This window comes from Stenotrophomonas maltophilia group sp. Smal17, from assembly GCF_030237045.1.
Taxonomy (GTDB): domain Bacteria; phylum Pseudomonadota; class Gammaproteobacteria; order Xanthomonadales; family Xanthomonadaceae; genus Stenotrophomonas; species Stenotrophomonas forensis.
The window spans coordinates 9,719-66,237 of record NZ_JASJSU010000006.1; the positions used below are offsets into that span (position 1 = coordinate 9,719).

46 protein-coding genes, 1 other RNA gene and 2 pseudogenes (1 of these 49 cut by a window edge) are annotated in these 56,519 nt (G+C 66.6%); 31 read left to right on the forward strand and 18 right to left on the reverse strand.

What is annotated here, in order from left to right; all coding sequences use genetic code 11:
- Positions 1–52: 52 nt before the first annotated feature.
- Positions 53–454 (reverse strand): hypothetical protein, encoded by a 402-nt coding sequence (locus QRO93_RS03230; protein WP_180879058.1) that lies wholly within the window; start codon positions 452–454, stop codon positions 53–55.
- A 449-nt stretch (positions 455–903) separates the two neighbouring features.
- The gene (locus tag QRO93_RS03235) at positions 904–1,563 is read right to left on the reverse strand and encodes an outer membrane beta-barrel protein (RefSeq protein ID WP_285303945.1); all 660 of its coding nucleotides are present in this window, start codon (positions 1,561–1,563) and stop codon (positions 904–906) included.
- A 200-nt stretch (positions 1,564–1,763) separates the two neighbouring features.
- On the opposite strand from QRO93_RS03235, the gene QRO93_RS03240 reads away from it, so the two are divergent.
- The 4 genes from QRO93_RS03240 (at position 1,764) to QRO93_RS03255 (ending at position 8,317) form a co-directional block, all read left to right on the forward strand.
- Positions 1,764–2,450: a winged helix-turn-helix domain-containing protein gene (locus QRO93_RS03240; RefSeq protein ID WP_180879053.1), complete on the forward strand. Its 687-nt coding sequence runs from the start codon at positions 1,764–1,766 to the stop codon at positions 2,448–2,450.
- Positions 2,447–3,742, forward strand: a complete 1,296-nt coding sequence (locus tag QRO93_RS03245) for an ATP-binding protein (protein WP_285303946.1) — start codon at positions 2,447–2,449, stop codon at positions 3,740–3,742. Before QRO93_RS03240 ends, QRO93_RS03245 begins: the two co-directional genes overlap by 4 nt.
- Positions 3,743–4,052: 310 nt before the next feature.
- Positions 4,053–5,189 carry an efflux RND transporter periplasmic adaptor subunit gene (locus QRO93_RS03250; RefSeq protein ID WP_180879049.1) on the forward strand — a complete coding sequence of 379 codons (1,137 nt, stop codon included), beginning with the start codon at positions 4,053–4,055 and terminating at the stop codon, positions 5,187–5,189.
- The gene (locus QRO93_RS03255) at positions 5,189–8,317 is read left to right on the forward strand and encodes an efflux RND transporter permease subunit (RefSeq protein WP_180879047.1); all 3,129 of its coding nucleotides are present in this window, start codon (positions 5,189–5,191) and stop codon (positions 8,315–8,317) included. The genes QRO93_RS03250 and QRO93_RS03255 overlap by 1 nt, the downstream gene beginning before the upstream one ends.
- Positions 8,318–8,366: 49 nt before the next feature.
- On the opposite strand, the gene QRO93_RS03260 is transcribed toward QRO93_RS03255, so the two are convergent.
- The 3 genes from QRO93_RS03260 to QRO93_RS03270 all read right to left on the reverse strand — a co-directional run bounded on the left by QRO93_RS03260 (position 8,367) and on the right by QRO93_RS03270 (position 10,246).
- Positions 8,367–8,768 (reverse strand): hypothetical protein, encoded by a 402-nt coding sequence (locus tag QRO93_RS03260; protein WP_180879045.1) that lies wholly within the window; start codon positions 8,766–8,768, stop codon positions 8,367–8,369.
- A gap of 419 nt (positions 8,769–9,187) precedes the next feature.
- Complete coding sequence (locus QRO93_RS03265) at positions 9,188–9,580, reverse strand: DUF805 domain-containing protein (RefSeq protein WP_180879043.1); 393 nt, start codon at positions 9,578–9,580, stop codon at positions 9,188–9,190.
- A 117-nt stretch (positions 9,581–9,697) separates the two neighbouring features.
- On the reverse strand, positions 9,698–10,246 hold the full coding sequence (locus QRO93_RS03270) for a hypothetical protein (RefSeq protein ID WP_180879041.1): 549 nt from the start codon (positions 10,244–10,246) through the stop codon (positions 9,698–9,700).
- 215 nt (positions 10,247–10,461) lie between these two features.
- Between QRO93_RS03270 and QRO93_RS03275 the strand changes: the two genes are divergently transcribed.
- Positions 10,462–11,022: a dihydrofolate reductase family protein gene (locus QRO93_RS03275; protein ID WP_258010951.1), complete on the forward strand. Its 561-nt coding sequence runs from the start codon at positions 10,462–10,464 to the stop codon at positions 11,020–11,022.
- 209 nt (positions 11,023–11,231) lie between these two features.
- Here QRO93_RS03275 and QRO93_RS03280 read toward each other — a convergent pair whose 3' ends face one another.
- Positions 11,232–13,670 carry an autotransporter outer membrane beta-barrel domain-containing protein gene (locus tag QRO93_RS03280; protein WP_258010950.1) on the reverse strand — a complete coding sequence of 813 codons (2,439 nt, stop codon included), beginning with the start codon at positions 13,668–13,670 and terminating at the stop codon, positions 11,232–11,234.
- A gap of 316 nt (positions 13,671–13,986) precedes the next feature.
- Here QRO93_RS03280 and QRO93_RS03285 point away from each other — a divergent pair, with 316 nt between their 5' ends.
- A complete protein-coding gene (locus QRO93_RS03285; RefSeq protein WP_285303947.1) occupies positions 13,987–17,250 on the forward strand; it encodes an autotransporter outer membrane beta-barrel domain-containing protein in 3,264 nt (1,087 codons plus the stop codon).
- A gap of 148 nt (positions 17,251–17,398) precedes the next feature.
- On the opposite strand, the gene QRO93_RS03290 is transcribed toward QRO93_RS03285, so the two are convergent.
- The 3 genes from QRO93_RS03290 to QRO93_RS03300 form a co-directional block, all read right to left on the reverse strand.
- The gene (locus tag QRO93_RS03290; RefSeq protein ID WP_285303948.1) at positions 17,399–18,784 is read right to left on the reverse strand and encodes an FAD-binding oxidoreductase; all 1,386 of its coding nucleotides are present in this window, start codon (positions 18,782–18,784) and stop codon (positions 17,399–17,401) included.
- A gap of 514 nt (positions 18,785–19,298) precedes the next feature.
- Positions 19,299–19,667, reverse strand: coding sequence for a YraN family protein (locus QRO93_RS03295; protein ID WP_180879035.1), 369 nt, complete (start codon positions 19,665–19,667; stop codon positions 19,299–19,301).
- A complete protein-coding gene (locus QRO93_RS03300) occupies positions 19,657–21,378 on the reverse strand; it encodes a penicillin-binding protein activator (RefSeq protein ID WP_053451241.1) in 1,722 nt (573 codons plus the stop codon). The genes QRO93_RS03295 and QRO93_RS03300 overlap by 11 nt, the downstream gene beginning before the upstream one ends.
- 81 nt (positions 21,379–21,459) lie before the next feature.
- On the opposite strand from QRO93_RS03300, the gene rsmI reads away from it, so the two are divergent.
- Complete coding sequence (gene rsmI, locus QRO93_RS03305; protein ID WP_008265809.1) at positions 21,460–22,278, forward strand: 16S rRNA (cytidine(1402)-2'-O)-methyltransferase; 819 nt, start codon at positions 21,460–21,462, stop codon at positions 22,276–22,278.
- Between the two features lie 153 nt (positions 22,279–22,431).
- Here rsmI and QRO93_RS03310 read toward each other — a convergent pair whose 3' ends face one another.
- Both QRO93_RS03310 and QRO93_RS03315 read right to left on the reverse strand, forming a co-directional pair.
- A complete protein-coding gene (locus QRO93_RS03310) occupies positions 22,432–23,307 on the reverse strand; it encodes a nucleotidyl transferase AbiEii/AbiGii toxin family protein (RefSeq protein ID WP_180879033.1) in 876 nt (291 codons plus the stop codon).
- Positions 23,304–23,906, reverse strand: a complete 603-nt coding sequence (locus QRO93_RS03315) for a type IV toxin-antitoxin system AbiEi family antitoxin domain-containing protein (RefSeq protein WP_180879031.1) — start codon at positions 23,904–23,906, stop codon at positions 23,304–23,306. Before QRO93_RS03315 ends, QRO93_RS03310 begins: the two co-directional genes overlap by 4 nt.
- Positions 23,907–24,067: 161 nt before the next feature.
- On the opposite strand from QRO93_RS03315, the gene rnpB reads away from it, so the two are divergent.
- Positions 24,068–24,419: RNase P RNA component class A (gene rnpB, locus QRO93_RS03320), an RNA gene on the forward strand.
- 51 nt (positions 24,420–24,470) lie between these two features.
- Here rnpB and QRO93_RS21600 read toward each other — a convergent pair.
- Positions 24,471–24,914 (reverse strand): annotated as a pseudogene (locus tag QRO93_RS21600) (DM13 domain-containing protein); the annotation flags it as partial.
- 101 nt (positions 24,915–25,015) lie between these two features.
- A complete protein-coding gene (locus QRO93_RS03325; protein WP_180879029.1) occupies positions 25,016–25,768 on the reverse strand; it encodes an NRDE family protein in 753 nt (250 codons plus the stop codon).
- Between the two features lie 323 nt (positions 25,769–26,091).
- Here QRO93_RS03325 and mraZ point away from each other — a divergent pair, with 323 nt between their 5' ends.
- The 15 genes and pseudogenes from mraZ (at position 26,092) to lpxC (ending at position 42,924) form a co-directional block, all read left to right on the forward strand.
- Positions 26,092–26,538 carry a division/cell wall cluster transcriptional repressor MraZ gene (gene mraZ, locus QRO93_RS03330; RefSeq protein WP_004143635.1) on the forward strand — a complete coding sequence of 149 codons (447 nt, stop codon included), beginning with the start codon at positions 26,092–26,094 and terminating at the stop codon, positions 26,536–26,538.
- Positions 26,539–26,552: 14 nt separating this feature from the next.
- Positions 26,553–27,521 carry a 16S rRNA (cytosine(1402)-N(4))-methyltransferase RsmH gene (gene rsmH / locus QRO93_RS03335; RefSeq protein WP_004154215.1) on the forward strand — a complete coding sequence of 323 codons (969 nt, stop codon included), beginning with the start codon at positions 26,553–26,555 and terminating at the stop codon, positions 27,519–27,521.
- The gene (gene ftsL / locus QRO93_RS03340) at positions 27,518–27,781 is read left to right on the forward strand and encodes a cell division protein FtsL (protein WP_005412242.1); all 264 of its coding nucleotides are present in this window, start codon (positions 27,518–27,520) and stop codon (positions 27,779–27,781) included. The genes rsmH and ftsL overlap by 4 nt, the downstream gene beginning before the upstream one ends.
- Positions 27,778–29,622, forward strand: coding sequence for a penicillin-binding protein 2 (locus tag QRO93_RS03345; protein ID WP_004154216.1), 1,845 nt, complete (start codon positions 27,778–27,780; stop codon positions 29,620–29,622). Before ftsL ends, QRO93_RS03345 begins: the two co-directional genes overlap by 4 nt.
- The gene (locus tag QRO93_RS03350) at positions 29,619–31,127 is read left to right on the forward strand and encodes a UDP-N-acetylmuramoyl-L-alanyl-D-glutamate--2,6-diaminopimelate ligase (protein ID WP_180879027.1); all 1,509 of its coding nucleotides are present in this window, start codon (positions 29,619–29,621) and stop codon (positions 31,125–31,127) included. Before QRO93_RS03345 ends, QRO93_RS03350 begins: the two co-directional genes overlap by 4 nt.
- A complete protein-coding gene (gene murF, locus QRO93_RS03355) occupies positions 31,124–32,518 on the forward strand; it encodes a UDP-N-acetylmuramoyl-tripeptide--D-alanyl-D-alanine ligase (protein ID WP_180879025.1) in 1,395 nt (464 codons plus the stop codon). Before QRO93_RS03350 ends, murF begins: the two co-directional genes overlap by 4 nt.
- Positions 32,508–33,593 carry a phospho-N-acetylmuramoyl-pentapeptide-transferase gene (gene mraY / locus QRO93_RS03360; protein ID WP_004154219.1) on the forward strand — a complete coding sequence of 362 codons (1,086 nt, stop codon included), beginning with the start codon at positions 32,508–32,510 and terminating at the stop codon, positions 33,591–33,593. Before murF ends, mraY begins: the two co-directional genes overlap by 11 nt.
- A 1-nt stretch (position 33,594) precedes the next feature.
- Complete coding sequence (ftsW, locus tag QRO93_RS03365) at positions 33,595–34,914, forward strand: putative lipid II flippase FtsW (protein WP_053448799.1); 1,320 nt, start codon at positions 33,595–33,597, stop codon at positions 34,912–34,914.
- Positions 34,911–35,999, forward strand: a complete 1,089-nt coding sequence (murG, locus tag QRO93_RS03370) for an undecaprenyldiphospho-muramoylpentapeptide beta-N-acetylglucosaminyltransferase (protein WP_180879023.1) — start codon at positions 34,911–34,913, stop codon at positions 35,997–35,999. Before ftsW ends, murG begins: the two co-directional genes overlap by 4 nt.
- A 40-nt stretch (positions 36,000–36,039) precedes the next feature.
- Positions 36,040–37,476 carry a UDP-N-acetylmuramate--L-alanine ligase gene (gene murC, locus QRO93_RS03375; protein ID WP_180879021.1) on the forward strand — a complete coding sequence of 479 codons (1,437 nt, stop codon included), beginning with the start codon at positions 36,040–36,042 and terminating at the stop codon, positions 37,474–37,476.
- Complete coding sequence (locus tag QRO93_RS03380; protein ID WP_180879018.1) at positions 37,473–38,435, forward strand: D-alanine--D-alanine ligase; 963 nt, start codon at positions 37,473–37,475, stop codon at positions 38,433–38,435. The genes murC and QRO93_RS03380 overlap by 4 nt, the downstream gene beginning before the upstream one ends.
- Positions 38,432–39,109, forward strand: a pseudogene (locus QRO93_RS03385) (cell division protein FtsQ/DivIB); the annotation flags it as partial. The gene QRO93_RS03380 and the pseudogene QRO93_RS03385, both read left to right, overlap by 4 nt.
- Before the next feature lie 68 nt (positions 39,110–39,177).
- Entirely contained in the window at positions 39,178–40,413 is a 1,236-nt protein-coding gene (gene ftsA, locus QRO93_RS03390; protein WP_005408083.1) for a cell division protein FtsA, read from the forward strand.
- A 170-nt stretch (positions 40,414–40,583) separates the two neighbouring features.
- On the forward strand, positions 40,584–41,819 hold the full coding sequence (gene ftsZ, locus QRO93_RS03395; protein ID WP_040008912.1) for a cell division protein FtsZ: 1,236 nt from the start codon (positions 40,584–40,586) through the stop codon (positions 41,817–41,819).
- 193 nt (positions 41,820–42,012) lie between these two features.
- Positions 42,013–42,924 (forward strand): UDP-3-O-acyl-N-acetylglucosamine deacetylase, encoded by a 912-nt coding sequence (lpxC, locus tag QRO93_RS03400; RefSeq protein WP_004143722.1) that lies wholly within the window; start codon positions 42,013–42,015, stop codon positions 42,922–42,924.
- A 282-nt stretch (positions 42,925–43,206) separates the two neighbouring features.
- Here lpxC and QRO93_RS03405 read toward each other — a convergent pair whose 3' ends face one another.
- Entirely contained in the window at positions 43,207–43,656 is a 450-nt protein-coding gene (locus QRO93_RS03405; protein WP_004154229.1) for a DUF721 domain-containing protein, read from the reverse strand.
- Between the two features lie 12 nt (positions 43,657–43,668).
- Between QRO93_RS03405 and QRO93_RS03410 the strand changes: the two genes are divergently transcribed.
- The 3 genes from QRO93_RS03410 (at position 43,669) to QRO93_RS03420 (ending at position 48,657) form a co-directional block, all read left to right on the forward strand.
- On the forward strand, positions 43,669–44,625 hold the full coding sequence (locus QRO93_RS03410) for a M23 family metallopeptidase (RefSeq protein ID WP_004154230.1): 957 nt from the start codon (positions 43,669–43,671) through the stop codon (positions 44,623–44,625).
- A gap of 237 nt (positions 44,626–44,862) precedes the next feature.
- Entirely contained in the window at positions 44,863–47,595 is a 2,733-nt protein-coding gene (secA, locus tag QRO93_RS03415) for a preprotein translocase subunit SecA (protein ID WP_180879016.1), read from the forward strand.
- 105 nt (positions 47,596–47,700) lie between these two features.
- Complete coding sequence (locus QRO93_RS03420; protein WP_053448804.1) at positions 47,701–48,657, forward strand: Nudix family hydrolase; 957 nt, start codon at positions 47,701–47,703, stop codon at positions 48,655–48,657.
- A 49-nt stretch (positions 48,658–48,706) separates the two neighbouring features.
- Here QRO93_RS03420 and QRO93_RS03425 read toward each other — a convergent pair whose 3' ends face one another.
- Positions 48,707–49,291, reverse strand: coding sequence for a DUF4124 domain-containing protein (locus QRO93_RS03425; RefSeq protein WP_180879014.1), 585 nt, complete (start codon positions 49,289–49,291; stop codon positions 48,707–48,709).
- Between the two features lie 40 nt (positions 49,292–49,331).
- On the reverse strand, positions 49,332–50,159 hold the full coding sequence (gene metF, locus QRO93_RS03430) for a methylenetetrahydrofolate reductase [NAD(P)H] (RefSeq protein ID WP_053448806.1): 828 nt from the start codon (positions 50,157–50,159) through the stop codon (positions 49,332–49,334).
- A gap of 202 nt (positions 50,160–50,361) precedes the next feature.
- Here metF and QRO93_RS03435 point away from each other — a divergent pair, with 202 nt between their 5' ends.
- Genes QRO93_RS03435 through QRO93_RS03445 form a run of 3 tightly spaced genes read left to right on the forward strand, consistent with a single transcriptional unit; the run spans position 50,362 to position 53,093 of the window.
- Complete coding sequence (locus tag QRO93_RS03435) at positions 50,362–51,294, forward strand: alpha/beta fold hydrolase (RefSeq protein WP_180879012.1); 933 nt, start codon at positions 50,362–50,364, stop codon at positions 51,292–51,294.
- A gap of 24 nt (positions 51,295–51,318) precedes the next feature.
- The gene (locus QRO93_RS03440) at positions 51,319–52,365 is read left to right on the forward strand and encodes a sensor histidine kinase (RefSeq protein WP_180879010.1); all 1,047 of its coding nucleotides are present in this window, start codon (positions 51,319–51,321) and stop codon (positions 52,363–52,365) included.
- Entirely contained in the window at positions 52,362–53,093 is a 732-nt protein-coding gene (locus QRO93_RS03445; RefSeq protein WP_164086696.1) for a LytTR family DNA-binding domain-containing protein, read from the forward strand. The genes QRO93_RS03440 and QRO93_RS03445 overlap by 4 nt, the downstream gene beginning before the upstream one ends.
- 6 nt (positions 53,094–53,099) lie before the next feature.
- On the opposite strand, the gene QRO93_RS03450 is transcribed toward QRO93_RS03445, so the two are convergent.
- Entirely contained in the window at positions 53,100–54,617 is a 1,518-nt protein-coding gene (locus QRO93_RS03450; RefSeq protein ID WP_180879008.1) for an amidohydrolase family protein, read from the reverse strand.
- A 135-nt stretch (positions 54,618–54,752) separates the two neighbouring features.
- Here QRO93_RS03450 and QRO93_RS03455 point away from each other — a divergent pair, with 135 nt between their 5' ends.
- Together QRO93_RS03455 and QRO93_RS03460 are read left to right on the forward strand one after the other, a co-directional pair.
- Positions 54,753–55,310 (forward strand): DUF3228 family protein, encoded by a 558-nt coding sequence (locus QRO93_RS03455; RefSeq protein WP_180879007.1) that lies wholly within the window; start codon positions 54,753–54,755, stop codon positions 55,308–55,310.
- Between the two features lie 100 nt (positions 55,311–55,410).
- Positions 55,411–56,046 carry an energy transducer TonB gene (locus tag QRO93_RS03460; RefSeq protein ID WP_180879006.1) on the forward strand — a complete coding sequence of 212 codons (636 nt, stop codon included), beginning with the start codon at positions 55,411–55,413 and terminating at the stop codon, positions 56,044–56,046.
- A gap of 69 nt (positions 56,047–56,115) precedes the next feature.
- On the opposite strand, the gene QRO93_RS03465 is transcribed toward QRO93_RS03460, so the two are convergent.
- A protein-coding gene (locus tag QRO93_RS03465) for a hypothetical protein (RefSeq protein ID WP_053448812.1) crosses the window boundary here: on the reverse strand, positions 56,116–56,519 show its 3' portion. Its footprint extends 82 nt past the window's final position; only the last 404 of its 486 coding nucleotides appear in the window; its start codon lies off the right edge, out of view; it ends in the stop codon at positions 56,116–56,118.

Consider the following 56,519-nt stretch of genomic DNA (forward strand, 5'->3'; position numbering starts at 1 on the left):
GGCCAAGAGCAGTCGAGCAAGCTCGACTCTACAGAAGGCGCGGCGGTACCGGTCAGGCCACGTAGACCTGCGTATCCACGTACTCCGACAACCCCCGGCAGGCCAGCAGCAGGCCCTCGCGCACGTCGTTGCCCACCTGTTGCGCCTCTTCGCCATCCACGCGCACGCGCTCGCTGGCGTGCAGCAGTTCCAGCAGTACCGTCAGCCCGGCGTTGGCGCGGTTGATGCGTGCCAGCGCCATGCACTGGCCAGACGAACGACCTTTCCGCTGCAAGGGCTGGCCATCGGCTGCTTCCACATCGCGAATGCGTTGCAGGCAATTCAGCAAGGTGATGCCATTGGCCGCAGGGTTGGCAGCAAGCGTGGTTTCCAGCGGCTCGGCAATCTCGGCGGGCAGCTGGTTGGCAAGATCGCCCAGGGTGGCGAACAGGAACGGGTAGCGATTGGCGCTCATGATGGCTTCCTTATGCGTAACGCGAAGGAGCCGCCCTGCTTAACAGCAAGGGCGGCGGACGATGCGTGGTTGCAATACCGGGGGTTGGTGTTGACTTGCCGGCGGGCACGAGGCCCCCACGCACCGCCCGCCATAAGTGCGCGGACAGAATGCCTGCCGGCGCCACCCACAGGGAATGAGCGACGCCGACAGACAAGCGTAAACAACTAACCAACCCACGGGATTGCAAGCCCGTGCCACCCGTTGTCGGTGGCCGCACATGATTTGCACGCAGCGCTTTGGCTGCCAATGAGAAAAATCGTAAAGTTCGAAAGAATCGGAATCGGGTCGTTGGCAGGCAGTAGAACGCGCTGCGTGCCGAATACGACAAACCCTGTAGAGGCGAGCCATGCTCGACTCACCACACGCAGAAGAGCAGTCGAGCATGGCTCGACTCTACAAATGCGTGCTCAGAAGTGCATGCCGTAGGCCACGTTGAACTGCGAGGTCATCACCCTATCGCCACCCAGCGCAGCGGCAGAGGGGCTTTTGCCAGTGGGTCGCAGTACCGTCCATTCCGTGCGAACGAAACTGCGATCTCCAAGCCGAACATTTGCACCCAGACCGTACTGCAGTGCGAATGTGCCTGATTGGGCCTTGTGGTCGAAATCGACTGTGGTGGCCGTGAGTGAGGTGCGCATCGCGCCGATGCCTGCGCGGCCAAACAGCTCGAAGCGTTCGCCCAGCGGAACGAGGCCCACGCCTGAAAAGGTCACGCCACGGCTGCTGCTGCGTACGTGGGTATCACCGGCCTGGGTGGGCTTTCGGGCCGTGCGGCCGCCGTCCTGGCCAAACACGGCCGCTTCCAGCGCGAAGTGGTCGTTGAACCGATAGCCGGCACCGGTCTGGAAGCCGATCTTGCTCTGCTTCCATTCGCTGTTCTTGTACTGCGGTTTCACGTTGCTTGCCGGGATGCTGACGCTGTGCGAACCCACACCGACGAAACCATACAGTCCGTCACGGTCGGTGGATTGCGCACTGGCGTGGGCGGCCAGCAGCAGGCAGGGAGCGAGGACGAGGGAGGCAACTGGCATACGCATGGAGAAACTCCGTTGGTGTGGAGTCGTCATCCTGCCGCCACCGTTCGGCGCGTTCCTCAGCGCATTGCAGGTGCCTGCGTGTCGCGGAAAAGACGGTGTGCGACGGTGTGTAACCGCGCCAAGGCTGTGCGATTAACGCAGCAGGAACGGCGAAATGAAATGACGCAATTGCCGCTCATCACCGCTATCCGCAGTTACTAGCATGCCGGGAGTTGAAGGGAGGACGCGACATGACCCGACTGCTTCTGGTCGAAGATGATGATCGCCTTGCCAGCCTGGTAGTGCGCTACCTGCAGGGGCACGGCTTCGAGCTGCAGCGCGTCTGCGATGGCGCCAGTGCGCTGGATGCCATCACCGCCGATCCACCGGATATCGTGCTGCTGGACCTGGGCCTGCCCGACATGGACGGCCTGGATCTGTGCCGTGCCATCCGCCCCGGTTACAAAGGTCTGCTGTGCATTCTCAGCGCTCGCGCCGACGACATCCACCAGGTGCTGGGGCTGGAACTGGGTGCCGATGACTACATTTCAAAGCCGGTGGAGCCGCGGCTGCTGCTGGCGCGGCTGCGCGCGCATCTGCGGCGCTCGCAGAGCAGTGACGAGGGTGACCTGTTGTTGTTCGGCCAGCTGCGCATCGATCTGGCCTCGCGCGATGTCCTGCTGGGGCAGGAGCCGGTGCTGCTGACCACATCGGAGTTTGATCTGCTGTCCATTCTGGCCAGCAATGCAGGCCGCATCCTCAGCCGCGACCACCTGTTCAAGCAGCTGCGTGGGATCGGTTTCGACGGCATGGATCGCTCCATCGATGCGCGCATTTCGCGCCTGCGCCGCAAACTGGGCGATACCGACCTGGATGCCACGCGGATCAAGACGGTACGCGGGCAGGGCTATCTTTTCAGCCAGTCCGGCTGGCAATGACACGGCGCAGCCCTGGGCCGCTTCGGCTCTACGCGCGCTACTGCGCGGTGTTCCTGCTGGCACAGGTGGCATTGCTGTATGCAGGCACCGAACTGTGGATGCGCTGGGCGCAGACCACCCATGAAAGGGCCGAACATGCCGAAGCCAGGCGGGTACACGCCATGCTGGGTGAGCGTCTGTTGGCCCAGCCGCAGGGTGATCGGCGTGCGCTGCTTCGCGCCATCGAGCACGAGACCGGCTACCCACTGCAGTTGCTGGCCTTGAATGAGCTGCCCGATACGCTGGCGCCGGACGATCGCCGTCGTCTGCAGCGGGTGCCGGGTGCGGTGGTGCTGGAAGAAGGCAGAAGCTACCGTCGGCTGGGCACAGGAGATTGCGTGCTGGCGGTGGGCGATTGGACCGACGCCCCGGTGGAGGTGGAAGGGCAGGTGACATGGATCGGGTTGTGGTTGGCGCTGGCCACTGCCGTGGCCGTACCGCTCTACTTCCTCATCCACCGGCTGTGGCATGACATCCGCACGCTGCAGCGGGCGGTGGGGCACCTGCGTGCGAACTGCTTCGAGCATCCGGTGCCACCCATGCGCACAGCGCTGTTGAAGCCGCTGGCGCTGGCGTTGCAGGACATGGCCGAGCAGATGCGCCTGCTGCTGGATGGCCAGCGGTTGATGGGCCAGGCGATGGCGCATGAACTGCGCACGCCGCTGGCACGCATCCGATTCACCGCCAGCCTGCTGCAGGCCGCGCGCAAGGATGTGGTGGAGCATGACGCGCTGCTGCGCGAGGTCGAGACCGATATCCAGCACCTGGATGGATTGAGCACCGCGGGTATCGAGTACATCCGGTTCGGCCGTATGCCGTTGGTCGACCGCAGCGAGGTGGCATTGCCCGCGTTGATGGGCGCGGTGGTGGCGCATGTGCAGGCTCGCACAGCGGTGGTGATTCGCTGCCGCTGTGCATCAGGGTTGGTGGTGAATGCGCATGCCCTGGCAATGGAACTGGCACTGCGCAACGTACTGGCCAATGCGACGCGGCATGCGCGTGATCGGGTGAGTTTTCACGCGCAGGTGGAAGGCGAGCGCATGTGCATCCGCGTGGAGGATGATGGCCCCGGCATTCCTGTTGCATTCCGCGAGCGCGTTCTCATGCCGTATGTGCGGTTGGGCGAAGGCAGCGGAGGGTTCGGGTTGGGCCTGGCGATGGTCAAGACCATCGTGGAGCGCCACAACGGCACGGTGGATATTGCTGATTCGGGCATGGGTGGGGCCATGGTGGTGTTGAGGTTGCCGTTGTAGAGTCGAGCCATGCTCGACTCGTCACGCGCAGCGTGGGAATTACCGTAGTCCGGCCGAACAGCAGTCGAGCAAGGCTCGACTCTACAGAAAGCAGAACGGCGCCGGATTTCTCCGGCGCCGTTGCTTTATCTACCTCACCACGTCCGTGCTTGCGGCGCGGCATGCATGCCGGCGGCTGAATCACGGTGGCATCGGGCGGGCGTTTTGCAAGTTTCTTCATAGGAAGTGAGAACTCAAAAAAGTTGAATGACGCGCCGCCCTCCGCTGCGCTCGTCCACGCGGAGTTCCATTACCTCATGGAGCATCACCCATGCAGTTGCCATTCAAGCGCGCGCCTCTGCTCGCGCTGATCACCTTCCTCACCGCATGCACGCCCTCTGGCCCGGAGAAAGAGGATGCACCTGTTACCGTGGAGGTTCAGACTCTGACCGCTGAAGACGCTGAACTGCACGTCGTGCTTCCCGGCAGAGTGGCCGCTGCCCACGAGGCGGAAGTCCGCCCCCAGGCCGATGGCATCGTCGCCCGGCGCCTGTTCGAAGAGGGCAGCCAGGTCGTCTCGGGGCAGCCGCTCTACCAGCTTGACGACGCCACCCTGCGTGCAACCCGTGACGATGCAATGGCGCGCCTGGAGCATGCCCATGCCACCTGCGCTGCTGCACGCAAGGAGGCCGTGCGGCTGAAGCAGCTGGCGGGCATCCAAATGGTCAGCCAGCAGCAGGCGGAACGCTCGACTGCCGCTTATGAGCGCGCAGAGGCAGACATCAAGCGGGCCATGGCATCGCTGCAGACGGCGAAGGTTGCCTTGGGGCACGCACGCATCGTTGCCCCCATCAGTGGCTGGATCGGACGGTCCCATGTGAAGGAAGGCGCGTTGGTCACCTCTCACCAGCCCACTGCCATGGCGACGGTGCGCGGGCTGGATCCGATGTATGTGGACCTGTCCCAATCCGCAGCGGAATGGTTGCAGCTCCGTCGTGATCTCGCCGATGGCCACCTGCAGGACAATCGAGCGCTGCCCGTGGCTATCCGCCTGGAGGACGGCAGTGCCCTCCATCGTGCCGGCACGCTGCAGTTCTCTGATGTGAGCGTGGACCCTGCAACGGGCACCTATGGCCTGCGGGTGCGGGTCGCCAACCCCGACGGCATGTTGCTGCCCGGCATGTATGTTTCGGCCACGCTCGGTGCCGGGGTGCGCCGCGAGGCCGTGCTGGTGCCCATGAAGGCCGTGACGCGGGAGGCCAACGGCGAAACCCATGTCATGGTGGTCGACAGCAGCGGACAGGTGTCGCGCCGGACCGTGCAGCTGGGGCGGGCACTGGGTGAGCGCTGGTTGGTGGAAGATGGCCTGAGCGCGGGTGAGCGCATTGCCGTGCAGGGTCTGCACAAGCTGCAGCCGGGCATCCGCGTTGCGCCGTTGGAAGCCGCTGCTGAAGTTGGGGAGGGCTGATGTCGCGGTTCTTCATCGACCGCCCCGTGCTTGCGTGGGTCATCTCACTGTTGATCATGCTGGCCGGCGGCCTGGCGCTGGCCCGCATGCCGGTGGCCATGTACCCGGACGTTGCACCACCGACCATCACCATCACCGGAATCTACCCGGGTGCATCGGCCAGTGTCATCCAGGAGACGGTGGTACAGGTGGTGGAACAGCAGCTGGGTGGCCTTGAAGGCATGCTGCACTTCTCCTCGCAAAGCTACTCCTACGGTGGCTACGCGATGATCACCCTTGTGTTCCGCAACGGCATCGATCTGGACCAGGCGCAGACCCAGGTACAGAGCCGCGTCCAGCTGGCGATGCCATCGCTGCCCGAGGCCCTGCAGCGCCGCGGGCTGGCGGTGACCAAGTCGAGTGGCGACTATCTGCAGATGCTCGCATTCGTCTCTGAAGACGGGCGGTTGAGCGAGGCCGACGTTGCCGACTATGTCGGTACGACGGTGGTGGATGCCATCAGGCGGGTGCCTGGCGTGGGCCAGGTACGGGAGTTTGGTGGCAAGTACGCGATGCGTATCTGGCTCGATCCGGTCAGGATGGATCGCTACAACCTGTCGGTGGATGAGCTGGTCAGCGCAATCGGTGCGCAGAACCTGCAGGTACCGCTGGGGGAGTTGGGCGGCGCACCCGCCGTCGAGGGCCAGCAGCTGGGCGCCTTCATCGAGGGGGCGTCGCCCATGCGCACCGCTGCCGAGTTCGCCCAGGTGGTCATCCGCAGCAAAGCGCATGGTGGCGTACTGCGCCTGGGCGAGGTAGCCCGGGTCGAACTGGGGGCGGAGAGCTATGACTTTGGCAACCGTCTGAACGGAAAGCCGGCGGCCGGTATCGGCGTCTCACTGGCGCCCGGGGCCAATGCACTCGAGACCCGCGCGGCCGTTGATGACGCCGTGGCGGCGCTCGGTCCCGGTATGCCCGCAGGTGTCCGGGCCGTCGTTCCCTACGACACGACACCTTTCGTCCGGCTGTCCATCCAGGGCGTGATCAAGACCCTGCTGGAGGCCATCGTCCTGGTCTTCGTGGTGATGTACCTGTTCCTGCAGAACCTGCGGGCAACTCTGATTCCGACCATTGCAGTGCCGGTCGTGCTGCTGGGCACGTTTGGCATCCTGGCGGTCATGGGCTTCTCGGTGAACATGCTGACGATGTTTGCCATGGTGCTGGCCATCGGCCTGCTCGTGGACGATGCGATCGTGGTTGTCGAGAATGTCGAGCGGATCATGGTGGAGGAGGGGCTTTCGGCGCGTGATGCCACGCGGAAGTCGATGGGGCAGATTACCGGCGCACTGGTTGGCATTGGCGTGGTGCTCTCCGCCGTGTTCGTGCCGATGGCCTTCATGGACGGGGCAACCGGCGTCATCTACCGCCAGTTCACTGCCACCTTGGTTTCGGCCATGGCGCTCTCGGTCATCGTGGCGATCATATTGACGCCGGCGCTGTGCGCCACGCTGCTGAAGCCGGTAGCGCACGGCCATCCAGGCACCGGCAAGGGGCGATGGATCGGGCGATGGTTTGGCAGGTTCAACGAGTGCTTTGATCGCACCAGCGCCCTCTACCAGCGTGGGGTGAATGGCGTACTGCATCGCCCATGGCGTTTCCTGCTGCTGTTTGCCGCGCTGACGGCACTGATGGCAGTGCTCTTCGTGCGCCTGCCGAGCTCGTTCCTGCCCAATGAGGACCAGGGAACCCTGGTGGTGATGGTGCAGACGCCGCCCGGGGCCACGCTTGCGCGAACGCAGAAGGCACTCAGGTTCGTCGAAACCTACTTCCTCGAGCAGGATCCGGTTGTCGAATCGATGTTCACCGTTGCCGGCTACAACTACGCAGGCATGGGCCAGAACGCCGGCCTGGCCTTCCTGCGATTGAAAGACTGGTCTGTGCGGTCCGGCGCGGATTCGGCAGACGCCATCGTGGCGCGCGCATCGAGCGCGCTCGCCCTGCACGGGGATGCCAGCATGCATGTGCTCTCGCCCCCGCCCGTGCCCGGCCTGGGTACGGTTTCCGGGTTCAGCTTCTTCCTGAAGGACGACGCGGGGCAGGGACATGCTGCCCTGGCTGCGGCGCGCGACCAGTTGCTCGCCCTCGCTGGAAAGAATCCCAGACTGGCTCGAATGCGGGCCAACGGCATGGTCGACATGCCCGTCCTCAAGATGGACGTGGATGCTGCCCGCGCACGTTCGCATGGCCTGGACCCGGCGGTTGCCCTTGGCACCCTGAGTGCTGCCTGGGGCGGGCGCTACGTGGCCGATTTCGTGGATCGCGGGCGCACCAAGCGCGTGTACGTACAGGCAGACGCTCCCTTCCGGATGAAAAAGGACGACCTGAACCGCTGGTCCGTGAAGAATGAAGACGGCAGCATGGTGCCCTTTGCCTCCTTCGCCAGTGCGGACTGGTCACATGCGTCCCCACGGCTGGAGCGGCAGAACGGAGTGTCTGCGATGGAGATCCAGGGCGAGCCGGCGATGGGTGTGGCGTCGGGCCAGGCGATCGCGGAAATCGAGCGGTTGGCCAAGCAGTTGCCTGCGGGCTTCAGCGTGGAATGGACGGGCAGTGCTGTGCAGGAGCGGGCGTCACAGGCACAGGCGCTGCTGCTGTTTGTTCTGTCACTGCTGGTGGTGTTCCTGTGTCTGGCCGCCCTGTATGAGAGCTGGACGATCCCCACAGCGGTGCTGCTGGCGGCCCCGCTGGGCATCCTCGGCGCGGTACTGGCCAACACGCTTGTCGGGCTGGAACGGGACATCTATTTCCAGGTGGCCATGCTGACCACCGTGGGCCTGACCAGCAAGAATGCGATCCTGATTGTCGCGTTCGCGAGGGAGCACATGCACAACGGTGCCGAACTGGTTGATGCCACGCTGCATGCCGTGCGGGACCGCCTGCGGCCGATCATCATGACCTCGTTGGCGTTTGGCCTTGGCGTGCTGCCCCTCGCCTTGGCGAGCGGCGCAGGTTCGGGCGCGCAGCGGGCGATCGGCACCGGCGTGCTGGGTGGGATGTTTGTGGGCACGCTGCTGGGCCTGGTGTTCGTGCCGCTGTTCTTTGTCATCGTGCAGCGGACGTTTGGCGGTCGGGCGCCCCGGCGGCAATGATGCGCCTGTAGCCCCGCTGGTAGCGCCGGGCCATGCCCGGCGCCACACCTCAGGCGGCCTGCACCTGCTCATCCACATATTCAGACAACCCACGGCAGGCCAGCAGCAGGCCCTCGCGCACGTCGTTGCCCACCTGCTGCGCTTCTTCGCCATCCACGCGCACCCGCTCGCTGGCGTGCAGCAGTTCCAGCAACACCGTAAGCCCGGCATTGGCGCGGTTGATGCGCGCCAGCGCCACGCACTGGCCAGGCGCGCGGCCTTTCCGCAGCAAAGGCTGGCCATCGGCCGCTTCCACATCGCGGATGCGTTGCAGGCAGTCCAGCAAGTTGATGCCATTGGCGGCAGGGTTGGCGGCGAGCGTGGTTTCCAGCGGTTCGGCAATCTCGGCGGGTAGCTGGTTGGCAAGATCGCCCAGGGTGGCGAACAGGAACGGGTAGCGATTGGCGCTCATGATGGCTTCCTTATGCGTTACGCGAAGGAGCCGCCCTGCTTAACAGCAAGGGCGGCGGACGATGCGTGGTTGCAATACCGGTGGTAACTCCAGTCAAAACGCCGGCGGGCACGAGGCCCCCACGCACCGCCCGCCATAGATGGGCGGGCAGAATGCCTGCCGACGTCACCCACAGGGGATGGGCGACGCCGGCAGACAAGCGTAACTGGTGTTACCAAACGGGATTGCAAGCCCGTGCCACCCATTGTCGGTGGCCGCACATGATTTGCACGCAGCGCCCGTGCTGCCAATGAGAAAAGTTGGAAAGTAGAAAAAGTACGAATGTTTACAGCGACGTGGCGAAAGCCGTCAATGCGTGCAGATCGCGACATTCTCTGCAGCCGAGCGTGCGCTCGGCTCTACAAGATATGAGGACGGGCTTATCGTGGCGCAGGTCCATAGAGGTTATCGCCCTCTTGGCCGGTGAGAAGCATCTGCCACAGCACAAAGGCGGGTCCAAGTGCGGGGATCATGAACGTAAGGCACATCCACCCGGATTGGCCGAGATCGCGGAATCGGCGCGCGACAAGCGCATAGAACGGAACGACGTTCAACAGCATGTAGCCAAACCAAACGTATGCAAGCAGATCGTTCAATCGCACGCCTTCTGCGGGCGCGGTGGGCGGCACGTGTCGGGAGGCGTATGCAATTGTCCCAACGATCAGAATGTTCACCATGAGTTGAAGAAGGAAGAAGAGCCAGAACTCTCGCCTCGATGATCGTCCTTTGAAACAGGTGAACAGGCGATAGGGGCGCAGTGCAAGATTGATCATGTTGAAGATGGATGATGTACGGGGCACTGATCGTATCGACCGTGCTTGGCGTATGCGATACAACAAGTTGCAGGTTGATCCGTCTTCAATGCGGTCGCGTCGACCCATGAGTCGGTTCTAGTGACGGGTGGGGTCACTGGTCGTGAGCCGGATTTTCTCCGACTTGGCAAAGGCGTCCTGAGCATCACTCAGCCTTTGGAGATCTGCATCCATACGCTCAATGGCAGGTTCCAAACGCGCCAGAATCGATGCAGATTGCTCTGTGGTGTAGCCGGCCGGCAGCTCTGCGAGGGACACCATGATGGAGAACATGTCTTCAGTGCTCTGCAGCGATGCAAGCAGATGCTGGTGCAGATCATCTGCCTCAGAGCGATGTGTCATGCGTGCTGCAGATACTCGCCGCTCGACGGCGTCCTTGTGTGCATTCTGCAGTCGAAAGCGAAACTTGGATAAGTCATCCCCGCTATCAACTGCCTCATGGAACTCCTCTGCCCATGGGCCGTCGTTCCAGGTGTTAACCGCGTCGACCATGCTGTTCCACTTTGCTACGTTTTCCGCCAGATAGCGGTCATTTGGATAGATATAGCCGCGCGTATCCGGGATGGCATCACATGCCGCAAGAAGGCCAATGGACAGGAGCAGAAGAAGACGGGTAGCGCGTTTCATGTGAGTTACCGATGGCTGGGGAGGATGGCTTTAGCCCGTCGTGGTCAGATGGACCAAGTGGTGCTGCGTTGCTCGATTCGATGCTCGGGAATCCAGCGGGTCGTGAGTCTAGGAGTGTCGATATACGACGCTCAAGGTCAAAAGCGACAACGGGGTATTGTCGCGTCGGCTTGAGCCTGTACCCTCTCACCCCCGACCGATTGATGGAGATGGAAATGACTACGGCTCGAACCTGGCGCGGACGGGTATTCATCGGTACAAGTCTCGACGGCAAGATTGCCCGCGACGACGGCACGCTTGATTGGCTGACCGACTTGCCAGCACGTCACCACAACGTCAACGCGGCGATCGAGCATCCAGCGCTGATCTGGGACACGTTCATTGAGAACATCGACGCCATCGTCATGGGGCGGGCCACCTACGAGACGGTCATCGGGTTTGACCAGTGGCCGTTTGAGGGCATGCAGGTGGTCGTGCTGACGACGCGTGGCCAGATCGATGACCCGCGTGTGCGAGTGACAGGATCTGTCGAGGACGCGAGCCGGCTTCTTGAGACACTGGGCGTCCAGGACGTGTACATCGATGGCGGCCGCACCATACAAGCGTTTCTGCGCGCGGATCTGGTCGACGAGCTGACGATCTCGGTCGCACCCGTCGTGCTTGGGGCGGGGCGTTCCTTGTTCGGTGAGTTGGAAACCGAGCTGCAACTCGTGGTGCGGGGGAGTCACGTGACAGACGATGGGCTGGTTCGCACGACATACGGGGTCGTTCGTTGAATCAGACCTGCTACGCGTGATCGTCAGAAAAATGCACGTGGTATGCCGCGCCCGTGCCGATGTCGATGGTCACCTGTAGAGTCGAGCTTGCTCGACTGCTTTGTGTAGAGTCGAGCCATGCTCGACTGCGGCCGACAACAGTCGAGCAAGCTCGACTCTACAGAAAGCAGAACGGCGCCGGATTGCTCCGGCGCCGTTTCAGTTCTGCCTTACCACTTGTAGGCCACGCTCAGGTTGCCCGTGGCTTCGCGGTAGCCATGATCACCGCGCATCACACCGAAACCACCCCACGCACTCAGTCCGCTGCGGAACTGCACGCGCGCACCAGCACTCAGTTCATAGCGATTGCGCGGGATGCCGGCCTTCAGCACTTCATCATCGAAGGCGATGCCGTTGTTGGCGCCATCGCGGTACCAGTTGGCCACCACATACGGGCTGACCGAGGCACCAGCGGTGCTGTGGCCTTCGCCCTGCAGGCGCAGGCCCAGGCGGCCGGACAGGCCGTTGTTGTCCAGCGCGCGCACCACGGTGCCGTTGGTTTCTTCGTGGCGGTCGGTGCTGGTGTTGGTGTAGATCAGCTGCAGTTCCGGCTGCAGGCTCACGGCGGTAGTGCCGATCTGGCCGATGCCGATGCGGTAACCGGCTTCCAGCGCGCTCTGCCAGATATCCGAGTCGTAACGCTCCTCGGCCAGGCCTTCGCCCTGCACGCGGTTGCGGAACTGGCCACGCTGCACGCTGGCATCCACGTACAGGGCATCGTTGTTCCAGCTGCCGTACACGCCCAGCGCGCCGCCTTCCACCTTGCCCTTGGCGCTGTAGCCGGTCAGCTCGGAACGCGAGGTCGCGCTGGACTGCGCCAGCGTACCCATCACACCCAGGCGGCCACGGCCGTTGTCGAACACGCCCATGTCCGCACCCAGCTGCACGCGTGAGCGGTCCACGCGCAGGTCCAGCTGGTCATTCACCGCGCCCAACTTGCTCTGGTTGGCATCCACGCGCGCCCAACCACGCACACCGTCGTCGCTGAAGCTGCCACCCTGGCGGTCACGCCAGCCATGGCGCAGCAGCTGGTCCACCGCGAACTGGTTGGCCAGGTAGGCGCCGGTTTCCGGGCGCAGCACGGGGGTGGGGTCGACCGGATCAACCGGGTCCACCGGGTCCACAATCGGCTTGCACTGCGGCAGGGTCGGGTCCACCACGCACGGGTCCGGCACGGTGGCCAGCTCCGAACGCAGGTACCAGCCGCCGTTGGTGGCGTCCTTGAACAGGAAGTACTCGTACTGGCCACCCACGGCGCGCCCCTGCAGATCGAACTGGCCGTTGGACGCACCGCCCACGCGGATCAGCTCGATGCCCTTATCGGTCTTGGCGCCGGCACCGCCGGCATTGACCACGCGCACGTTGGCCTGGCCGCTGGTGTCGCCGCTGACGATCAGCTTGTCGGTGGCCGAGGTGTCATCGCCCAGCTGGGTGTTGAACAGCAGGGTGCCGCCGTTGCCGGTGAAGGTATCGACGTTGAGGGTATTGAAGGTACTGCCGTTGCCGAGTGCGACGGTGCCGGTAGCGCCCAGCGTGAGTGCGCCGACATTGCTGTCGCCGGTCATCAGCCAGGTGCTATCGCTGTCGATGTCGGCCGTGGTGACATTGGTGAAGCGGCCATCGATCTGCGCCTTGTTGCGCAGGAACACGTCGAGGCTGCTGTTGGCGGCGGTGGCTTGATCGAGGGTGATGTTGCCAGCCAGGCGCGAATCGTCCACGGTGAAGTTAATGTTGGCCGCGCCGGTGGCCTGGCTTCCATCGTAGGACTCCACCAGCAGCAGATTGCCATCGCCGCTGATCAGGTTGGATCCGTTGGCAACGGTGATCTGCATATTCGAATCATCCCTGAAGGGTGCCACGCGAATGGCCGCGCCCCGGCCGGATTTCACGGTGGAACCATCTATCCGCAGCTGCGGGGGCGTGGCGCCTGCGCCTTCACCAGTATTCAGCCCCACGATCAAGGCGCCTACGTTGGCGCCCTCGACGTAGGAGCCGTTGAGAATGTTCACTCGGCCATACGACATTCGCGCGCCGATACCGCTGTTCAGTGGTCGAAGGGGGGCGCTGGCATCTTCCACCTGTACCTGCGTGCCCTCGATTGTGATTGATGGGTCCGTAGACAACGTGCCGCCCACGCTGGTGATGTCGATACCGGTGGTGGACCCCGCACTACCACTGGCGGTAGATACGAAGATGCGGCTGTCCACCAGATGGGCCGACGCGCTGGCACCGCCGACGAAGACCCCGCCGCCCAGGAAGGTGGTGTTGCGGGCTTCGAGCTGGGCGTCGTCCAATACCCGCACGGCGTGGTTCAAGCCGGCGTTCGGGCCGCTGAGCGGGCGTGTAAGGGTTGCGCCGTCCATCACCAGACGCGAATCCTCTTCGGCCTGGATGTAACCGGCCTGCGCACCCGTAGCCAGCGTCAGCTCGCCGCCGTTACGTACCCGCCAGTCTTCAGACGGGTCACCGGCAACGACGGTGTGCTTGGTCCCATCCAGGTCACCGGCCAAGGCAGCGCCAGCCGGAAGCGTGGCCAGGGCCAGCAGCAGGCTGCGTGCAAGCGGTCGCAGTGAAGGGGAGGGGGTACGGCAGGGCATACGGCGGATCATCGGAAGTTCCTCTCGATTGAAATGGAAACTGCCATCGCCAAGCTGTTCAGGCAGGTGGTGTATACGTGCCTGTTATGTGAAGCAGATGTGATCACACCTGTTTGATGGCGATGTGGAATGTCTCTTTCGGCCTGCAGTGTCCGCCTGCGGCTACCCACATCCCATGCAATTAGTTGCAAAGCGTGCTTTGCCCTGGAGCGAAGTTCAGGGCGCGGACAGCACTGCGACAACGGGTCGCACCCGCTGTTGCAACCTATTCGATTCATCCCGCAGATGCGCACATTCAGCATGTTTCGCAGTTTTCTGGAGACATGCAATGACCCACCCAATGCACCCCCGCCGCTGCGCGCTGGCCTTCGCCCTGGCAGTCGCGCTGGCCGCACCCGCCCACGCACAGCAGGTCGTGGCCGATGGTGACGAGCAGACACCCGCCGCAGGCGACTACCGCACCACCGATCCGGTTGAACCGGGCAACCCGGCTGGCCACGCGTTCCATGTGCTCAACGGCGGCTCGATCATTCCGCTGGGTGAGGTGAACCTGCATACCGAGGGCATGAGGGCCACCGCTGCGCGCGTTGAAGGCAGGGGCAGTGTCCTGAGGTTGAGCGGAGGCAGCATCACCACCCAAGGCTACGGTGCTGCCGGCGTTTCAGTGGGCACGGGGGGCAAGGCGCAGCTGGAAGGCACACGCATCAACATTCATGCCGGCGAAGGCGCAGGCCTGCTGACCGACGGTGGCCTGATCGACGCATCCAACGTCCACATCACTATGCATGGCGCACTGGGAAAGGGTGTCAGCGCACAGGCAGGCCGCATTGAACTGCGCGACAGCGTGGTGGAGATGCAGGGCACGTCCAGCAAGGCGCTGGATGCCTCGGGTGGTGAGATCGTGGCAGAGCGCGTGCGCATTGAAATGGCCGCCGCCGGTGAGGGCATTTCGGCCAGCAACGGCGGCAAGGTCAGCGTGGTCGATTCGCAGATCAACGGTACGGGTGCGGGATCGAGCGGCGTGGGCGTTGCGGCGGGCAGCAGTGTCAGCCTGGACAATGTCGATATCCAGCTGAACCATGCGCGCTCCGGCCCTGGCATGACCGTAGCCGGTGAGGTGGACATGCGGGGCGGCAGCATCCACACCGCGGGCAGCAACAGCACGGCCATCACCTTTGCCTCGCGCGGCGGCAAGGTCACCCTGGAGGGCACGCAGGTGAGCGGGCACCATGGCATTTTCATTCGGGAGAATTCCCAGCTCTTCCTGTATGGAAGCACCGTCAGCGCCACCGCCGTGGGGCTTGATCTGAATAGTCGCGGCTCCACCGCCGTGGTGGAGGGCTCGCGTATCGAGGCCTCTGCGGGCGATGGCATCCGCATGATGGAGGACGGAATGCTCACGCTTCGCGGCGGCTCCTCCGTGGTGAGTGGCGGTACGCAGAAGAACGCGTTGTACACCCGTGGCGGCCGCGTGCTATTGCAGTCAAGCCAGCTGACCGCTCGCGGCTACAACAGCCATGGTCTGTTCGCTGAGGGATCGCTCCTGCTGCGCCCGGTGGTGGACGCGCAGGATGCGGTCATCACGACCCACGGTGAGGGCAGTATCGGTGTCATCTCGCGGGAAGGCGCTACCGTCAATCTGGCTGACAGCTGGGTAACGACGCACGGTGCCAGTTCCTATGGTGTTCTGGCCGGTGGTACGGGCGAGATGAGCCTGACCAACACCCACGTGCGCACCGAAGGCGAGGATGCGTGGGCGGCGGTGGTGAACAACGATGGCAAGCTCTCCATCGATGGCGGCTCGCTGGTCAGCGCCCAGCACGGTGGCATCTGGATGCGCAGCAGCCGCGACCCCGGCCTGACCCTGGCCAATGGCGCAGTGGTATCCGGCGGCAATGGCATTGCACTGGCGCTGGATGCGGCCGTGGCCGGGCGCTTCGATGTGAAGCTGGACAGTGGCGCGGTGATGATCGGCGACATTGTGATCACCCCCGAGGACGAAGACGCCGGCCTGGTGCCGCAGTCTGAAGTGCATGTGCAGTTGACCAACAACGCGGGCTGGCATGGTGCGTCCCATCTTGTGCAGGGCATGGCACTGGATGACGGCAGCCAGTGGATACTCAATGGCAATGCCACCGTGCAGGATCTGGCAGTGCGTAACAGCCAGGTCGCGCTGTCTGATGGCAGCGGTCGATTCAACGTGTTGACGGTGGACGGCGACCTGCACAGCGAAGGCGCCACCTTCCTGTTCAATGGTGCGCTGGCCGGTGACACCTCGGACATCGATCGCCTGCACGTGCGCGGTGATGCCAGTGGCAATGCGTCCATCGTGGTGAACAATATCGGTGGCGTGGGTGCCCCTACCTTCGACGGTATCCAGTTGATCCGCATCGACGGTGCGTCGCTGGCGGATTACGCATTGGCAGGCCGTGCCGTGGGCGGTGCCTACGAGTACTTCCTGTTCAAAGGCGGCCTGCTGGACCCGAATGATGGCAACTGGTACCTGCGTTCGCAGTGGTTCGATATCTGCGAGGAGGACCCGAACGCGCCGGGCTGTGTGGTGGACCCCGGCCCGGACCCGGATCCGGTGGATCCGATCGACCCGATCGACCCGATCGACCCGATCGACCCGGTAGATCCGGTAGATCCGGTAGATCCGGTAGATCCGCCGCCGGTGCTGCGCCCGGAAGCGGGCGCCTATCTGGCCAACCAGTCGGCGGCAGTGAACATGTTCGCGCACCGCTTGAGCGACCGCATGGGCGCGGTGGCGATGGGCGAGGAACGCGCCGCATGGGCGCGCGTGGGCCGCAGCAATGCCGATTTCACAGCTGTGGGTGGGCAGTTGGCGGTGGATGGAAATACGTCGGTGCTGCAGGTCGGCACGGATGTGTGGCGGCGCGGCAATGCCGCACTGGGTGTGATGCTGGGCAGCGGCCGTGCGGACAACACGGTGGTCTCTGACCTGACCGGATACAGCGCCAAGGGCCGCGTACGCGGCACGGCGGTGGGCGTGTACGGCACCTGGCTTCAGCAGGCCGATGGCAGCGAAGGCGCGTATGTGGACGCACAGCTGCAGTACGGGCGTTTCAGTAACCGCGTACACGGCATTGCGCTGGACCAGGAAAGCTACGATTCGCGCATGCGCAGCGGCTCGCTGGAGGCGGGTTACACCATCAACGTTTGGCAGGGCGGGTCCAGCAACGTGTATGTGCAGCCGCAGATGCAGCTGACTTATACCGACTACAGCGCCGATCGACACGTGGAAAGCAACGGCACGGTGGTTGATGGCGCAGCGGCAGGCGGGCTGGCCGGACGCGTGGGTGTGCGCGCGTTCGGCCAGCACGCAGGCATGGGTACGCTGGTGCAGCCGTACCTGGGGGTGAACTGGCTGCGCAGCAGTGGCCGCAATGCCATCGACTTCCGGGGTGAAACGCTGCGGGCCGACCTGCCGCGCAACCGCTATGAGGTGCAGGCCGGTGCCGAGTTGAAGATCAGCCAGCGCCTGGGGGCATGGGGTGGCCTGAGTGTGCAGCGCGGTGACCACGGCTACCGCGATGTGGGCGGGCAGGTGGGTGTGCGCCTGGCCTGGTAAGTGAGCGGGTTGGGGTCAGATCCCGTTGCGGATGCAATGGGCTCTGGCCCCACCACGCGCGCTCGGCTGCGCTTCGTAGAGTCGAGCTTGCTCGACTGCAGCCGACAACAGTCGAGCAAGCTCGACTCTACATAAGCGTTGTACGTCCTCAGGCCGGCGGCAGCACCTTGCCGGGGTTGAGGATGCCATCCGGGTCCAGCGCGGCCTTGATCGCGCGCATCGTCGCCAGTGTTTCCGCGCTGAAGGCCCTGGCCATGAAATCGCGCTTGGCCAGGCCGATGCCATGCTCGCCGGAGAGCGTGCCACCCAGTGCCAGTGTCAGTTCGAAGATCTTTGGCAGTGCGGCGTGTGCGCGTGCATTCTCTTCGGCGTCGTCCGGGTGGTACAGGATGTTGACGTGCAGGTTGCCGTTGCCGGCATGACCGAAGGTGACGATGGTGAGCGTGTAGTCACGCGCCAGTGCCTGCACGCCGGCCACCAGCTCCGGAATGCGCGATACCGGCACCACCACGTCTTCGTTGATCTTGCCCGGGGCGACGCTGCGCAGTGCCGGCGACAGCGCCTTGCGTGCGGCCCAAAGCTGGTCGCGCGCGCGGCCTTCCATCGCCACGTCCAGCGCGATCATGCCGTCGCCTTCAGCGGCGCTGGCCAGAGCCTGCAGCAGGTAGGGCAGGGTGTCGTGGTCACCATCGGCTTCGACCAGCAGCATCGCGCCGGCCTCGGGTACTTCGGCGCCGTTGAGGCGCAGCAGTTCAAGGCTGCGTGCATCCATGAATTCCAGGCGGGTTGGCACGACCGGCTGCGACATCAACCGTGATACGGCGGCAGCGGCGGCATCGGCATCGCGGTACAGCACGCGCAGGCCGGCCTGGCTGACCGGAAGCGGGGTCAGCTTCAAGGTGGCTTCCACAATCAAGGCCAGCGTGCCTTCGCTGCCCACCAGCAGATGGGTGAGGTCGTAGCCGGTGGAATCCTTGGTGTAGGCGCCGCCGCAGCGGATCACCTCGCCGGTGCCGGTGACCGCCACCAGGCCCAGCACGTTGTCGCGGCTGGTGCCGTACTTCACCGCGCGCGGGCCACCGGCGTTGCAGGCCAGGTTGCCGCCCACGCTGCAGATCTCCGCGCTGGACGGGTCCGGCGCCCAGAACAGGCCGTGCGGTGCCAACGCCTGCTGCAGCGTGCCGTTCAACACACCCGGCTGCACCACCGCGCAGCGGTCGCCCGCGCGGATTTCAAGAATGCGGTCCATGCGGGTGAACGACAGCACGATGCTGCCCGGCAGTGGCACCGCCGCGCCGGTGGTGCCGGTGCCTGCGCCGCGTGCGACCAGTGCGATGCCATGCGCGCGGCACGCACGCACCAGCGCCTGCACCTGCTCAACATCGGAGGGCAGCGCCACGGCCGCGGGGCGCTGGTGGCGCCACGAGTTGTCCTGCGCGTTCGCTTCCAGCGCGCTGTCGTCCATGCGCCAGCCCTCTGCGCCCAGCAGGGCAGACAGTTCGGCAACCAGTGCGGCGGGCAGTGCGGTACTCATGACGGATCTCGTGGGGAAGCAGGGGTATCAACGGGGAAGCGCGCCCTGGTGGGTGCCGACCAAAGTCGCCCGCTATCGGGCTGCGCGCTCTTGGTAGGTGCCAACCTTGGTTGGCACAGAAGCGCCGACCAAGGTCGGCCTCTACCGGAGCGGGTGGGCGCCGACCAAGGTCGGCTGCTACCGGGCTGCGCGCTTTTGGTAGGTGCCAACCTTGGTTGGCACAGAAGCGCCGACCAAGGTCGGCCTCTACCAGAGCGGGTGGGCGCCGACCAAGGTCGGCTGCTACCGGGCTGCGCGCTCTTGGTAGGTGCCAACCTTGGTTGGCACAGAAGCGCCGACCAAGGTCGGCCTCTACCAGAGCGGGTGGGTGCCGACCAAGGTCGGCCTCCGCCGGGCTGCGCGCTCTTGGTAGGTGCCAACCTTGGTTGGCACAGAAGCGCCGACCAAGGTCGGCCACTACCAGAGCATGTGGGCGCCGACCAAGGTCGGCCTCTACCAAAACGAAGGGTTGCCATCAGCAGTCGTCCAACCGGAACGCATCACGCAGCCAGTGCAGCTGCGGCGGTTCGCCACTGGCTTCGACCACATCGAAGCGACAAGGCGCATTGGCCAGCGCAGGGTTGTCCTGCAGGAACAGCTGTGCGGCATGCGCCAGGCGCCGGCATTTGCGCGCATCCACCGACGCGGCGCCGCCACCGAAGTCCGAACGCGCGCGGTAACGCACTTCCACGAACACCACGGTGCCGGCATCGTCCATCACCAGGTCCAGTTCGCCGCCGCGATAGCGCACGTTGCGCGCACGTGGCTGCAGGCCAGCCTGTTGCAGATGCTGCTCGGCGGCGGCTTCCACCGCCGAGCCACGTTGGCTGCGCTCAGCGACCACCGACGATCGGCATCGGCCGGCCGCCATTGAAGGTGGACCACGCCGGCTGGCGCAGGATGTTGCCGTTGCTGTCCAGGAACAGCGTGCCGGTGGCGCCGTCCAAGCCGCCTTCGTTGGACAGCTTGTCCAGGTAGGCGGTGATCTTCCAGGCGTCGGCGCCGAAGGCGAACAGGCGGCCGGCCGCGCCGCGTGCGCTGGGCAGGGTGCTGGCCACCTGGCTGGCCGATGGCAGGCCGGACACGCTGCGCACGTTCCAGGCTTCGTTCGGGTAGACGATGCCGTCCAGCGCCACGTCTTCTTCCACCTTGCCGCTGCCGACAGTCAGCTGCGAAGTGCCGACGCGGGTGGCGCCACCGGCACCGGCCAGTGCCAGCTGCGGCGCCAGCAAGCGCGCCTGCGGTGCACGCACGGCGAGGAACACGGCATCGACCTGGCCGGCGTTGCGCACCTGTGCGCCCACATCACCAACCGCATCGGTCACGCCGACCGTGGCCACCACCTGGCCGCCACGCTGGGCGAAGCGCTGCGCGAAGGCGGCGGCGGCACGGCGGCCGGTGTCGTCGGCGCTGTTGATCACCAGTGCCTTGCCACGCTCGCGGCCACGCAGGTATTCGGCGGCGACGATGCCGTCGTCTTCCGGGGCCAGCGAGAAGCCGGCGCTGCCGGCCGGCGGTGCATCCTTGCCGCGGTTCAGCGCCAGCACCGGCACCTGCAGCTGCTGGCGGCCGTACACCGCGTCCACTTCGTCGCGGCCCAGCGGGCCGACCACGAAGTCGGCACCGGAGGCGACGGCCTTGTCATACGCGGCCAGTGCGCCGGCCGGGGTGCCGGCGGTGTCGATGAAGTTGATGTCCGGGCGGCGGCGGGTCTCGCCGTAATAGGCGGCCAGCAGGCCATCACGCACCGGCTGCGCGGCGGTGGCCAGACGGCCGCTGAGCGGCAGCAGCACGGCCAGCTTGACCGGCGGGCGGTAGCCATCGCTCAGCGCCGGCGGGCGCTTGCTGGTATCGAACTGGGCCGCGCCATCGCGATCGAACGGGCGCGGCAGCGGCAGGCCGCGCGCGATCAGCGCACGGCCGGCGAAGTTGTACAGCGGGTCGTTGGCCGGCAGCGCGGCGGCACGGCTGCGCAGGGTGGCGTCGTCGAGGGTGCCGAGCAGGCCGGCGATGGCCGCCTGGTTGTCGTTGCGGGCGCTGCCGGTCAGGCTGGCATGGGCGCGGGCACGTTCGGCGGCGGCACCGAAGGCATCACCGGTGCCCTGCAGTGCCTGGGCGCGTGCCAGCAGCCAGCGGGTGCGCAGGCCGACCGCAACGCTGTCGGCATGATCCTTCAGCAGTGCCAGCGCCTGCGCCGGTTGCTTGTCGGCCAGGGCCAGCTCGGCGCCGGTCAGCTGGTAGCGCTGCAGGCTGGCGCCGGACAGCTGGCGGGCGGTCAGCTGGCCCAGCAGGCTGCGCGCGCGGGTGCTGTCACCGGCCAGGTGCCAGGCCCAGGCCGCATCGGCCAGCGCGTTGCTGCGCGCGCCCCCGCGCAGGGTGGCGGCCAGGCCTTCCAGCTGCAATGCGGCGTCGCGCGGCTTGCCCTGTTCGATCAGCGCCAGCGCCTGGCTCTGGGCCGGCGAATCGGGCGTGCTGGTCAGGCTGGTGGTGGCACAGCCGGCCAGCAGCATCAGCGACAACGACAGGGCGGAGATCCGTGCGGCGGGCTTGTTCATGATCAGGTCCATGCGATGAGGGCAGCGGCCGTGGCCGGGTACACGCTACGATTCTACCCTTGCCCCGTGAGTACCGCTGAAATGAGTGTGCCAACCCTGTACGTCGTCGCCACCCCGATCGGCAACCTGGCCGATCTGAGCCCGCGCGCGCAGGAGGTGCTGCGTTCGGTGGCCGCCATCTGTGCCGAGGACACCCGCCGCAGCGGCCAGCTGCTGTCCCATTTCGGCATCCAGCAGCCGCTGGTGGCCCTGCACGAGCACAACGAGGAAGCGCTGTCGCAGCGCCTGGTGTCGCGCCTGCAGGCCGGCGAATCGCTGGCGCTGGTCAGCGATGCTGGTACGCCGCTGGTCAGCGACCCCGGTTTCCGCCTGGTGCGTGCGGCGCGCGCGGCCGGCATCAAGGTCAGCCCGATTCCGGGCGCCTGCGCCGCCATCGCCGCGCTGAGCGTGGCCGGGCTGCCCAGCGACCGCTTCAGCTTCGAGGGCTTCCTGCCGGCCAAGGCCAGCGGCCGCCGCGACCGCCTGCAGCTGCTGGCCGGCGAAGTGCGCACGATGGTGTTCTACGAATCCTCGCACCGCATCGCCGAGTCGCTGGCCGACATGGCCGCGATCTTCGGCGGCGAGCGCCCGGCGGTGCTGGCGCGCGAGCTGACCAAGCTGTTCGAGACCGTGCTGGATGGCGACCTGGCGGGTCTGCTGGCGAAGGTGGAAGGCGACGAGAACCAGCGCAAGGGCGAGTTCGTGGTGATGGTGCAGGGTGCTGGCGATGATGAGGAAGCGCAGCTGGCGCACGGCCGCCGTGTCTACGCCAAGCTGAGCGAACACCTGCCGCCGTCGACGGCCGCCAAGCTGGCCGCTGAACTGACCGGTGCACCGCGCAAGGCGTTGTACGGCAGTTGATGGATCGTGCGGACCAAGGTCCGCACCCACCAGAGCGGAATCCGCACCCACCAGAGCCGCGGCATCGGTAGATCCACGCCATGCGTGGATGGATGGGCCGCGCCCAGCTCTGCCCCCACCCGGGCGGAACCGATGGCGCCCGGCCATGCGCCGTCAGGGCTGTACGGTTGTGTCGTGGGTGTCCAGATAGTCGGCAATCTCGGTCAGCACCGTGGAAAGGTCTGGTGCGGGCAGGCGGTTCCTGCGCAGGAACGCGCGCCACTGAGCCTGCTTCTGGGTATCTGCGGCAAATGCCTGGGTCAGCCCATAGGGCAGAGGTGGCGGCGCAGGGGTGCCGCGTCGATCAAACGTCGCCTCTATGGCGGCTGCGAGGCTGGTGCGATCCATGGCGTCCTCACGTACCAGTGCCAGCAGGTCGAAGAAGTCTTTCATCCTGCTGTTGGCAATACCCAGCGCGGCAATGGCCTCCAGCTTCTCGGCGAACACCGTTTCGCGCGGATAGACGCGCAGGCAGGGGGCGGGAAGTTCATCCAGCATGACCGGATAGATGATCTCCGGCGGCGGAGGGATCACCGCGTCGCCGAACCCTACGTCCCATTGCACATGGCAGCGTGCACGGCCCAGATAGGCCACCAGACGCATGCGCAGGCCCTCGTATGCCGCCTCTTCGCGGGTGGCGTCGAGGGTGATGGTCTCTGGATCGAAGCGGAGCCCGTCATTACCCGGCATTGCGCAGAGCGAGTGCGTGATGTGCAGCAGGTGGCGTGGCTCAGTGCTTCCGAATCCCAGGAAATCGGCATCCCGTGTAGGCCGGTGCGGCGCATCGAACCATGCCGCGAACAGCATGGCGCCTTTCAGCAGGAACTGGTCGCGGAACGTGGAGGTGGAAAGCCGGTAGAGCAGGCGTTCAACGGCGAACCTGTCCAGCACGAACTGGAAGTCGTCGCCGCGAGTGCGCGCGTGATCGAGCAGTCGCTGCCGGATCGAGGCCACGCGGTGGGGAAGAGGAAGCAGGGAAGAGGGGGTCACGCCAGGGCATCGATATACGGTCTCATCAGTCTGGCAACGCGGGAGAGCCGTGCATATTTCATCAACGCATCCGGGGTGGTGGCGCGGTTGCCAAGCGCGTCACGCAGGGCCTCGATTGCGACATCGAGACCCACGAGATTGCGGAATTTGAAGCAGTCGGCGACGGTTTTCGCAACGTTGCTGACGTATACGCGGCGTGCGCCTACGCGGCGCTCTTCCAGCCCCGCCTGGAGGGTCGTTGCCGACATGCGCACCACGCGTAGCGGCGGCCAGTCGATCCGGGGCGGTCGGTCGCTGTTGCCGATGGCCACCCACAGTTCAAACGGTGCCTGGGTGGTCAGGCCATGCACACGCAGGGCGCTCAACAGGCAGAGGCGGACCTTCGGCATGCGCTCTGCAATGATCCGCAGCCCTTCATCGGCCTCGCCGTTGTTGCTGCCCGGCAGCGCGTAGACGCCGCGCGACAACCGGATCAGCGCGCCGGCCTCGACCAGACGGGACAGTTGGACGCGGGCGATGCCTGCGGCCACCAGTTCGCGGGCGCGCAGGCTGCCTGCACGCCGCAGCAGTTTTCGGGCCTTGGCCTCGGCAGCGGTCATGTTGGCATTGTTCCATAATGTCGGTAGTTTTGAATATCAACCGACAAAATGGAACATCACCGTCTGTTGCGGGTGGATCGTGCGGACCGAAGCGCCCAGGCAGCTGAATCGGAAGGGTGGCGCGCGGTGGTGTTGGCATTTGCGCTAGAATGCGCGCTGGCGGAGCCGGCCAGACAGTCGCGTCATCCCTTCGGGGGTGCCGAGGAAAGTCCGGGCTCCATAGGGCAAGGTGCCAGGTAACGCCTGGGCGGCGAAAGCCGACGGAAAGTGCAACAGAAAGATACCGCCTACGTCTTCTTCGGAAGGCCGGTAAGGGTGAAATGGTGCGGTAAGAGCGCACCGCGAGTCTGGCAACAGACCGGCACGGCAAACCCCACCTGGAGCAAGACCAAATAGGGATCCTTTGGCGCGGCCCGCGTTGGATCCGGGTAGGTTGCTTGAGCGTTGCGGTGACGTAACGCCTAGAGGAATGACTGTCCACGACAGAACCCGGCTTATCGGCCGGCTCCGCCTCCTTCTTCTATATGCATGAACCGCGCATCGGTAGTGCCCGGCGGAAATGAACTGCGAAAAGCGCTCGCACCACACCACGACCGTGGTGTAGTCGTCCACGTTGACGTCGTCAGGTACATCGACCAGGAAACGGTTGAAGGTTTTCACCTCGCCGATCCGCCGGGACTGTGCCTTGACCTTCAGGAAGTCGGCCTTGTTGTCGACGAACCCGTGTACCAGGTAGACCTTGTAGTCCGGCCCCGGCCCCATCTTTCCGTCGAAGGCCACCTGGGTGGGGCTGACGCTGACCTTGCCTTCAGCCCAGTGCACCGCATCGCTGCCCTTGAGGTCGCGCCGGAAGGTGGTGTGGTAGGCGGCCTTGCCCATGGCGTCCTGCACCAGCGCGGCAGGCGGATCGTCGGGGGCGATCAGGATCGGCAGCAGGTAGACGCCCAGGCCAAAGCCGAGGCCGAGGGTGAGCAGGTGGGTGGCAGCAAGAACAAGAACACGACGCATCGAAGACTCCCTGTGGATCGGTCGGGTGCGCGGCAGGACCGCGCCCAGTCATCGTGTGGCGTGCAGGCAGACATTTATAGACACAGAAAACGGGTACAGGGTCAGAAGTCGACGCGGCTCTGGCCGAGTGCGACGCCCTGCGGGCCGAAACGGCACTCGTGGATCTCGCCGTGACCGTCGGCATCGATCAACAGCACGGTGCTGGCGCGGGTGCCGTAGTCGTCGCCGCGGATGAAGGCCGGGCTCAGCCAGCGTTCGCGTTCCAGGCCGATGCCGGTATCGGGCAGCTCGTCGTCGGCGGGGCGGTGTTCGTCGGCCAGCGCGGTCCACAGCGGGGCCAGTTCGCCATCGCCGGACTGCAGCCAGGCCGACAGGGCCGCCATCAGCCGCCGCGTCTTGGGCCAGGGGGCATCCAGCGCGCCGTTGGACATGCCGTGTACGCCGGGGCCGAGGGTCTGCCGCTCGGCCGGGTGGTTGCCCAGGTACTCCAGGCTGTTGCCGTCGGCCAGCAGCAGGTTGAACGGGGCATAGGCGCCGGCCACGGCCGCCAGGCGGTCGATGTGCACGGCGGCCGGGTCGCGGCCGCGCAGGAAGTCGGCCACCAGCGCGCCGCGCGACGGGCCGGTCTGGGCGGCCAGCGGATCGCGGACATTGGTGACCACCGCCATCCGGCCCGCGGCACCCACCCCGGCCCAGCCGCCACCGGAGCGCAGGTCGCGTCCGCCGATGACGGAGGTCTCATCTTGCCAGGGGGCCAGCGCCGCCGTCGGGCGGGCGTGGAACTCATCACGGTTGCCGGTCATCACCAGCCGCCAGCGCGGGTGGTGCATCCAGCCAAGAGCGAGCAGGCACATGGCGTCATTGTGCACGGTTTGCGCAGTCCGGCGCCGTTTTTGGCCCGCTCTGGATGAATGCGCGGCCTATGTTTCACGCCCTGTCCACACCCCTGAACTTCCGTTCAATCTCAAAAATTGAGACGGATCAGCAACTTGTGGATAAGCCTTGAACAATTCTCTAAAGGTTGTTGCAAGCCATTGATGCGGCTGGCGATTTCCCTGCGGAAAAGTTGTTGACAACCCTCGGCCCGCTGCTAAGGTGGGCATCAGAGGGAAATCCGGGTGTTTTGTGGGTTTTCGTGGTTCAATGTTTCACCGGGCGAAGGATAGGTGCACGCGTCGTGTTCCAGGGCGAGACGGCCATCACAGTTGACGATAAAGGGCGCATGGCGGTTCCCACCGCTTACCGCGACCTCGTCGCGCGCGCCAGCAACAACCGTCTCGTACTGACCTACAACCCGTTCGAAGCCGGCTGCCTGTGGCTGTACGCAGAGTCGGAATGGGAGCGGGTCCGCGACGATGTGATGTCCAAGCCCAACACCCAGCGCGTCGTGCGCCTGTTGCAGCAGAAGCTGGTCGGCTCGGCCGCCCATCTGGAGCTGGACGGCAACGGTCGCATCAGCATCCCCGCCAGCCACCGCGGTGCGGTGGGCATTGAGAAGAAGGCGGTATTGCTCGGTATGGGCGACAAGTTCGAATTGTGGAGCGAGCAGGCGCATCGGGCCCTGATCCAGCAGACGTTGTCTGACGAGGATCTGGGTGATGGGTTGCTCGACCTGAAGTTGTGAGCCGGGGTGCCCGGATGCGCCCAGAAGCGCAGACCGGTCACCTTCCGGTGTCGCAGTCGCCGGCGGTGCACCTGCCGGTCCTGTACACCCAGGTCCTTGAAGGCCTGAGGGTGATCGAAAACGGACGTTATCTGGATGGCACGTTCGGTCGTGGCGGTCATGCACGTGGCGTGCTCACCCAGTTGGGTCCCGAGGGGCGCCTGCTGGTCATGGACAAGGATCCGGAAGCCATCGCCGTTGCCGAGCGCGATTTCGCGCCGGACCCGCGCGTGTCCATCTTCCGTGGCAGCTTCGCCCAGCTGCTGCAGTGGGATGCGACGGCCGACGGCCTGGACGGCGTGCTGTTCGACCTGGGCGTGTCGTCGCCGCAGCTGGACGTGGCCGAGCGTGGCTTCAGCTTCGGCAAGGACGGCCCGCTGGACATGCGCATGGACCCGGACAGCGGCGAAAGCGCCGCGCAGTGGATCAACCGCGTCGAAGACCGCGAGATCGCCGATGTGCTGTGGACCTACGGCGAAGAGCGCCAGAGCCGCCGCATCGCGCGTGCCATCGTGGCCCGCCGCGAGAAGCAGCCGTTCACCCGCACCGCCGAACTGGCCGAGCTGATCGCCTCGGTGATGCCACGTGGAAAGGACAAGATCCACCCGGCCACGCGCAGCTTCCAGGCCATCCGCATCCACATCAACCGCGAGCTGGCCGATCTGGAAGCCGGCCTCGATGCGGCGGTGGAACGGCTCAAGCCCGGCGGCCGCCTGGCGATCATCAGCTTCCATTCGCTGGAAGACCGCATCGTCAAGCAGTACATGAACCGACTGGCCAAGGCGCCGCCGGCCAACCGCCGTCTGCCCGAGGCGGAGGTGTTCGTGCCCACCCTGGATCTGATCGGCGGCGCCATCAAGGCCACCGACGAAGAGCTGGCGGCCAACCCGCGTGCCCGCAGCGCCGTGCTGCGCGTGGCCCAGAAGCGGGAGGCCGATGCATGAGCCGGCTGCTGCTGATCATCCTGTTGGCCTCGACCGTGGCCTCGGCGATCGGCGTCGTGTTCGTGCGTCACCGTCATCGGCAGACGTTCATCGAGCTGTCGCGCGCCGAGCGCAAGCGCGATGACATCAACCTGGAGTTCGGCCGCCTGCAGCTGGAACAGGCCACCCTGGCCGAAGCCAATCGTGTCGATCGCATCGCCCGCGAAAAGCTGGGCATGAAGTTCCCCGAGGCCGCCGACATCGTGGTGGTGCGGCCATGAGCAAGACCGGCCGCAACCGCCCGCGCAACGCCTTCAACCTGCGCCAGCGCCTGCGCTGGGTCGCGCTGGCCTTGGGCCTGTGTTCGGTGTCGCTGGTCGGTCGTGCCGCCTACGTGCAGATCATCAACAGCGACTTCTACCAGCGCCAGGGCGAGGCCCGTTACCTGCGCGAGCTGCCGATCAAGACCTCGCGCGGCATGATCACCGACCGCAACGGCGAGCCGCTGGCGGTGTCCACGCCGGTTGCCTCGATCTGGGTCAACCCGCAGGACCTGCTGCGTTCGCCCGAGCGCATCCCGGAGCTGGCCCAGGCGGTCGGCATGTCGGTGGATGAGTTGAGCAGCCGCCTGTCGCAGAAGTCGGACAAGGAATTCATGTACCTGCGCCGCCGGATCAATCCGGACGAGGCAGAGAAAGTGGTCGCGCTGAAGATTCCGGGCGTGGCCGCGCAGCGCGAGTTCCGCCGCTTCTACCCGCAGGGTGAGGCGATGGCGCACGTGCTGGGCTTCACCAACATCGACGACCGCGGCCAGGAAGGCCTGGAGCTGGCGTTCGACGAATGGCTGCGCGGCAAGGCCGGCGCCAAGCGGGTGATCCGCAACCGCAAGGGCGAGACCGTCGAGAGCGATCTGCTGCGCGCCGCCGAACCGGGCAAGGACCTGACCCTCAGCATCGACCGCCGCATCCAGTACCTGGCCTTCAAGGAGCTGCGCAACGCGCTGGTGGCCAACAAGGCGGCCGGCGGTTCGATGGTGATCATGGACGTGACCACCGGCGAGATCCTGGCCATGGTCAACCTGCCGACCTACAACCCGAATTCGCTGACCGGCGCGCTGCCCGATGCGCGCCGCAACCGTGCGGTGACCGATCTGGTCGAGCCGGGTTCGACGATGAAGCCGCTGACCATCGCCACCGCGCTGCAGGCCGGTGCGGTGACCAAGGACACCATCATCGACACCAACCCGGGTTACATGACCCTGGGCCGCTTCACCATCCGCGACGTGCCGCGCAACAACGGCGTGCTGAACGTGACCGGCGTGATCACCCGCAGTTCGAACGTGGGTGCGGCCAAGGTCGCGGCGAAGATGCCGGACCAGGTGTTCTACGACGGCGTGCGCCGCTTCGGTTACGGCTCGGTGCCGCACAGCGGTTTCCCGGGTGAATCCGGCGGCGTGGTGCTGCGCCCGGCACGCTGGTCGGGCACCACCAAGACCACCATGTCCTACGGCTACGGCCTGAACGTCACCCCGCTGCAGATCGCCACGGCCTACTCGGCGCTGGCCAACGGCGGTCGCCTGATCGCGCCGACCTTCGTCAAGGGCCAGCGCAACGAAGGCCAGCAGATCATCGACGAGAACGTCGCCAAGCAGGTGGTGGCGATGATGGAAACGGTGGTGACCCAGGGCGGTGCCAAGCAGGCGGCGGTGCTGGGCTACCGCGTGGCCGGCAAGACCGGTACCGCGCGCAAGGCCGGCCCCGGCGGTTACGAGCGCGGCCACTACAACGCGCTGTTCGCCGGCGTGGTGCCGGCCACCAACCCGCGTTTCGCCACCGTCATCGTCATCAACGACCCGCAGGCCGGCAAGTTCTACGGCGGCCTGGTGTCGGCGCCGGTCTATCACAACGTGATGGAAGGCACCCTGCGCCTGATGGACGTGCCGCTGGACGACCTGCAGTCGTGGCTGGCCGCGCAGCAGTCCGGCAAGGTCGGCCATTCGGCCTCGATCCTGCCTGCGCCGCCGGCCGAAGCCGCACTGCCGGTGGATGCCGCCGCTGAATTCGATGCTGCGCTGCCGAGCGCGCATGCCCAGACGCCGCCCGCTACGGGAGGCACGCAATGAGTCCTTCGATGTTGCTTTCGCAGTTGCTTCCGGACGTGGCCCTGGCGGGCCATGACCCCGTTCTGACCGGCCTGGTGCTGGACAGCCGCGCCGTGCGCCCCGGTAATGCCTTCGTTGCCATCGCCGGGTTCGGCGCGCACGGCCTGGGCTTTGTCGAGCAGGCTCGCGCGGCCGGTGCCAGCGCCATCCTGTTCGAGCCGCCGGCGCCTGCCGAGCTGCCGGCACCGGCCGATGCGATCGCCGTGCCGGGCCTGCGCGCGCGCATGGGTGCGATGGCCGACCAGTTCCATGGCGCGCCGTCGCGGGCGATGGCGATGGTCGGCGTGACCGGCACCAACGGCAAGACCTCCACCGTGCAGCTGCTGGCCCAGGCCTGGCACCTGCTCGGTACGCCCAGTGGCAGTATCGGCACGCTGGGTGCCGGACTTTATGGTGCGGTCGAACCGACCGGCTTCACCACGCCGCTGGTGCTGCAGATGCATGCGCTGCTGGCGCAGCTGCGCGATGCCGGTGCACGTGCGGTGACGATGGAAGTCAGCTCGCATGCGCTGGACCAGGGCCGCGTGGATGCCGTGCACTATGACGTGGCGGTGTTCACCAACCTCACCCGCGACCATCTGGACTACCACGGCGACATGGCCAGCTACGGCGCGGCCAAGGCGCGGCTGTTCCATCGCCCGGGCCTGAAGGCCGCCGTGGTCAACCTGGATGATGCGTTCGGTCGCCAGCTGTTTGCCGGCCTGCCGGCGGGCGTGCAGCCGATCGGCCTGAGCTCGCGCGGTGCCACCGATGCCAGCGTGCGCGCCGAAGCGCTGCAGCTGGACGGCCGTGGCATCGCCTTCGAACTGGTCATTGATGGCCAGCGTGCCGCGGTGCAGTCGCCGCTGCTGGGCCGCTTCAACGTGGACAACCTGCTGGCCGTGGCCGGCACCCTGCACGCGCAGGGCCAGCCGCTGCCGCGCATCGCCGAAGTGCTGTCGGCGCTGCAGCCGATCCGTGGCCGCATGAACCGCCTGGGCGGCGAAGACGGCCTGCCGACCGTGGTGGTGGATTACGCGCACACCCCGGACGCACTGGAACAGGCGCTGGACAGCCTGCACGGCCACCTGCACGGCGCGCTGTTCTGCGTGTTCGGCTGCGGTGGCGAGCGCGATACCGGCAAGCGGCCGCAGATGGCTGCCATTGCCGAGCGACTTGCCAACCAGGTCATCGTCACCGACGACAACCCGCGTGGCGAGGACGGCGACGTGATCGTCGCCGACATCCTGGCCGGGTTCCAGAATGCCGATGCCGTGACCGTGCAGCGCAGCCGCGCGCGTGCGATCGGCCTGGCGGTGAAGCGTGCCGGTGCCGGCGACATCATCCTGATCGCCGGCAAGGGCCACGAGCCGTACCAGGAGGTCAAGGGCGTTCGCCATGACTTCGACGACACCGAAGTGGCTGCCGCTGCGTTGGCTGCCAAGGCCGGTGTCCTCGCGGCGCAGGCCGGGGAGGGCATCGCATGAAGCGCACCCTGCTTTCGCTGATCGCCCACTGGGCCGGCGGCGAGATCCACGGCGACGACGTGGCCATCGATGCGGTCAGCAATGACACCCGCAGCCTCGGCCCGGGCAGCCTGTACGTGGCGCTGCGCGGCGAGCGTTTCGACGGTCATGACTTTGCGACCGATGCGCAGGCGCGCGGCGCCAGTGCCCTGCTGGTCGAGCGGCTGCTGCCGATCGAGCTGCCGCAGGTGCTGGTGGCCGACAGCGAGCTGGCACTGGCGAAGATCGCCACCGGCATGCAGCGCGACCGCGACACCGAGGTGTTCGCGATTACCGGCAGCAATGGCAAGACCAGCGTGAAGAGCCTGCTGCTGTCGATCCTGCAGCAGGTGGCGCAGCACGCGCATAAAGTGGTCTACGCCAACCCGGGCAACCGCAACAACGAGATCGGCCTGCCGCTGGCGGTGATCGACGCGCCGGAAGATGCCGACTACGCCGTCTACGAAATGGGCGCCGGCAAGCCGGGCGACATCGCCTACCTGACCGATATCGCCCGCCCGCGCTACGCGCTGGTCAACAACATCGCACCGGCCCATCTGGAACGGATGGGCAGCCTGCTCGGCGTAGCCGTCACCAAGGGCGCGATCTACGCGGCGCTGCCGGCCGATGGCGTGGCGGTGATCAACGTCGACGATGCCTACGGCCGCTGGTTCGAACAGCATTTCGTCGGCACGCCGGCGCGCTGCCGCGTGCTGCGCTACGGCCTGGAGCACACCGCGGACATCACCGCGCGCGACATCCGCGCCGGTGCCCAGGGCAGCCAGTTCACCCTGGTTTCGCCGATGGGCGAAGCCCGCGTGGTGCTGGGCCTGCCGGGCCGCCACAACGTCAGCAATGCGCTGGCCGCGGCCGGCCTGGCGCTGGCTGCCGGTGTCGACCTGGCGCTGATCGCGGCTGGCCTGGCCGAGGCGCAGCCGGTGCCGGGCCGCCAGATCGCCCACCAGCTGCGCAACGGCGCGGTGCTGGTGGATGACAGCTACAACGCCAACCCCGGTTCGCTGGCCGCCGCCATTGATGCGCTGGCCGCTGCCCCGGAAGAGGGCTGGCTGGTGCTGGGCGACATGCGCGAGCTGGGCCCGGATGCCGAGGCGCTGCATGCGCAGGCCGGCCTGCGCGCACGTGCCTCCGGCCTCAAGCGCCTGTACGCGCTGGGTCCGCTCAGCGCCGCTGCTGCCGCCGCCTTCGGCGACGGTGGCCGTCATTTCACTACCCATGATGCGCTGTCGCAGGCGCTGAAGGACGAGCTGCACGCCGGCGTGCGCTGCCTGGTCAAGGGTTCCCGTGGCAGCGCCATGGACACGATTGTCAAAGCGCTGCTGGCGCAAGGAGAGGAATCCCCGCATGTTGTATGAACTGGCTCGATGGTTGCAGCAGTTGGAGAGCCTGTTCGGGCTGTTCAACTACCAGACGTTCCGCGCCATCCTTGCCGCGCTGACGGCCCTGTTCCTGTCGCTGTGGCTCGGCCCGGCGATGATCCGCAAGCTTGCCCAGTTCAAGGGCGGCCAGCCGATCCGCAAGGACGGTCCGCAGACCCATTTCTCCAAGGCCGGTACGCCGACCATGGGCGGTTCGCTGATCCTGCTCACCATCACCCTGTCGGTGCTGATGTGGGCCGACCTGCGCAACCGCTACGTGTGGCTGGTGCTGGCGGTGATGCTGTGCTTCGGTGCCATCGGCTGGTATGACGACTGGATCAAGATCGTCCGTCGCGACCCGAACGGCCTGAAGTCGCGCTGGAAGTACCTGCTGCAGTCGATCTTCGGCCTGGCTGCGGGCCTGTTCCTGTTCTATACGGCCGACGTGCCGGCTGCGCTGACCTTCTACATCCCGATGTTCAAGTCGGTGGCGCTGCCGCTGGCCGGCATCGGCTTCGTGGCCATCGCCTACTTCTGGATCGTCGGCTTCTCCAACGCGGTGAACCTGACCGACGGCCTGGACGGCCTGGCGATCATGCCGACCGTGCTGGTGGCCTGCGCACTGGGTGTGTTCGCCTATGCCTCGGGCAACGTGGTGTTCGCCAACTACCTGCAGATCCCGCAGATTCCGGGGGCCGGCGAGCTGGTCATCATCTGCGCGGCCATCGCTGGCGCGGGCCTGGGCTTCCTGTGGTTCAACACCTATCCGGCCATGGTCTTCATGGGCGACATCGGCGCGCTGGCGCTGGGCGCGGTGCTGGGCACGATCGCAGTGATCACCCGCCAGGAACTGGTGCTGGTGATCATGGGCGGCGTGTTCGTGATCGAAACGCTGTCGGTGATGATCCAGGTCGCCTCGTTCAAGCTGACCGGCAAGCGCGTGTTCCGCATGGCGCCGATCCACCACCATTTCGAACTGAAGGGCTGGCCCGAGCCGCGCGTGATCGTGCGCTTCTGGATCATCTCCGTCGTGCTCGTGCTGATCGGCCTGGCCACGTTGAAGGTGCGCTGAGATGAACGACCTGTCCCGCCAGGCAACACGCCTTGAAGCCATCGAAGGCAGCTACGACAAGTGGCTGCTGGGCGCGATCATCGCGCTCACCGGTGTGGGCGTGGTGATGGTGGCGTCCAGCTCGATCGCCTTGATGAGCAGCCCGTTCTACTACCTCAACCGCCATCTGATCTTCCTGGCGGTCGGCATCGTGCTGGCGGTGATTGCCGCGCGCACCGAGCTGAAGTCGATCGAGCAGTACAACCAGATGCTGCTGCTGGGTTGCTTCGTGCTGCTGCTGGCGGTGTTCACGCCGGGCCTGGGCAGCACGGTCAACGGCGCGCGCCGCTGGATCAACCTGGGCATCTCCAAGTTCCAGACAGTGGAAGCGGTGAAGGTGCTGTACATCGTCTGGCTGTCCAGCTACCTGGTGCGCTTCCGCGACGAGGTCAACGCGACCTGGCCGGCGATGCTCAAGCCGCTGGGCGTGGCCGGTGCGCTGGTGGTGCTGCTGCTGCTGCAGCCGGACTTCGGTTCCTCGACCCTGCTGCTGGCGATCACCGCCGGCATGCTGGTGCTGGGCGGGGTCAACATGCCGCGCATGTCGATGCCGGTGATCATCGGCCTGGTCGGCATGAGCGCGCTGGCGATCATCGAGCCGTACCGCATGCGCCGCATCACCTCCTTCCTGGACCCGTGGGCCGACCAGCAGGGTGACGGCTATCAGCTGTCCAACGCGCTGATGGCGGTCGGCCGTGGCGAGTGGACCGGCGTCGGCCTGGGCAATTCGGTGCAGAAGCTGTACTACCTGCCCGAAGCGCACACCGACTTCATCTTCTCGGTCACCGCCGAGGAATTCGGCTTCCTGGGCACCTGCGTGATCGTGGCCCTGTATGCGCTGCTGGTCGGCCGCACCTTCTGGCTGGGCATGCGCTGCGTGGAAATGAAGCGCCACTTCTCCGGATACATCGCCTTCGGCATCGGCCTGTGGATCAGCATGCAGACCTTCGTCTCGATCGGCGTGAACCTGGGCATCCTGCCGACCAAGGGCCTGACCCTGCCGCTGATCTCCTCCGGCGGTTCGTCGGTGCTGATGACCTGCGTGGCGATGGGCCTGCTGCTGCGCGTGTCCTATGAACTCAAGCGCGCCGAGCGCCGCCAGGCCGTGCGTATCGGTGGCGGCGACGACGCGGCTGCCGAGCCGCAGGATGAGCCGGTCGCGCCGGCAGCAGCCCATGTGCCGATGAGCGCAGAGCCGGTGGCTGCAGCGACGGCGAACGCTGCGCGTGGCACCAGCCGCCTGCAGTCGCGCGTCGAACCGACCTTCGGGAGGCTGTCATGAGCGCAGCCCACGACACTGCACGCCCGGTGATGATCCTGGCCGGCGGTACCGGTGGCCACATCTTCCCCGGCCTGGCCGTGGCCCGCGTGCTGCGCGAGCGTGGCGTGCCGGTCACCTGGATGGGCGCCGACGGTGCGATGGAAACCCGCCTGGTGCCGCAGCACGACATCGCCATCGACACGCTGGCGATCACCGGCCTGCGTGGCAAGGGCAAGCTGGCCCTGCTGGCCGCGCCATGGCGGCTGATGCGCGCGCTGCGCGCGGCCGGCATGATCATCCGCAAGCGCCAGCCGCGTGCGGTGGTGGCCTTCGGTGGCTTCGCCTCCGGCCCGGGTGGCATGGCCACGCGCCTGCACGGCCTGCCGCTGATCGTGCATGAGCAGAACCGCGCACCGGGCCTGACCAACCGCATCCTGTCGCGCTATGCGCGCCGCCTGCTGACCGGCTTCCCCGGCACCTTCGCCAAGCGCGAGGAATTCGTCGGCAACCCGGTGCGTGCGGAAATCGCCGCCATCGCACCGCCGGAACAGCGCTTCGCCGACCGCCACGGTCCGCTGCGCGTGCTGGTGGTCGGCGGCAGCCAGGGCGCACGAGCACTCAACACCGGTGTACCGCAGGCGATTGCCGCGCTGGGTGCGGACCTGCAGGTGCAGGTGCGCCACCAGGGTGGCGAGAAGATGCATGCCGAGGCGGTCGAGGCGTATGCCAAGGCCGGCGTGCAGGCTGAAATCACCCCGTTCATCGCCGACATGGCCGACGCGTTCGCCTGGGCCGATCTGGTCGTGTGCCGTGCCGGCGCGTCGACCCTGGCCGAGCTGTGCGCGGTCGGTGTCGGCAGCGTGCTGGTGCCATTCCCCGCCGCCGTCGACGATCACCAGACCCGCAATGCGGAGTACCTGGTCGAGCGCGGCGCGGCGGTTTTGCTGAAGCAGGACGGAACGCTGGCCGACGGCATTGCCGCACTGCTGCGTGATCTGTCCGAAAATCCCGCCCGCCGCATGCAGATGGCGCAAGCCGCGCGTGCCCTGGCCAAGGTCGATGCCGCCGAGCGCATCGCCGATATCATTCTTGAGGAAGCTGTATGAAGAAGGCATGCCACCGCGCCTGCCCTGCGCGAGGCCGCGCATGATCCGTCGCCTGCACGACACCAACGACCTGGTGCGCGCCTTCCCGCGCGTGCATTTCGTCGGCATCGGCGGCACCGGCATGAGCGGTATCGCCGAAGTGATGCTGACGCTGGGCTACGAAGTCTCCGGCTCGGACAATGCCGACAACGGCGCGACCCGCCGCCTGGCCGGCCTGGGTGCGCGCATCATGCGCGGCCACTCGGCGGCCAATGTGCTGGGCACCGACTGCGTGGTGGTGTCGAGCGCCATCCGCGAGGACAACCCGGAACTGATGGAAGCGCGCAGCCAGCGCATTCCGATCATGCCGCGTGCGGCGATGCTGGCCGAACTGATGCGCTTCCGCCGCGGCATCGCCGTGGCCGGCACGCACGGCAAGACCACCACCACCAGCCTGACCGCTGCGGTGCTGAGCGAAGGTGGCCTGGACCCGACCTTCGTGATCGGTGGCCAGCTGCTGGCCGCCGGTGCCAACGCCAAGCTGGGTGGTGGCCAGTGGCTGGTGGCCGAGGCCGACGAAAGCGATGGCAGCTTCCTGCGCCTGAACCCGCTGATGTCGATCATCACCAACATTGATGCCGATCATCTGGAGAACTACGGCAACGACTTCGCCCGCGTGCAGGCGGCGTTCGCCGAGTTCCTGCAGCGCCTGCCGTTCTACGGCCTGGCGGTGCTGTGCATCGATGACCCGGAAGTGGCTGCACTGGCCGCCAAGACCCCGCGCCACGTGATGAGCTACGGCATGAGCCCGCAGGCCGACGTGCGCGCCGAGAACGTGGTGCAGGAAGGGTCGCGCATGCGCTTCACCCTGCGCCTGCCGCAGGGCACCAGCCAGGAAGTGGTGCTGGCGCTGCCGGGCAGGCACAACGTGCTGAACGCGCTGGCCGCCGCTGCGGTTGGCTGGCAGCTGGGCGTGGCCCCGGACGCCATCGCACGCGCGCTGGAAGCATTCGCCGGTGTCGGCCGTCGCTTCAACGATCTGGGCGAAGTGACCACCGCCAGCGGTGCCAAGGTGCGCATCATCGACGACTACGGCCATCACCCGAGCGAGCTGGAAGCGGTGTTCGCCGCCGCCCGCGGTGGCTGGGCCGACAAGCGCCTGGTGGTGGCCTTCCAGCCGCACCGTTACAGCCGTACCCGCGACCAGTTCGACAAGTTCGCCGCGGTGCTGTCCAGCGTCGATGCGCTGGTGCTGAGCGAGGTCTACCCGGCCGGCGAAGAGCCGATTGCCGGCGCCGATTCGCATGCGCTGGCGCGCGCCATCCGTGCGCGCGGCCGCAGCGAGCCGGTGGTGGTGGGCAAGGCGGCCGAACTGGCCAGCGTGCTGCCGGACGTACTGCAGGACGGTGACCTGCTGCTGATGATGGGGGCCGGCGACATCGGCGCCGTGGCCAGCCACATCGCCGTGGAAGGGTTCAAGGCGGAGGGCGAGGCGTGAGCACGCTGACCTTCCCGCCGCTGCGCGTGACCGACCCGGCCGTGTTCGGCCGCGTCGCCGTGCTGCTCGGTGGCAGTTCCAGCGAACGCGAGGTGTCGCTGGACTCCGGCCGCAACGTGCTTGAAGCGCTGCAGGCGCGCGGCATCGATGCGTTCGCCGTGGACGGCATCCCGGCGCTGGCCAAGGTGCTGGCCGCCGGCGGTGTCGACCGCGTGTTCAACATCCTGCACGGCCACAACGGTGGCGGTGAGGATGGCATCGTGCAGGGCCTCATGGACGCCTTCGGCGTGCCGTACACCGGCTCGAACGTGCTGGGTTCGGCGCTGAGCATGGACAAGATCCGCACCAAGCAGGTGTGGCTGTCGCTGGGCCTGCCGACCCCGCAGTACAGGAAGGTGGATTCCTCCACGGTGCACGCGCTGGCCGCCGAACTGGGTCTGCCGGTGGTGGTGAAGCCTGCCAATGAAGGCTCCAGCGTGGGCATCAGCCGGGTCACCGACGAGGCCGGCCTGGACGAGGCGGTGGCCCTGGCCGCGCGCTACGACGGCCAGCTGCTGATGGAACAGATGGTGGTCGGCGACGAGCTGACCGTGGCCATCCTCGGCGACGTGGCGCTGCCGTCGATCCGCATCGTGCCCAAGGGCCAGTGGTACGACTACAACGCCAAGTACATCGCCGAGGACACCCAGTACCTGTGCCCGGGCCTGGACGGTGCTGACGAAGACGAGATCCGCCGCATCGCGCTGGCTGCATTCCGCGCCGCCGGCTGCCGCGGCTGGGGCCGCGTGGACGTGATGCGCGACCGTGCCAGCGGCCGCTTCTTCCTGCTGGAAGTGAACACCGCACCGGGCATGACCAGCCACTCGCTGGTGCCCAAGGCGGCCGCACAGGCCGGCATCGGTTTCGAGGAACTGGTGTGGCGCGTGCTGGAACAGACCCTGGAGGCCCCGCACGCATGAACGCGGTGCTGCGCATCTTCGTCTGGCTGTTGGCGCTGTCGGTGGTTGCACTGCCGGTGGTGGCCGTGGTCAATGGCTGGGTCGGCGCCGAGCGCTGGCCGCTGGCGAAGCTGCGCGTGCACGGTGAATTCAAGCGGGTGCCGGCCGAACAGCTGCAGCAGGTGCTGCTGCCGTATGCGCACGCCGGTTTCTTCGCGGTCAAGCTGCAGGACGCGCAGGACGCCCTGGAAAAACTGCCGTGGGTGGAAAGCGCGCAGGTGCGCAAGCAGTGGCCTGACGTACTGGAAGTGACCCTGGTCGAGCACAAGCCGTTCGCGCGCTGGGGCAACGACCGCCTGGTCTCCGAGCAGGGCAAGTTGTTCCCCACGCCGAAGAAGCTGGCCGACCTGGCGCTGCCCGAACTGGACGGCCCGGACAGCCAGACCGAAGAAGTGATGAAGCTGTACAGCGACTCGCGTGCATTGTTCGCACCGGCCGGCGTCGATGTGCGCCGGGTGACGATGGATGCGCGTGGCAGCTGGTCGCTGGTGCTGAGCAACGGCACCGAAGTGGTGGTGGGCCGTGACGACGCGCGCTCGCGCATGCAGCGCTTCGTCAAGGTGCTGCCGCAGTTGAACCGTCAGGACGCGCCGATCGAGCGCGCCGACCTCCGCTACACCAATGGTTTCACGCTGAGCTGGGGTACCCCGGCCACGCCGGCGAAAACGCCGGCGACCCCGGCCAGCAGGACGCAGGAAAGGACATGAATCGCAAGGGTGACAAATCGCTGATCGTTGGCCTGGACATCGGCACCTCCAAGGTGGTGGCGCTGGTGGGCGAGTATTCGCCGGGCAACCCGATCGAAGTGATCGGCATCGGCTCGCACGAGTCGCGCGGGCTCAAGCGCGGCGTGGTGGTGGATATCGAATCGACCGTGCAGTCGATCCAGCGCGCGGTGGAAGAGGCCGAGCTGATGGCCGGCTGCGAGATCCGCTCGGTGTACGCCTCGATCTCCGGCAACCACGTGCAGTGCAAGAACTCGCCGGGCATCGTGCCGATCCGCGACGGCGAAGTGACCTGGGGCGACCTGGATCGCGTGCTGGACGCGGCCAAGGCGGTGGCGATCCCGGCCGACCAGAAGATCCTGCATGCGATTCCGCGCGAGTACGTGCTGGACGATTCGCAGGAAGGCATCCGCAACCCGGTCGGCATGACCGGCGTACGCCTGGAAGTGCACGCCCACCTGGTGGTGTGCGCGCAGTCGGCCGCGGCCAACATCAGCAAGTGCGTGCAGCGCTGCGGCCTGCAGGTGGACGACCTGGTGCTGTCCTCGCTGGCCTCCAGCGTGGCGGTGCTGACCGCCGATGAGCGCGAGCTGGGCGTGGTGCTGGTCGACATGGGCGCCGGCACCACCGACATCGCGGTGTTCGTGCAGGGCGCGATCTGCCACACCGCCTCGCTGCCGATCGCCGGCGACCACGTGACCAACGACATCGCGCACATGCTGCGCACGCCGACCCCGGAAGCCGAGCAGATCAAGGTGCGCTACGCCTGCGCGCTGGCCCAGCTGGCCACCGCCGAGGAAAGCATCCAGGTGCCGTCGGTGGGCGACCGCCCGCCGCGCCGCATGCCGCGCCATTCGCTGGCGCAGGCGGTGCAGGGCCGCTACGAGGAAATCTTCGAGATGGTGCAGGCCGAACTGCGCCGCTCCGGTTTCGAGGAACTGGTGCGCGCCGGCATGGTGCTGACCGGTGGCGCGTCGAAGATGGAAGGCGTGGTCGAGCTGGCCGAGGAAATGCTGCAGATGCCGGTACGCGTGGGCATTCCGCAGCACGTCACCGGGCTTGGCGAAGTGGTCGGCAACCCGGTGCATGCCACCGGCGTGGGCCTGCTGCTGATGGGCAGCCAGATCGAGCATCCGCGGCGTCCGTCGCTGCCGACCGGCCGCGCCGGAAGCATGTTCAAGAAACTCAAGACCTGGTTCCGCGGCGAGTTCTGACGCGGAATCCGCAAGACCGGGCCTCGCCCGGGCGCAACACCCGCAGTACCCGCATCACAACGCAACACCGGCAACACACAACCCACACAGCCGCAACGCCGGCATGCAGCAGGAGGGCAGGACGCCCGAATGCCCATGCCAGCCGAAGCGGATACAACGAGGACACGGACATGGCGCATTTTGAACTGATCGAAAAGATGGCACCCAATGCGGTGATCAAGGTGGTTGGCGTAGGCGGCGGCGGCGGCAATGCCGTGGCGCACATGGTCAACTCGGCAGTGGATGGCGTGGAATTCATCACCGCCAACACCGACTCGCAGGCCATCAAGAATTGCGGTGCCAAGCTGCAGCTGCAGCTGGGTACCAACGTGACCAAGGGCCTGGGCGCAGGCGCGAACCCGGAAGTCGGCCGCCAGGCCGCGCTGGAAGATCGTGAGCGCATCATGGACGCGCTGCAGGGTGCGGACATGGTGTTCATCACCGCCGGCATGGGCGGCGGCACCGGTACCGGCGCTGCGCCGGTGGTGGCCCAGCTGGCCAAGGAAATGGGCATCCTGACCGTGGCCGTGGTCACCAAGCCGTTCCCGTTCGAAGGCCGTCGCCGCATGCAGGTGGCACTGAAGGGCATCGAAGAGCTGAGCCAGCACTGCGACTCGCTGATCACCATCCCCAACGAAAAGCTGATCACCGTGCTGGGCCGCAATGCGACCATGATCCAGGCCTTCCGTGCCGCCAACGACGTGCTGCAGGGCGCCGTGCAGGGCATCGCCGACCTGATCGTGCGTCCGGGCCTGATCAACGTCGACTTCGCCGACGTGCGCACCGTCATGTCCGAAATGGGCCTGGCGATGATGGGTACCGGCACCGCCCGCGGCGATGACCGCGCGCAGGCCGCCGCCGAATCGGCGATCCAGAACCCGCTGCTGGACGACGTGAACCTGGCCGGTGCCAACGGCATCCTGGTCAACATCACCGCCGGCGCCGACTTCACCATGGCCGAGTTCGACGAGATCGGCCGCACCATCGATGGCTTCGCTTCCGAAGACGCCACCGTGGTGGTCGGCACCGTGCTCGATCCGGACATGCAGGACGAAGTGCGCGTGACCGTGGTGGCCACCGGCCTGAACCGCGTCTCGGCCAGCAAGACCCAGCGCCCGGGCGAGCGTGCACCGATCAAGCTGGTGCGCAATGCGACCACCGGCCAGCCGGAGTTCGGCGACTTCGACAACGGCGGCGACGCCGTGTCCAAGGCCGTCGGCGGCATGGGCCTGGGCCTGCGTCGTGCCAGCAGCGATACCGCAGCGGCCTCCACCCCGTCGGCGCCGGCCGCTTCGGCCCCGGCAGCGGCGGAACTGCCGAACGACTACCTGGACATCCCGGCCTTCCTGCGCCGCCAGGCGGACTGAGCGGGGTAGCCCGGGGCTTGTCCTCCCCGGGTTGCGCCACCATGTCCTGAAAACGCGGGCGCCGGGCCAGGATGGGCCCGGCCGCCCTGCTTCACGCCCGTCCTACTGGCGTGCCGGTGTCTCCTGCCGGCCTTTCAGCCAGGGTAGGGGAGCGTGCGTGTTAATCTAATGTGTCACTTCCGGTCCATCCCCCATGATCCAGCAACGCACCCTCAAGAACACGATCCGCGCCACCGGCGTTGGCCTGCACAGCGGTGACAAGGTCTACATGACCCTGCGCCCGGCACCGGTCAACCATGGCATCGTGTTCCGCCGCGTGGACCTGGACCCGGTGGTGGAAGTGCCGGCCAAGGCCGAACTGGTCACCGAAGTGACCCTGTGCACCGGCCTGACCTGCAACGACGCCAAGATCCAGACCGTCGAACACCTGATGTCGGCATTGGCCGGGCTGGGTGTGGACAACATCATCGTCGAACTGTCCTCGGCCGAGCTGCCGATCATGGACGGTTCGGCCGGCCCGTTCGTGTTCCTGCTGCAGTCGGCGGGCATCGTGGAACAGGATGCGCCCAAGCGCTTCATCCGCGTACTGAAGACCGTGGAAGTGACCGAGGGCGACAAGGTGGCCCGCTTCACCCCGTACGAGGGGTACAAGCTGGGCTTCACCATCCAGTTCGACCACCCGATGATCCCGGCCAAGCAGTCGCGCCAGGAAATCGAGTTCTCGACGCTGGCCTACACCAAGGAAATCTCCCGCGCGCGCACTTTCGGCTTCATGCGCGACCTGGAGTACATGCGCGAGCGCAACCTGGGCCTGGGCGGTTCGATGGACAACGCCATCGTGCTGGACGAGTTCCGCGTGCTCAACGAAGACGGCCTGCGCTACGCCGACGAGTTCGTGCGCCACAAGATCCTCGATGCGATCGGCGACCTCTATCTGGCCGGCGGCCAGGTGCTGGGGGCCTACGAGGGCTTCAAGTCCGGCCACGCGCTCAACAACAAGCTGGTGCGCGCGCTGATGGCCGATGCCACGGCCTGGGAATGGGTCAGCTTCGACTCGCCGGCGACCCCGGATCCGGTGGAATACGCCACTCCGGCCTACGCCTGATTGCCGCAGGTTGTTGAATTGGAAGACAAAAACGCCGCCTGAGAGGGCGGCGTTGTCGTTCGTGGCGGCTGCGGCGCATTCAGCGTGCTTGAGGTGCGTCAAGCGCGGTTCGAGGTCACGGATTTGTGAACCTGTTGGATCGAAAGCCTGAATTTAACGAAGTTTTAACTCCAATCTAACGACAGGCCTCCGGATGGCAGCTAGGATGCGACCCGGCCCCCGAAATGTTTCACGCCGTGGTGACACGTGCGACGGGGAGCGGAGCCGGATGCTCCGTTGTCGTCAGGACCGCTTCTTCGGCTTCGAAGGAACGTCCTGCAGGCACGCCAAGGCGTCGCGTAGCCCTTTGTGCGTGGCGGCTGAAACTGCGTGGGGTCCATTCCGGTTGTCGAGCGCTGGGGAGCGCGTGGGAGTGGGAGACGCAGTCTTGATGGTCACCCTGGTGGCCTTCAGCCCGATGGAACGGGCCGCGTCGAGCAACTGGGCTTCGGCAAGCCGCACCTTGGCATGCCAGACCGGGGACTCGACGAGAAAAACGAGGTGTTCCCCGTCCACATTGGCCAGCCGGCAACGGCTGCGCAGAGGTGGCGGCAACTGGGGGCGCAACTGACGGTCCAGCGCGTCGAGCCACAAGGCACGCCGCAGCGGGTTCCCGCTTTTGTCCGCCATCACCGCATCCAGCGCCGGTTTCGGCACTGACGCGGGGCGAACGCTGGATTTCGGCTCAGACATGAAAACTCACTGATGGCATTCAAAAAGATCGTAATCAAAACGCGTGAAGGACAGGCCAAAGCGTCGCCGATCACGCGTTTGCGGTTCTATTTCGAGGACCGCCCCCGCGCCCTGCTGGGCAGCGTGCTCGGGGTAGGCTGCATTATCGGCCTTGCCGGCGGCATTGGCGCCAGCGCGCTGAATGATTCCCGGCTGCAGGCCAAGGTCGAGCGCCAGGATGCGGAGCTGGCCAAGGTCAAGCGCGATGCGCAGACCCAGGTCAACGCGCTGGCGGCCCGCCTGGGCGAGCTGCAGGCCCAGGCCACCCGCCTCAACGCCCTTGGCGAACGGCTGACCCAGATGGGCAAGCTGGAAGATGGCGAGTTCGACTTCAACGAGACCCCGGGTCTCGGTGACGGCGATGCCGGCGGCCCGACCAGCGACATCCCGGTCAAGGACGTCAACGCCGACTTACAGGTGCTGGAGCAGCGCTTCGCTGCTTCAGGCCGCCAGTTGTCGGTGATGGAATCGCTGATGTTCGATCACCAGCTGCAGCAGAACGCCGTGCCCTCGCGCATGCCGATCCGCAACAGCTACGTGACCTCCGGCTTCGGCACCCGCGCCGACCCGTTCGGCCGCGGTGCCGCTACCCACAAGGGCATGGACTTCCACGCCAGGGTCGGCGACCCGGTGATGGCCGTGGCCGAAGGCGTGGTCAGCTTTGCCGGCGTGAAGGGCGGCTACGGCAACGTGGTCGACGTCGATCACGGCAACGGCTATGTCACCCGCTACGCGCACAATTCGCGCCTGGTGGTGAAGGCCGGTGACCTGGTCCGTGCCGGCCAGGAAGTGGCCAAGGCCGGTTCCACCGGCCGTTCGACCGGTGCCCACGTGCACTTCGAAGTGTGGGAGAACGGCAACGTGGTCAACCCGCGCAAGTTCCTCGGCGACGGCGGCAACACGCCGGTCGGCCGCATCAGCCGCGGCTGATCCCCGGTATGGGGCTGGATCCCTTCCGCGACGGCGAAAGGGATTCGACCCAGCATCCGTGATTCTTTGCCGAATCCGGGGCGATCACGACCGGATCGGCGCTTGAAACCTCAGCCGGCCGTCCCAAGCTACAATGGGTGTTGCCATCGACAGGGCGCCAGGCGCCCTGTTTCGTTTGCGGCGGACGGATCCCAAGGGGGAGGCCGGGCGTCGTGTCCATCCAACCCGGTTCCTTCAATGATCAACAGCCTGCTTACCCGCGTATTTGGCAGTCGTAACGAACGACAGCTGCGCCAGCTCAACCGCATCGTCGCCAAGATCAATGCGCTGGAGCCGGAGATCGAGAAGCTTTCCGACGAGCAGCTTCAGGCCAAGACGCCGGAGTTCAAGCAGCGCATCGCTGGCGGCGAAGCCCTGGACAAGGTGCTGCCGGAAGCGTTCGCGGTCTGCCGCGAAGCGGGCCGCCGCGTGCTGGGCATGCGCCACTACGACGTGCAGCTGATCGGCGGCATGGTGCTTCACCTGGGCAAGATCGCAGAAATGCGCACCGGTGAAGGCAAGACCCTGGTGGCGACCCTGCCGGTGTACCTCAACGCGCTGGAAGGCAAGGGCGTGCACGTGGTCACCGTGAACGACTACCTGGCCCGCCGCGATGCCGCGCAGATGGGCAAGCTGTACAACTGGCTGGGCCTGAGCGTGGGCGTGGTGTATCCGGGCATGCCGCACAGCGACAAGCGTGACGCCTATGCCTCGGACATCACCTACGGCACCAACAACGAATTCGGTTTCGACTACCTGCGCGACAACATGGCGCTGTCCAAGGCCGACCGCTACCAGCGCGGCCTGCACTACGCCATCGTCGACGAAGTCGACTCGATCCTGATCGACGAAGCACGTACCCCGCTGATCATCTCCGGCCCGGCCGACGATTCGCCGGAGCTGTACATCCGCGTCAACCGCGTCGTGCCCAACCTGGTCAAGCAGGAAGTGGAAGACGGCGAAGGCGACTTCTGGGTCGACGAGAAGGGCAAGCAGGTGCACCTGTCCGAAGCGGGCATGGAGCACGCCGAGCAGCTGCTGGTCGACGCCGGCATCCTCAATGCCGAGACCGAGGGCCTGTACGCCCCGCAGAACCTGACCGTGGTCCACCACCTCAACGCCGCGCTGCGCGCGCACGCGATCTACCAGCGTGACGTGGACTACATCGTGCGCGATGGCGAAGTGGTCATCGTCGACGAATTCACCGGGCGTACCCTGTCCGGCCGTCGCTGGTCCGATGGTCTGCACCAGGCGGTGGAAGCGAAGGAAGGCGTGCCGGTCCAGCGCGAGAACCAGACGCTGGCCAGCATCACCTTCCAGAACCTGTTCCGCATGTACAAGAAGCTGTCCGGCATGACCGGTACGGCCGATACCGAAGCGTTCGAGTTCCAGAGCATCTATGGCCTGGAAGTGGTGGTGATCCCGACCAACCGCCCGACCATCCGCAAGGACAGCCCGGACCAGGTGTTCCTCAACCGCAAGGGCAAGTTCAACGCGGTGCTGGCCGACATCGAAGAGTGCGCCAAGCGCGGCCAGCCGGTGCTGGTGGGTACCACCTCGATCGAAACCTCGGAAATGCTGTCCGAGCACCTGCGCAAGGCCGGCGTGCAGCACGAAGTGCTCAATGCCAAGCAGCATGACCGCGAAGCGACCATCGTCGCCAACGCCGGTCGTCCGGCGGCGGTGACCATCGCCACCAACATGGCCGGCCGTGGTACCGACATCGTGCTGGGCGGTTCGCTGGAAGCGGAAATCCACGAGCTGGGCGAGGACGCGACCGACGCGCAGAAGGCCGCGGTCAAGGCCGAATGGCAGAAGCGCCACGAGGCGGTCAAGGCGGCCGGCGGCCTGCACATCGTCGGCACCGAGCGCCATGAGTCGCGCCGTATCGACAACCAGCTGCGTGGCCGTTCGGGCCGACAGGGTGACCCGGGTTCGTCCCGCTTCTACCTGTCGCTGGAAGACAACCTGATGCGCATCTTCGCCTCCGACTGGGTGCAGAAGGCCATGCGCATGATGGGCATGAAGGAAGACGACGTCATCGAGGACCGCCTGGTCAGCCGCCAGATCGAGAAGGCGCAGCGCAAGGTCGAGGCCCACAACTTCGACATCCGCAAGAACCTGCTGGACTTCGACGACGTCAACAACGACCAGCGCAAGGTGATCTACGCGCAGCGCGACGAGCTGCTGGACGCCGAGTCGGTGAAGGCCAACGTCGACGGCATCCGCGATGACGTGATCTTCGACATCGTTGCCCGCTTCGTGCCGCCGAATTCGATCGACGAGCAGTGGGACCTGCGTGGCCTGGAGGCGACCCTGGAGTCGGACTTCGGCCTGCAGATGTCGCTGACCGACCTGGTCAAGGACCACGAGGAACTGGACGCCGAGGCCATTGCCGCCAAGGTGCAGGAGCGCGTCAACCAGCACTTCGCCGAGAAGGAAGCCGGCGTGGGCGAAGAGACCATGCGCGCGCTGGAGAAGCACGTGATGCTGACCGTGCTGGACCAGAGCTGGAAGGAGCACCTGGCACGCATGGATTACCTGCGCCAGGGCATCTACCTGCGTGGTTACGCGCAGAAGCAGCCGAAGCAGGAGTACAAGAAGGAAGCCTTCGAACTGTTCTCCGACATGCTGGAGAACGTGAAGCGCGAAGTGGTGACCCTGCTGTCGCGCGTGCGCATCCGCAGCGACGAAGAGGTGCAGGCGCTGGAAGCGGCAGAACGCCAGCAGGCCCAGGCACGCCTGAGCCAGTCGCAGTTCCAGCACCAGGACGCGGGCGGCTACAGCGCCGACGAGGAAGCGGCGCAGGTGGAGGCCGAACGCCAGGGCGTCGCGCAGCTGCAGCGCGATGAACCGAAGATCGGCCGCAACGACCCGTGCCCCTGCGGCAGTGGCAAGAAGTACAAGCACTGCCACGGCCAGCTGAGCTGACCACCTCCGGAGAGCCCCGCGAAAGCGGGGCTTTTCATTTCCGGCGGGTGATCCAGGGTGGATTCGCGATTGCGCCGGTCCCCCTGTTCTGGGCATGCTCTGCGCATGGCTCCTCCCACCCGATCGATCCACGTCGTGGCCGCCGTCATCACCGACGCCCGTGGCCGCGTGCTGCTCAACCGTCGTACCGAGAACCGCGACATGGCCGGCCTGTGGGAATTCCCCGGCGGCAAGCGCGAATCCGGCGAGACCTCCGAACAGGCGCTGGTACGCGAGCTGCGCGAGGAACTGGGCATCGAGGCCGATGTCGGTGAGTGGCTGATGGATGTTCCGCAGCGCTATCCGGACAAGCACCTGACCCTGGAAGTGCGCCATGTGCGCAGCTGGAAGGGCACGCCACGCGGGCGCGAAGGCCAGGCGATCACCTGGGTGGCGCCGGACAAGCTGGGCCGCTATTCGATGCCGCCGGCCGACCTGCCGGTGGTGGCGGCCCTGCGCCAGCCCGACAGCTACCTGATCACCCCGGCGCCGGCCGACGATGCCGACAGCGTGCAGCAGTGGCATGACCAGCTGCAGCGCGCGGTGGCGGCGGGCCAGCAGCGCATCCAGCTGCGCCTGCCACCGGCGCACCCGCAGCGGCAGGCAATGGTCGAGCAAGTGGTGCGTGCACATCGTCGCAGCGGTGTGCAGTGGCTGCTCAACCGCGATATCGAGCTGGCACGCGCGTTGAGCGTGGGCGTGCATCTGGGCAGCGAACAGCTGCAGCAGCTGTCGCAGCGCCCGTTGCCCGAGGGGCAGCTGGTGGCGGCGTCCTGCCACGACCTGCAGCAGTTGCAGGCGGCACAACAGCTGGGCTGCGACTTCGCGGTGCTGGGCCCGGTGCAGGCCACTGCCAGCCACCCCGACGCCGCACCGCTGGGTTGGGATGCTTTCGCCGAGCTGCGTGCGCAGGTGTCACTGCCGATCTATGCGCTGGGGGGCATGGGCAGCGGCCACATCACCGAAGCGCGCCGACATGGCGGGCAGGGCATCGCCGCCATCCGCGGGCTGTGGCCGGCGTGATGCCAGGGTCGGATCCCTTTCCGCTGGAAAGGGATCCGGCCCCGACCGATCACAACGTGATCCAGAAACACCCGTACTGCCGCCGCAATCCCAGCACGGTGGAGGCACGTGCAACGCTGCCCGGCAACGTCTGCTCCAAGCGCAGGCCGACCGGATGCCGCGCGGCAGCCGGTTCGGGCTCGGAGCCTGGCACCGGATCACCCTGCTCCAGCGCTTGCGAAGCGTCCTGTTCCCGCCGTGGATACACCGGCACCACGTCCACCAGCGGCCGCCGCGCCAATGATTCCAGCTGGCCGAGGATGCGCTGCGCGCCGGCGTCGGAGACCGCGCCCCACAGGTACAGCGAGGACAGCCGGTTCACGTCGTTGCTGAGGATGCCGGTACGCAGTGCTTCCACCAGCTCGCTCAGCCGCCGTGGGCAGCGTGCACCCAGGGTGTCGCGCTGCAGGGTGCTGCCGGTGGGCGCAGGCGGCGGCAGCCGTGACTGTGCACCCAGGCTGTCGCAGGGGCGGTCGGTATACACGCTCTGGCCCTGTGCATCGGTGCAGCGGTTCAGGCGCGTGGATTGCGCGTGGGCGACGCTGGTGGCAGACCACAGCGGCAGCAGCAACAGCAGGAAGGAGAGCCGGATCATCCGCGCAGGGTAACGCCGTTCCGCTACGCGCGGCGTGCTTTCACAGCTGCAGCAGTTTCAGCACCGACGTGGTCGGCTTGGCCAGGTTCAAGGTGTAGAAGTGCAGGCCGGGTGCGCCGCCCTCGATCAGGCGCTGGCACAGCTTGGCCACCACTTCGGTGCCGAATGCACGCACCGAATCCACGTCATCGCCATAGGCCTGCATTCTGCGGCTGATCCAGCGTGGGATCTCCGCGCCGCACTGCTCGGAAAAGCGGCGCAGCTGGCTGAAGTTGGCGATCGGCATGATGCCGGGGGTGATCGGTACCTGCACGCCGAGCCGCTGCACCGCGTCGACGAAATGGAAGTACGCATCCGGATTGTAGAAATACTGGGTGATCGCCGCATCGGCACCGGCATCGATCTTGGCCTTGAAGTGCTTCAGGTCGGCCAATGCATCGGAGGCCTGCGGATGCGTTTCCGGGTAGGCGCCGACCTCGATGCGGAAGGCGTCGCCGTGCTCGGCGCGGATGAAGGCGATCAGTTCGGCGGCATAGCGCATGTCGCCGGGGAAACCCATGCCGGAGGGCAGGTCGCCGCGCAACGCGACCAGGCGGTCGCAGCCGATGGCGCGGTACAGCTTGAGCAGTTCACGGATTTCCTGGCGGGTGCCGCCAACGCAGGACAGGTGGGGGGCTGCTTCGAAGCCATGGTGCTGGTTGAGGTGGCGCACGGTTTCGGAGGTGTAGCTCAGGGTCGATCCACCGGCGCCGAAGGTGCATGACACGTATTCGGGCCCGTAGTCCTTCAGCTTGTCCGCGGCGCGGTCGAGCTGGCTGCGCTGTTCGTCGGTCTTGGGTGGATAGAACTCGAAGCTGATGGCGGTCATGGCGCGGGCGGCGGCGGCAGGTGCGGGTAAGTATATCGCTTCATCAAGATGGATGTGTACGTGCGATGTGATGGGCACCGTCCCCCGCCGGCGACCGTTCGCCCGGGTGTCCGGCCGTTGCTCCGGATTCGCAACAGGGGCGCTGTGGCTGGCGGCACGCTGAGCCCAACCCGGCAACACCCACCCGATGAAGGAGCAGACGATGAAGATCTTCCTGGCACTCTGGTACGCGATGAAGGCGCTGGCACGGCTGGCGATGATCGGCATGGCGATGGCCGTGCTGGGTTCCGGATCGGCGCATGCGGCCCCAACCCGCGGCCCGGCCACCGGCAAGGTGCAGGTCGAGGTGGTCGGCAAGGGCCGCCCGCTGTTGATGATCCCCGGCCTGAACAGCAGCGCCGAGGTCTGGCGCGAGACCTGCCTGGCCCTGAAGGACGTGCAATGCCATCTGGTGCAGCTGCCGGGATTTGCCGGCGCCGCACCGGCCGATCCGCGCCCGGCCGGGTTCCTGCCGGCGATGCGCGCGCAGCTGCTGGCCTACCTGCATGACCAGCATCTGGGGCCGGTAGTGGTGGTTGGCCACAGTCTCGGCGGCCTGCTGGGCCTGCAGATGGCGCAGGCCGAGCCGAAGGCGGTCAGCGCGCTGGTGGTGGTGGACGCGCTGCCGTTCCTGCCGGCGGTACGCGACCCGAATGCCACCGCGGACAGCGTGCGGCCGATGGCCGAGCAGCTGCGCAAGGGCATGCTCGCCGCCGACGCTGATCAATGGCAGGCGCAGCTGAAGGCCGGCCTGCCGGGCATGACCCGTGACCCTCAGCGGCAGGCGGAACTGGGCCGCTGGGGCGAAAGCAGTGACCGCCAGACCACGGCCGATGCGATGCACGCGGTGATGACCACCGACCTGCGTGACAGCATCGCCTCGATCAGCGCGCCGACACTGGTGCTGGGCAGCTGGGCCGGCTACCAGCCGATGGGAGGCACCGAAGCGAGCACCCGGGCGGTGTTCCAGGCCCAGTACGCGACGCTGCACGATGTGCAGATCGCGATGAGCGCGCAGGGTTTCCACTTCCTGATGTGGGATGATCCGAGCTGGCTGCGCGGGCAGGTGCAGGCCTTCCTCGACCGTCACCCCTGAGTTTCAACACGCCTCGGAATGGACATGCCGGACTCCTCTTCGTCGGTACGCTTCTGGCTGCTCAATGCGTTGGTGTGGGCACTCTACGCGGCCGCCGGCCTCGCGCTGCGGCATGCCTATCTGGCTGACGCCGGAAGCGCTGGCGTGCTGATCACGGTCGGCCTGGCGGTCAGCCTGTTCGGCTGCAGCGGTGGCATTCGTGCGCTGGCCCTGCGCGCCGGCTGGTGGTCGCGCGGTACCGCCGGGCTGTTGTTGCGGCTGGCCGTGTCGGTGGCGCTCGGCGCGGCGCTGGCGCAGGCGCTGGTGATCATCGCCTTGCACACGGCGCTGGCACTGGGATGGGTGGATGCCGGTCGCCAGGTGGCCGACTTCAGCCCCAAGGCGCTGCTGCTCTACTGGTACACCACGGCGGTGATGCTGGCGCTGTGGACCGCGCTCTGGGCAGGCCTGCACAGCCTGCGCCGGATACGGGGTGCGGAGCTGGCGCGGCTGCGCGCGGAAGCCGAACGCAGCGCGCTGGAGCGCGATGCACTGCGCGCACGGCTCAATCCGCATTTCATGTTCAATGCGCTGAACAACCTGCGTGCGTTGATCCTGGAAGATCCCGAGCGCGCACGCGACATGGTCACCCGCCTGTCGCGCACCCTGCGCCAGGCGCTGGCGCACAACCGGAACGAGCAGGTCACGCTGGCCGAGGAACTGGCGGTGGTGGATGACTATCTGGCGATCGAGGCGATCCACTTCGAACAGCGCCTGCAGGTGCGGCAGCAGATTGATGCCGATGCCACGCAGGCACAGTTGCCGGCGATGGCGCTGCAGCTGCTGGTGGAAAACGCGATCAAGCACGGCATCGCCAGCCGCCCGGGCGGTGGCGTGGTGCAGATAAGTGCCACGCTCGACAACAACGTGCTGCGCCTGCAGGTGGACAATCCGCTGGGCAGCGCGATCGAGCCCAGCCCGGGCCACGGTGTTGGCCTGGCCTATCTGCGTGCACAGCTGGGCGCGCGTGGTCGTTTCATCCTGCAGCCGGTCGGTGAGCGCATGCAGGCCGTGCTGGAGATTGCGCAATGAGCGGCATGCTGCGTGTGTTGATTGTCGATGACGCACGGCTGGCGCGGCAGGAGCTGCGCACGCTGTTGTCGGCGTTGCCGTGGGTGCAGTGCGTGGGCGAGGCCGACGACGTGCCGGCTGCGCGCGAGGCGATTGCAACGCTGGCACCAGACCTGGTGCTGTTGGATGTGCAGATGCCCTCCGGCAGTGGCTTCGACGTGCTGGAGGGACTGGAATCCGTGCCGGCGGTGGTGTTCGTCACGGCCTTCGACGGCTATGCGGTACGCGCCTTCCAGGCCAACGCGCTGGACTATCTGGTCAAGCCGGTGGAGGCGCCGCGGCTGCTGGAAGCGCTGCAGCGGGCGCGCCAGCGCGAGGTGGAGACGACTGAAGCGCCCGCGCTGCGTGGCACGCTGGGCGCGCAGGACCAGGTGTTCGTGCGCGAGGGCGAGCGCTGCTGGTTCGTGGCGGTCTCCGAGATCCGGCGGTTGGTGGTGGACGGCAACTACACGCGGCTGTGGTTCCGCGACCAGAACGCGCTGCTGACCCGCAGCCTGAGCGCATTGGAAGCACGCCTGCCGCAGGAGCTGTTCTTCCGCGCCAACCGCAACACGCTGGTCAATCTGCGCCGTATCCGCGCGGTGACGCCGAGCATCGGCGATGGCTACGACCTGGCGCTGGACGACGGCAGCGAAGTGGAAGTATCTCGGCGGCAGGCACGCGAGCTGCGCGAGCGGATGGCGTTGTAGCCGCCGCTACAGTTCGGCACTGACCGGGCTGGTGGCGAAGCCCCACAGCAGGCGCGCCATCACCGCGGGCGATCGTGCCTGCGCACGGGCGTAGGCCAGCAGGGCATCCAGTCGCGGGCGGTCGTAGAGGTGGCCGGCCAGCAGCACGGCGTGCACACGGCGGGTGTTGGCGGTGTCGTGCAGCGGGTTGCCATCGAGCAGGACCAGGTCGGCGGCCTTGCCGACCTCGATGCTGCCGTGCGATGCCTGCAGCTCCAGATGACGCGCGGCCTGCAGCGTGGCGGCACGCAGTACGTCGGCCTGGCTCAGTCCCGCCCGTCGCAGCCACTGCAGTTCATCGTGGTAGCGGAAACCGCCCAGCCCGGTATCGGTGCCGACCAGCACGGTGACGCCCGCACGATGCGCGGCACCGGTCAGCGCCAGTCCATGCGCGAAGTAGGCTTTCAGCACGTCTTCGCCGCGCAGGCCTGGGTAGTGCTCCACCGTGGCCTGCAGATCGTCGCGCCACGCCCAGCGGGAGAGTGGATCCAGATAGGCCAGGCGCGGATCGTTGATGAACGCCGGATCGCGTGCGCGCGCGTCTTCCTCGCGGGTGACGTGGGTCGGCACGAATGCTGCAGCGCTGGCCTGCATCAATCCGAACGCTTCGCTGCAGAGGGCCGGCTGGTAGCCGCTGACCATCCGTTCGGCCAGCGCGGTCGGGTCTTCGCCGTCGAGCGTGCCACCGCGCCACGCCGCCGCGTTGTCGAAGCAGTGGCGTACGAACAGATGGGCGTGCTCGAAGCTGCGCTGGCCCGCCTGCAACGCGGTTTCCAGTGGCACGGCCTTGGGCAGGTGGCCGACCAGCGGGCGACGCAGCTGCTGCGCCTCGGTGGCCAGCCGCTGGTAGGTATCGGCACGCAGCCGGTTGTAGACCTTCAACGCGTCGACGCCACGCGCGCTGTACGTGCGTGCACGCTCAGCAGCGGCTTCCGGCGCGAGTAACGGATCTTCGAAGTAGAAGCTGGCGACCTGCAAGAAGCGTGGTGCGACCTGCTGCCCGGCAATGGCCTGTGCGGTCCAGCGGCGCTTGTCGGCCACGCAGGCGATCAGCGGATCGGTGGCCTGCGGGCAGTCCATCATGTCGCGGGTACCGGTGATGCCGTTGGCCAGCATCAGCGGGAACTGCAGTTGCGGCGACAACTGCAGTGCATGGGTGTGCATGTCCCAGAAGCCCGGCAGCAGCCAGCGGCCACCGGCGTCGAAGACCGGTAACGCTGCATCGGCAACGCTTTCGCCGATGGCGGTGATCGTGCCGTTGTGCAGCGTCACCGTGGTCGGTTCGCTGACCTGGCCGCGCACGACGTCTACCACACGGGCATTGACGATCAGGCGGCTGTTGCCAGGCTCGGGCAGCGGCGGTGCCGGCAGCGGCCAGAACAGGGCGGCGGCGAACAGCAACGGCGGCGCCAGCAGGAGTGCGGCCAGCACCTTCAGCCAGCGACGACGGGGGGCGGAACGGGGCAATACGCGTGCTGCTTCCATGAGCCTGCGATCCTTGCGGTGGGTCCTGCGCAGGGTGCGGCAAACCTGCATCGGATGCCAGTGAGCATCGGCATCCGCCCCTGCCGCCTGCAGGGCGGTTACCCTGTGCGGCAGAACTCCTGATCACATCGCGCCATGTCCATCGTCCTCACCGAATTTGCCCGTCCCCGCCTGTTCCCGCGTGTGCCGCGCGGCAACACCATCCAGGATTGCACCGCCGAGCAGTTCGAGGCGCACCTCAATGCGCACGCACCGCTGAAGGTGCTCGACGGTTATGCGCCGTTCTGCAAGCTGTTTGTCTACGAGAACTGGACCAGCACGCGTTGCCTGACGGTGCCGGTGACCGAGGCCAACCGCCACCAGCTGCGCAGCGGCTACGAAGCGCGCAACCGTGATGAGCTGCCGGTGCTGGTGCGTTGGTTCGAAGGCGTGGAGTCGCCGCGCGCGAACTATCTGGTGGTGATCCTGTACAGCGCCGAGCAGCTGGCCAGGGAAGGTTCGCCGATCGAGGCCGACTGGGGCATCGTCGGCTGCATCTACACCGCCGAGCCGGAAGAGGTGCCGATGGCGCCGATCACCATGATGCGCAATGCGCTGGGCGTGGAGGAGGGCGGCTCGGGTGTGCCGCTGGACCGGGAGGCCTACCAGCGCTCGGTGGCGTTCTGGGAGAACAACGCCAACTGGCGGCCGTAGCCGTCGCGGGTCAGATCCTCGCACCGCGGGGCTCTGACCCCATCACCCGCTGCCATGCGCCAGGTATGATCGGGCCAGGCAAACCCACGGAGGGCGGGGCATGGCTGTCTGGACAAGGATGATCCCGGTGTTGCTGGCAGGCATCTTGCCCGCCGCCACGGTGTTGGCGGCGAAGCCCTCTGCTGACACTGCGTGTGCGCCATTGGCCACGGTTTCCGGACTTCGCGATGCGAGCGTGACTGCATTGTCGATGCAGCCCCGGGACGGACGCTGCGTGGTCGAGGTGACGGCGAGCGACGGCAAGGGGCTGCTTCGGCAGCAGCAGATGCTGGAGGTACTGGCGCAGCATGCCTGCGCAGCGCCTGCGGAGGTGACGGCCGACAACCTGCGTCCATCACTGCTGCTGCGCACACCGAAGCGATGTGCTGCGCGCCGCAGCCAGGACCTGTTCGCCGGCGAAGGTGTTCCCTGGTTGCAGCCGCGCGGAAAGCTGCCGCGTTATCCGCGCGAAGCGATGGATCAGGGGCTTTCCGGGCGCAGCCTGCTCAAGGCTCTGGTCGATGCGAACGGCGCAGTGGCTGCGGTGATCGTGGAGACCTCCAGTGGCCATGCGGTACTGGACGAGGCGGCGGTGGAAGAGCTGCGTGGTTGGCATTTCGTGCGCGGCGATGCCCAAAGCACGGTGCCGGCGCTGACCATTGTGCGCGTGCCGATGCGGTATGAGCTTGTGGAGTGACCGCCATCCACGCATGGCGTGGATCTACTGGACCGCGGTAGAGCCACGCCATGCGTGGCTGCGTCCCTGTCAGATGGCTTTCCACTCCCACCAGGGGTAATGGTATTCGCGGTCGATCGCCTGCCAGTGCTGGCCGCACTGCATGCAGGCAACGGTGTGGCAGTCGCCCCATCCATCCTCGGCGTCCTGCACCGAGAGCAGCTGCATCTGCCCCTGTTCAAGCAGGCGACGGGGATCGAAGAACGGATAGCCGGGATTGAGCGCGCACAGGCAGCCCTGGCGTGCCTGCCAGTAGCGCAGCCGCTGCAGGGCCGCCTTCAGGTGCGCCTGGTTGCTGATCAGCATGCCGCCCAGTGCGATGCCCTGGCAGCATTTTTCAATCAGGTCCGTGTGCACCGCCAGCGCCTCCAGCGACGACGCGCTGAACAGCCGTGCGACCGTGCGTGCCGCGTCGGTGATGCGTGCACCGTCGC

What these genes read in the sequence shown, in the direction of transcription:
- QRO93_RS03230 (WP_180879058.1), bottom strand. Translation starts at nt 454, where the DNA reads ATGAGCGCCAATCGCTACCCGTTCCTGTTCGCCACCCTGGGCGATCTT.
- QRO93_RS03235 (WP_285303945.1), bottom strand. Translation starts at nt 1,563, where the DNA reads ATGACGACTCCACACCAACGGAGTTTCTCCATGCGTATGCCAGTTGCC.
- QRO93_RS03240 (WP_180879053.1), top strand. Translation starts at nt 1,764, where the DNA reads ATGACCCGACTGCTTCTGGTCGAAGATGATGATCGCCTTGCCAGCCTG.
- QRO93_RS03245 (WP_285303946.1), top strand. Translation starts at nt 2,447, where the DNA reads ATGACACGGCGCAGCCCTGGGCCGCTTCGGCTCTACGCGCGCTACTGC.
- QRO93_RS03250 (WP_180879049.1), top strand. Translation starts at nt 4,053, where the DNA reads ATGCAGTTGCCATTCAAGCGCGCGCCTCTGCTCGCGCTGATCACCTTC.
- QRO93_RS03255 (WP_180879047.1), top strand. Translation starts at nt 5,189, where the DNA reads ATGTCGCGGTTCTTCATCGACCGCCCCGTGCTTGCGTGGGTCATCTCA.
- QRO93_RS03260 (WP_180879045.1), bottom strand. Translation starts at nt 8,768, where the DNA reads ATGAGCGCCAATCGCTACCCGTTCCTGTTCGCCACCCTGGGCGATCTT.
- QRO93_RS03265 (WP_180879043.1), bottom strand. Translation starts at nt 9,580, where the DNA reads ATGATCAATCTTGCACTGCGCCCCTATCGCCTGTTCACCTGTTTCAAA.
- QRO93_RS03270 (WP_180879041.1), bottom strand. Translation starts at nt 10,246, where the DNA reads ATGAAACGCGCTACCCGTCTTCTTCTGCTCCTGTCCATTGGCCTTCTT.
- QRO93_RS03275 (WP_258010951.1), top strand. Translation starts at nt 10,462, where the DNA reads ATGACTACGGCTCGAACCTGGCGCGGACGGGTATTCATCGGTACAAGT.
- QRO93_RS03280 (WP_258010950.1), bottom strand. Translation starts at nt 13,670, where the DNA reads ATGATCCGCCGTATGCCCTGCCGTACCCCCTCCCCTTCACTGCGACCG.
- QRO93_RS03285 (WP_285303947.1), top strand. Translation starts at nt 13,987, where the DNA reads ATGACCCACCCAATGCACCCCCGCCGCTGCGCGCTGGCCTTCGCCCTG.
- QRO93_RS03290 (WP_285303948.1), bottom strand. Translation starts at nt 18,784, where the DNA reads ATGAGTACCGCACTGCCCGCCGCACTGGTTGCCGAACTGTCTGCCCTG.
- QRO93_RS03300 (WP_053451241.1), bottom strand. Translation starts at nt 21,378, where the DNA reads ATGAACAAGCCCGCCGCACGGATCTCCGCCCTGTCGTTGTCGCTGATG.
- rsmI (WP_008265809.1), top strand. Translation starts at nt 21,460, where the DNA reads ATGAGTGTGCCAACCCTGTACGTCGTCGCCACCCCGATCGGCAACCTG.
- QRO93_RS03315 (WP_180879031.1), bottom strand. Translation starts at nt 23,906, where the DNA reads ATGACCGCTGCCGAGGCCAAGGCCCGAAAACTGCTGCGGCGTGCAGGC.
- QRO93_RS03325 (WP_180879029.1), bottom strand. Translation starts at nt 25,768, where the DNA reads ATGTGCCTGCTCGCTCTTGGCTGGATGCACCACCCGCGCTGGCGGCTG.
- rsmH (WP_004154215.1), top strand. Translation starts at nt 26,553, where the DNA reads ATGCGCCCAGAAGCGCAGACCGGTCACCTTCCGGTGTCGCAGTCGCCG.
- ftsL (WP_005412242.1), top strand. Translation starts at nt 27,518, where the DNA reads ATGAGCCGGCTGCTGCTGATCATCCTGTTGGCCTCGACCGTGGCCTCG.
- QRO93_RS03345 (WP_004154216.1), top strand. Translation starts at nt 27,778, where the DNA reads ATGAGCAAGACCGGCCGCAACCGCCCGCGCAACGCCTTCAACCTGCGC.
- QRO93_RS03350 (WP_180879027.1), top strand. Translation starts at nt 29,619, where the DNA reads ATGAGTCCTTCGATGTTGCTTTCGCAGTTGCTTCCGGACGTGGCCCTG.
- murF (WP_180879025.1), top strand. Translation starts at nt 31,124, where the DNA reads ATGAAGCGCACCCTGCTTTCGCTGATCGCCCACTGGGCCGGCGGCGAG.
- mraY (WP_004154219.1), top strand. Translation starts at nt 32,508, where the DNA reads ATGTTGTATGAACTGGCTCGATGGTTGCAGCAGTTGGAGAGCCTGTTC.
- ftsW (WP_053448799.1), top strand. Translation starts at nt 33,595, where the DNA reads ATGAACGACCTGTCCCGCCAGGCAACACGCCTTGAAGCCATCGAAGGC.
- murG (WP_180879023.1), top strand. Translation starts at nt 34,911, where the DNA reads ATGAGCGCAGCCCACGACACTGCACGCCCGGTGATGATCCTGGCCGGC.
- murC (WP_180879021.1), top strand. Translation starts at nt 36,040, where the DNA reads ATGATCCGTCGCCTGCACGACACCAACGACCTGGTGCGCGCCTTCCCG.
- ftsA (WP_005408083.1), top strand. Translation starts at nt 39,178, where the DNA reads ATGAATCGCAAGGGTGACAAATCGCTGATCGTTGGCCTGGACATCGGC.
- ftsZ (WP_040008912.1), top strand. Translation starts at nt 40,584, where the DNA reads ATGGCGCATTTTGAACTGATCGAAAAGATGGCACCCAATGCGGTGATC.
- lpxC (WP_004143722.1), top strand. Translation starts at nt 42,013, where the DNA reads ATGATCCAGCAACGCACCCTCAAGAACACGATCCGCGCCACCGGCGTT.
- QRO93_RS03405 (WP_004154229.1), bottom strand. Translation starts at nt 43,656, where the DNA reads ATGTCTGAGCCGAAATCCAGCGTTCGCCCCGCGTCAGTGCCGAAACCG.
- QRO93_RS03410 (WP_004154230.1), top strand. Translation starts at nt 43,669, where the DNA reads ATGGCATTCAAAAAGATCGTAATCAAAACGCGTGAAGGACAGGCCAAA.
- secA (WP_180879016.1), top strand. Translation starts at nt 44,863, where the DNA reads ATGATCAACAGCCTGCTTACCCGCGTATTTGGCAGTCGTAACGAACGA.
- QRO93_RS03420 (WP_053448804.1), top strand. Translation starts at nt 47,701, where the DNA reads ATGGCTCCTCCCACCCGATCGATCCACGTCGTGGCCGCCGTCATCACC.
- QRO93_RS03425 (WP_180879014.1), bottom strand. Translation starts at nt 49,291, where the DNA reads ATGATCCGGCTCTCCTTCCTGCTGTTGCTGCTGCCGCTGTGGTCTGCC.
- metF (WP_053448806.1), bottom strand. Translation starts at nt 50,159, where the DNA reads ATGACCGCCATCAGCTTCGAGTTCTATCCACCCAAGACCGACGAACAG.
- QRO93_RS03435 (WP_180879012.1), top strand. Translation starts at nt 50,362, where the DNA reads ATGAAGATCTTCCTGGCACTCTGGTACGCGATGAAGGCGCTGGCACGG.
- QRO93_RS03440 (WP_180879010.1), top strand. Translation starts at nt 51,319, where the DNA reads ATGCCGGACTCCTCTTCGTCGGTACGCTTCTGGCTGCTCAATGCGTTG.
- QRO93_RS03445 (WP_164086696.1), top strand. Translation starts at nt 52,362, where the DNA reads ATGAGCGGCATGCTGCGTGTGTTGATTGTCGATGACGCACGGCTGGCG.
- QRO93_RS03450 (WP_180879008.1), bottom strand. Translation starts at nt 54,617, where the DNA reads ATGGAAGCAGCACGCGTATTGCCCCGTTCCGCCCCCCGTCGTCGCTGG.
- QRO93_RS03455 (WP_180879007.1), top strand. Translation starts at nt 54,753, where the DNA reads ATGTCCATCGTCCTCACCGAATTTGCCCGTCCCCGCCTGTTCCCGCGT.
- QRO93_RS03460 (WP_180879006.1), top strand. Translation starts at nt 55,411, where the DNA reads ATGGCTGTCTGGACAAGGATGATCCCGGTGTTGCTGGCAGGCATCTTG.